We start from the raw sequence: 57,671 nt of genomic DNA on the forward strand, positions 1-57,671 counted from the left end.
CATCTACCGCGGGCCCCGGGTGGCCCCGCCCGCCCCCCCGGGGGGACCCTCCCCGGCGGCGGGCCCCCCCCCGGGGCCCCCCCCCCGGCCCCCCCCCGGGGGCGGCCCGCGGGCCCGCCGGTCAGTCCTTGATGACCGCGTCGCGGGGGCCGCCGTAGACCGGGTTCTTGTCCAGGCGCTCCTCCGTGACGAGCAGCTGGATCACCCCCTTGGCGTTCTGCTCCGCCTCCCAGACCACCCAGTGGTCGCCGACGGGCGTGCTCTGGGTGCGGTCGATGGCGAACCCTCCCGGGTTGCCGGGCGGGACGGTGATGACCGCGAAGATCACCTTCCGTCCGAGCTTCCTCAGCTCGGGCAGCACCTCGCCGACGGTCTTCTCGTCCACCCGCAGACCTCCCAGCTCGCGGGTGCTCATACCGTGGAACTCCGGTTCCTCCTGCTCGACCGTGGGCATGGGCACGGGCTCGCAGGGCGCCACCGGGCCTTCCAACAGCCGCGTGGTGGTCAGGCCGCCCTTGCCTCTGAGGATCCAGACGAACGTCTGACCCGGGCCGAACAGCTTGGTGTTGATGCGCATCTGCACGCCCTGCGACTCGCCCGGGATGTTCTCCGGCAGGCTGTAGATGCCGCGCGGGATGTTCTCCACGACCTTCCCGCGCGGTTCGCGGCACGTCATGTCCTTGGGCACGTAGTCCACCGTCGCGGGCACGCCCAGCTCCTTCAGCCGCCGCTCCAGCTCCGGGGCGTCGTCGAAGTCGCGGATCTGGATCGTCACCATCCCGTCGTCCAGGTTGACGGCCCACGAGGCCGGTGTGCCGTCCTTCAGCGCGATCGGGACCGTCACCACACCCGCGGCCAGCGCGACCGCGGCGGCCAGCCCGAACGCCAGCCGCCTCGGCCTGACGCCGCGCCGCCTCGGCCTGACGCCGCGCCGCGTCCGCCGAGCCGTGCCCGATGCCGTGCCGGGCTCCGTGCCCGGATCCGTGCCCGGCTCTTCGGCGATGATCGCGGCCAGCAACGCCCGCGCCCCCGCGCCGGACGGCTCACCTCCCCGCTCGCCCGGCGCGACCCGGGCCAGCGCCCTGATCGCCGCGATCTCGTCGACGCTCTTCGCAGTGTGCTTCACAGTGTCGTTCGCGGTGTCGTTCGCAGTGTCCTTCGCGGTGTGCTTCACAGCGCTCCCCCCAACGGCGTCTCCGCCGGGACCAGCCGGCTCTCTGCGGTGACGTGCACGCCCGCCGACGCCAAAGCGCGCGACAGGCGTCTGCGGGCGCGGTGCAGCCTGATGCGTACGGCGTTGCGGGACAGCCCCAGCGCCTTCGCGATCTCGTCGCGCTCCAGCCCCTCCCAGGCGACCAGGGACAGCAGCTCCCGGTCGTCGTCGGACAGGCTCCGGAACGCCCGGCCGATCGCGTCCAGCTCGACCTGGGTGTCGGGCGAGTGGCCGTACCGGTCGGCCAGTTCGGCGTCGAGCTCGGCCGTGCGCTCCCGGCGGCGGTTGCCGCTCCGGAAGTGGTTGGCCAGGACCTTGCGCGCCACGCCGTACAGCCAGAGGGTGGCCTCCGGGCCCTCCGGCAGCTCGTCCACCCGCCGCCAGGCGACGGTGAAGGTCTCGGCCACCACGTCGGCGGCGTCCTGAGGCGAGTCGCACCGGCGTACGGCGTAGGCGGTGATCTGGCCGTAGGCCCGGTTGTAGGCGGCCTCGAACTTGGCCGACCGCTCGTCATCCACGGGCGGTTCCCATGGTGGATCTCCTCATCGAATCATTTGTTCGGACACCCCTGCCTATGTGCGCTCATGGGCCATCATTTCGCCGGAAACAGCGGTCAGGCACCAGCGGGCCGGCGAGTACATGCTGACGGTCGCCTTCGACTTCCCGGTGAGCACCGTCCGGTATCACCAGCACTGGGGCGAGAACAAGATCTTCCTGGAGATCGAGGACTCGCTGTACGGGTTCCGGGAGGAGTATCCGGACCTGGACTTCGTCGACCCGGCGAAAGGCGCCACCCCCGTCGCCGGCGAGATCCGGTACCGCGAGTACAACGACGGCATCACGCTCTCCGACCCCGCCCCGGACGTCGAGTCGGCGTCTCTGCGGTCCGTGCGGTGGGTGCGCGACAACGGCGGCATCTCGGTCCAGTTCCTGGCCGTGGACAACACGGTCGCCTTCTGGATGGACCGGATCGCGGATTTGGCCATCCTCATCCTCGGCGCAGCCGTCGGCATCCTCCTCACCCCGAGCGGGAGCCGCGATCCCGGCGCGGTACCGGATCGATGAGCCGTCGAGCTGCCCGCGCAGGCAGCCGTCGAAGAACTGGTCGGCGCGAACATCGGGAAATCGGAGAACAACGTCCGGGACGCCGGATAATGATTACACCTTCGAAGAACCTGTCGGCCCATATTTCAATAACAGCCCGATAAACGTTTGCGGCGCCGGTGAGCAGCCGACTACGGAACGCGCCGAAACGTCTGTGGTGGGCCCGGTCGGCTGCGCGACGGCGAAGCCCGCGCCGCAATTCTGGTAATAAAGTCTTCCTGTGTGAATCACGTCACACCGCCGCGGCCGGTCGCTTGCGCGGAAACCGAGTGAGCTGCCCCGACCTCTGAAGTCGGCTCAATTTCATGCCTCCTGCTCCATCGTGGGCCGCCTTGTCAAGATCTATTCCTGGTCGCGCTGGCTGTGTATATCTGAGGCGTTATTTATGGGGAGCTTACAGGGGTGCGCCCGGATGCCCTTGTGTTTTCTGTTTCCACGGGGAGTGTGGGCGTGACTGTGCGGCGTGCTCAGAAAAGTGCGAAAGTGCTGGGGCAGAGCGGGTTATGGCTCGGACGGGGTGCGCCGTCGAAGTGGGTCAGCCGCCTCGCGCTGGCCGCGACCGTGGCTCTCCTGCCGGGGATTCTCACCCTGGAGGCGCAGGCGGCCGTTGTCGCACCCTCTCCAACGCGGCTGGACATTCCCGGCTCTCCCTCCTCCGGCAACGCCGGCAAGGCCCCCGTGCAGCGCGCCGGATCGGCGGAGAACCTGCCGCACCTCGTCGATCCGGCCGCCACTCAGCCGCGGAGCAAGGGCAAGGCCACGGACGACGTCAAGCGCCCCAAGGGCTCGCTGCCGGTGGAGAAGCCGCGCGAGCTGCCGGACGAGCCGGCCACGGACGGGCTGAACAGCCCGCCGCCGCTGAAGTGGGAACCGGCTCCCGCCGACACCCCGTCGCGGCCGGCGACGAACGACGGCCGCCCCTCCCGCGGAAGCGCCGAGGGGGCGGGCGTCGGCAAGGCATCTCCGACGGCGCTCGACGGACGTCAGGGGAGCGGGGCGATGGCCGCCGAGACGGCTGTCCCCAGGGCGCGGACCGTGTCGGCCGTCGCCGCCGCCGCACTTCCCGTGGTGTCGGACCTGTCGGTGTCGGCGGGTCAGTTGTCGTCGGGGTTGTGGACGTTGTCGTCGACGACGCCGTATTTCGCGGCGTCGGGTGCTGATCCGGAGTCGCGGTCGTTGAAGCTGGAGGCGCAGGTCGAGCATGACCCGTCGGTTCCCGTTCAGGGGTCGGGGCTGATCTGGTCCGACAGCGGTCAGGTGTCGAGCGGTTCGTGCTCGTCCTGGAGCAAGTGCTCCCTGCAGAGCCCCACCGTGGGGGCGGGCGAGTTGAAGGACGGCTGGCTGGTGCGCTGGCGCGTGCGGGCGTCGACCTCGTCCGGCGTGGTGGGGGCATGGACGCAGTGGCAGGCCGCGCGGGTGGATCTCGCCAAGCCGGTGCTGTCCGACCTGTCGGTGTCGGCGGGTCAGTTGTCGTCGGGGTTGTGGACGTTGTCGTCCACGACGCCGTATTTCGCCGCGTCGGGTGCTGATCCGGAGTCGCGGTCGTTGAAGCTGGACGCCGAGGTCGAGCACGATCCGTCGGTTCCCGTTCAGGGTTCGGGGCTGATCTGGTCCGACAGCGGTCAGGTGTCGAGCGGTTCGTGCTCGTCCTGGAGCAAGTGCTCCCTGCAGACGCCCACCGTGACGGCCGGCAAGCTCAAGGACGGCTGGCTGGTCCGCTGGCGGGTGCGCGCGTCCACCTCGGGGCAGGTGTCGAGCCCGTGGTCGGAGTGGCAGTCGGCGCGGATCGACATCTCCAAGCCGGTGGTGTCGGATCTGTCGGTGTCGGCGGGTCAGTTGTCGTCGGGGTTGTGGACGTTGTCGTCGACGACGCCGTATTTCGCCGCGTCGGGTGCTGATCCGGAGTCGCGGTCGTTGAAGCTGGACGCCGAGGTCGAGCACGATCCGTCGGTTCCCGCCCAGGGCGCGGGGCTGATCTGGTCCGACAGCGGCCAGGTGTCGAGCGGTTCGTGCTCGACACGGAGCAAGTGCTCCCTGCAGACCGCCACCGTGACGGCCGGCATGCTCAAGGACGGCTGGCTGGTCCGGTGGCGCGTCCGGGCGTCCACCTCGGGGCAGGTGTCAGGCCCGTGGTCCGAGTGGCAGACGGCCACGGTCCAGGTCAGCGGCACGGCGGGCAACGGTCTGGGCGCCGTTCCGGCGACGCGGGGCACCGATGCGTGGACGTTGGCGTCGGTCACGCCGTGGTTGTTCGGGAAGGTGTCCGACGCCGGCGGGGCGAGGCTGGTGCTGGGCGCGGAGGTCGAGCACGATCCGGCCGTGCCGGCTCAGGGCACGGGCGTGATCTGGGCGGGCAAGGGCGCCACGAGCTACGCCTCCGGTGGCAACGCCTGGGTGCAGGTGCCGGCGGCGAAGCTGACCGACGGTATGAAGGTGCGCTGGCGGGTTCGGGGCGTCACGACCGCGGGCGTCGAGGGTGACTGGTCGGCGTGGCAGTCGGCGACGGTCGATGTGGGCAAGCCCGCGGTGTCGGACGGCGGGTGGACGCCGGCGACCAGGGGCGCGTTGTCGTGGACGGCGTCCTCGACCACGCCATGGGTCTATGCCAAGGTCACCGATCCGGACTCGCGCGCCTCGCGGTTGTGGGTGCAGATCGAGCACGACGCGGCCGAACAGGGCTCCGGGGTGATCTGGGAGGGCAAGGGCACCGCCGCCGCCCAGTCAGGGGCGAACGCCTGGGTGCAGGTGCCGGCCGCGAAGCTGACCGACGGCATGAAGATCCGCTGGCGGGTGCGCGGCGAGACCACCACGAACGTGGTCGGCCCGTGGTCGGACTGGTCCGCCACCGTCATCGACCTGCGCAAGCCGTCCGTGGAGTCGCTGGGCATGGATCCGGCGCTGCCGGGTTCGGCGTCGTGGACGGCGGGGTCGGTGACGCCGTGGCTGTATGCGAAGGTGAGTGATCCGGACAACCGGTCGAGCAAGCTGAGTGTGGAGGTGGAGCATGATCCGGCTGCCGCGGCTCAGGGGACGGGGCTGATCTGGGCGGGTTCGTCGTCGAAGGATTATGCGACGGGGACGATCGCCTGGGTGGGGGTGCCGTCGGGGAAGTTGTCCGATGGCTGGCAGGTTCGGTGGCGGGCGCGGGCGACGACGGTGTCCGGGGTGTCGGGTCCGTGGTCGGCGTGGGTGTCGGCGCGGGTGGACACGACGGTGTTCCGGACGGTTCCGCCCGGTCCGGTGGTGAGCCAGATGGCGCCTTCGCTGGGGCAGTCGGTGTCGGGTGTGTGGACGTTGCCGAGTGAGTCTCCGGTGTTCACGGCGGCGATCTCCGATGCTGATCGTCGGCCTGGTGTGCTGGAGGCCGAGGTCGAGCATGATCCGGCCGTGCCGGGTCAGGGCAGCGGGCTGATCTGGTCGGGGCAGAGCACGACGTTCGGGGAGACCTGCTTCACGGGCCAGCCGTGTGCGGCCTCGCACACGGCACCCGCGGCGGAGGGGATCCAGAACGGCTGGTCGATCCGCTGGCGCGTGCGGGCCGTGGTGCAGTCGACGGATGCCTCCGGTGCGCTGGTCGCGGGGCCGTGGTCGGGCTGGCAGCTCGCGCGGGTGGACACCTCCAAGCCGGTGGTGTCGGATCTGTCGGTGTCGGCGGGCCAGCTCGCGTCGAAACTGTGGACGCTGCCGTCCACGCAGCCGTCGTTCTCCGCCTACGGCGCCGATCCGGAGTCGCGGTCGTTGAAGCTGGAGGCGCAGGTCGAGCACGACCCGTCCGCCGCCGGGCAGGGCAGCGGCCTGATCTGGTCGGACAGCGGCCAGGTGTCGAGCGGATCGTGCTCGACCTGGAGCCGCTGCTCGTTGCAGACCCCTGCCGTGACAGAGGGCAAGCTGAAGGACGGCTGGCTGGTCCGCTGGCGGGTCCGGGCGTCCACCTCTGGGCAGGTGGCGGGACCGTGGTCGGAGTGGCAGTCCGCGCAGGTGGACACCTCCAAGCCGATCGTGTCCGGGGCATCGGTCTCTCCGGGCCAGTCGGTGTCGGGGCTGTGGACGCTGTCGTCGACGCAGCCGTCCTTCTCCGCCTACGGCGCGGACCCGGAGTCGCGGTCGCTGCGGCTGGAGGCGCAGATCGAGCACGACCCGTCGGCCGCCGTGCAGGGCAGCGGGCTGATCTGGTGGGCCGCCGGTGGGGTGTCGAGCGGATCGTGCTCCACCTGGAGCCCCTGCTCGTTGCAGACGCCGACAGTGGCGGCGGGCGAGTTGAAGGACGGCTGGCTGGTCCGGTGGCGGGTGCGCGCGTCCACCTCGGGGCAGGTGTCGAGCCCGTGGTCGGAGTGGCAGTCGGCGCGGATCGACGCCTCCAAGCCGGTGGTGTCGGATCTGTCGGTGTCGGTGGGTCAGTTGTCGTCGGGGTTGTGGCGGTTGTCGTCCACGACGCCGTCCTTCTCGGCCTACGGCGCTGATCCGGAGTCGCGGTCGTTGAAGCTGGACGCCGAGGTCGAGCACGATCCGTCGGTTCCCGTTCAGGGGTCGGGGCTGATCTGGTCCGACAGCGGTCAGGTGTCGAGCGGTTCGTGCTCGACGTGGAGCAGGTGTTCCCTGCAGACGCCCACCGTGACGGCGGGGAAGTTGAAGGACGGCTGGCTGGTTCGCTGGCGGGTCCGGGCGTCCACCTCTGGGCAGGTGTCGAGCCCGTGGTCGGAGTGGCAGTCGGCGCGGATCGACATCTCCAAGCCGGTGGTGTCGGATCTGTCGGTGTCGGTGGGTCAGTTGTCGTCGGGGTTGTGGCGGTTGTCGTCCACGACGCCGTCCTTCTCGGCCTACGGCGCTGATCCGGAGTCGCGGTCGTTGAAGCTGGACGCCGAGGTCGAGCACGATCCGTCGGTTCCCGTTCAGGGGTCGGGGCTGATCTGGTCCGACAGCGGTCAGGTGTCGAGCGGTTCGTGCTCGACGTGGAGCAGGTGTTCCCTGCAGACCCCCACCGTGACGGCGGGGAAGTTGAAGGACGGCTGGCTGGTCCGGTGGCGGGTCCGGGCGTCCACCTCGGGGCAGGTGTCAGGCCCGTGGTCCGAGTGGCAGACGGCCACGGTCCAGGTCAGCGGCACGGCGGGCAACGGTCTGGGCGCCGTTCCGGCGACGCGGGGCACTGATGCGTGGACGTTGGCGTCGGTCACGCCGTGGTTGTTCGGGAAGGTGTCCGACGCCGGTGGGGCGAGGCTGGTGCTGGGCGCGGAGGTCGAGCACGATCCGGCCGTGCCGGCTCAGGGCACGGGCGTGATCTGGGCGGGCAAGGGCGCCACGAGCTACGCCTCGGGCGGCCTCGCCTGGGTGCAGGTGCCGGCGGCGAAGCTGACCGACGGTATGAAGGTGCGCTGGCGGGTTCGGGGTGTCACGACCGCGGGCGTCGAGGGTGAGTGGTCGGCGTGGCAGTCGGCGACGGTCGATGTGGGCAAGCCCGCGGTGTCGGACGGCGGGTGGACGCCGGCGACCAGGGGCGCGTTGTCGTGGACGGCGTCCTCGACGACGCCGTGGGTCTATGCCAAGGTCACCGATCCGGACTCGCGCGCCTCGAAGCTGGAGGCGGAGATCGAGCACGATCCCACCGCGACCGGGCAGGGCACGGGCGTCATCTGGTCCGGCAAGGGCGCCACGACCTACGCCTCCGGCGGCAACGCCTGGGTGCAGGTCCCGGCGGGCAAGCTGGCCGACGGCATGAAGGTGCGCTGGCGGGTGCGCGGAGAGACCGCCACGGGCGTGGTCGGCCCGTGGTCGGACTGGTCCGCCACCGTCATCGACCTGCGCAAGCCGTCCGTGGCGGGCTTGTCGATGACCCCGGCGACCTGGGACGCCGGAGCATGGACCGCGGCCGCGGCGACGCCCTGGCTCTACGCCAAGGTCACCGACCCGGAGAACGGCGACTCCCGGCTCGCGGTCGAGATCGAGCACGACCCGGCCGCCACCGGTCAAGGGGCCGGCCTGATCTGGTCCGGCACGAGCGCGCAGCCGTCCCACTCCGGCGAGAACGCCTGGGTGCAGGTGCCGGCGGCGAAGCTGACCGACGGCATGAAGATCCGCTGGCGCGCCCGCGGCGAAACCGTCAAGGGCATCACGGGAGCCTGGACCGACTGGGTGCAGGCACGCATCGACCTCGGCAAGCCGGTGGTCGAATCGCTGGGCATGGATCCGGCGCTGCCGGGTTCGGCGTCGTGGACGGCGGGGTCGGTGACGCCGTGGCTGTTCGCGAAGGTGAGTGATCCGGACAACCGGTCGAGCAAGCTGAGTGTGGAGGTGGAGCATGATCCGGCTGCCGCGGCTCAGGGGACGGGGCTGATCTGGGCGGGTTCGTCGTCGAAGGATTATGCGACGGGGACGATCGCCTGGGTGGGGGTGCCGTCGGGGAAGTTGTCCGATGGCTGGCAGGTTCGGTGGCGGGCGCGGGCGACGACGGTGTCCGGGGTGTCGGGTCCGTGGTCGGCGTGGGTGTCGGCGCGGGTGGACACGACGGTGTTCCGGACGGTTCCGCCCGGTCCGGTGGTGAGCCAGATGGCGCCTTCGCTGGGTCAGTCGGTGTCGGGTGTGTGGACGTTGCCGAGTGAGTATCCGGTGTTCACGGCGGCGATCTCCGATGCTGATCGTCGGCCTGGTGTGCTGGAGGCCGAGGTCGAGCATGATCCGGCCGTGCCGGGGCAGGGCAGCGGGCTGATCTGGTCGGGGCAGAGCACCACGTTCGGGGAGACCTGCTTCACCGGCCAGGCCTGCTCCGCCTCGCACACCTCCCCGTCGGTGGAAGGCGTCCGGAACGGCTGGTCGATCCGCTGGCGCGTGCGGGCCGTGGTGCAGTCCACCGCTTCTCCCGGCGCGGTGGTGGCCGGGCCGTGGTCGGGCTGGCAACTGGCGCGGGTGGACACCTCCAAGCCGCTCGTGACGAGGATGTCGGCCTCGACGGGCCAGCTCACCTCCGGGTTGTGGACGTTGTCGTCCACGACCCCGTACTTCTCCGCCTACGGCACCGACCCTCAGACGCGGTCGTTGAAGCTGGAGGCGCAGGTCGAGCACGACCCGTCGGCCACCGCCCAGGGGAGCGGGCTGATCTGGTCCGGAAACGGCTCGATGTCGAGCGGTTCGTGCCCGACCTGGAGCGCCTGCTCGCTGCAGACCCCTGCCGTGACAGAGGGCAAGCTGAAGGACGGGTGGCTGGTCCGCTGGCGCGTCCGCGTCTCCACCTCTGCCAACGTGGCGGGACCGTGGTCGGAGTGGCAGATGGCGCGGGTGGACACCTCCAAGCCGGTCGTGTCGGACCTGTCCGTCTCGACGGGGCAGCTGGCCTCCGGGTTGTGGACGTTGTCGTCCACGACCCCGAACTTCTCGGCCTACGGCGCCGATCCGGAGTCGCGGTCGTTGAAGCTGGAGGCGCAGGTCGAGCATGACCCGTCCGCCGCCGGGCAGGGCACCGGCCTGATCTGGAGCGACAGCGGGCAGGTGTCGAGCGGTTCGTGCTCGACCTGGAGCCGCTGCTCGTTGCAGACCCCCGCCGTCACGGCCGCGAAGCTGAAGGACGGCTGGTTGATTCGCTGGCGCGTCCGCGTCGCCACCTCGGCCGGTGTGGCGAGCCCGTGGTCGGAGTGGCAGGCCGCCCGGGTGGACATCTCCAAGCCGGTGGTGTCGGACCTGTCCGTCTCGACGGGGCAGCTGGCCTCCGGGTTGTGGACGTTGTCGTCCACGACTCCGAACTTCTCGGCCTACGGCGCCGATCCGGAGTCGCGGTCGTTGAAGCTGGAGGCGCAGGTCGAGCATGACCCGTCCGCCGCCGGGCAGCGCACCGGGCTGATCTGGAGCGACAGCGGGCAGGTGTCGAGCGGTTCCTGCTCGACCTGGAGCCGCTGCTCGCTGCAGACCCCCGCCATCCCGGCCGGGAAACTCAAGGACGGGTGGCTGGTCCGCTGGCGCGTCCGCGTCTCCACCTCGGCCAACGTGGCGGGACCGTGGTCGGAGTGGCAGATGGCGCGGGTGGACACCTCCAAGCCGGTCGTGTCGGACCTGTCCGTCTCGACGGGGCAGCTCGCCTCCGGGTTGTGGACGTTGTCGTCCACGACCCCCTATTTCTCGGCCTACGGCGCCGACCCCGAGACGCGGTCGTTGAAGCTGGACGCCGAGATCGAGCACGACCCGTCGGTTCCCGCTCAGGGTTCGGGGCTGATCTGGTCCGACAGCGGTCAGGTGTCGAGCGGTTCGTGCTCGACGTGGAGCAGGTGCTCCCTGCAGACCCCCACCGTGACGTCCGGGAAACTCAAGGACGGCTGGCTGGTCCGCTGGCGCGTCCGGGCGTCGATCTCGTCCGGCGTGGCCAGTCCGTGGTCGGAGTGGCAGACGGCGACGGTCCAGGTGAGCGGCACCGCGGGGAACGGCCTGGGCGCCGTCCCGGCCACGCGCGGCAGCGACACGTGGACGCTCTCCTCGGCCACCCCATGGCTGTACGCGAAGGTGACCGACGCCGGCGGCTCGAAGCTGGTGCTCGGCGCGGAGATCGAGCACAACCCCGCGACCGGCCAGGGCACCGGCGTGATCTGGTCCGGCAAGGGCGCCACGAGCTACGCCTCCGGCGGCAACGCCTGGGTGCAGGTGCCGGCCGGCAAGCTGACCGACGGCATGAAGATCCGCTGGCGGGTCCGCGGCGTCACCACCGCGGGCGCAGAAGGCGAGTGGTCGGCGTGGCAGGCCGCCACCGTGGACCTGCGCAAGCCCAGCGTGGACGGCCTGGGCATGGACCCGGCCATCCGCGGCACCACCTCCTGGACCGCCGAGTCGCTCACTCCGTCGATGTACGCCAGGGTGACCGACCCGGACAACCGGCCCAGCAGGCTGAACGTGGAGGTCGAGCACGACCCGGCCAAGAACGAGCAGGGCACCGGCCTGATCTGGACCGGCACGTCCGACAAGGAGTACGCCTCCGGCACCAGCGCCTGGGCGGCCGTCCCGGCTGACAAGCTGACCGACGGCTGGCAGATCCGCTGGCGCGCCCGCGCCACCACCGCCTCCGGCGTCTCCGGGCCGTGGTCGGACTGGGTGTACGCGACCGTGACGGCCCTGCCGTTCGAGTCGTTCTCCCCGGCCCACAACAGCCAGGTCGGCACCCTGACGCCGGTGCTGTCGGCCAACGCCCGCCCCTACAACAAGGGCGAGGTCAAGTACTGGTTCCAGCTCTGCGCCGGCAGCGCGCCCAACTGGCGCTGGTGCAAGGACTCGGCGGAGAAGACCGAGGACTGGACCAAGGAAGGCGTCTGGCAGGTGGTCGACGCCCGGCTGAAGTGGGGCGAGACGTACTCGTGGATGGCGAAGGCCGCCACCACGTACACCACGGTCACCTCGTCGTGGCGGACCTTCACCCCCGTTCCCGAGCAGGGCAACATCAACGGCCTGCTGGCCGCCGGCACGCAAGGTCGCGAGTTCAACCATGTCTCGGGCAACTACGCGTCCACGGCGACGGACGCCTCGGTGACGACGGTGGGGCCGCCGCTGTCGGTGAACCGTACGTACAACAGCCTGGACCCGCGGACCGACGGCATCTTCGGCGCCGGCTGGACGACCCGCTGGGACATGCGCATCGAGGAGGAGCCGACCGGGAGCCTGCTGGTGACCTATCCGGGCGGCGAGCAGCTGCGGTTCGCGTCCATGGGCAACGGCGCCTACGCGCCGCCCGCTGGGACGTTCGCGACGATGGCCGCCGAGCAGACCGGTGGCTGGCGCCTGATGGACAAGTCGGCCACCTCCTACTGGTTCGACGCCTCCGGCCTCCTCTCGAAGATCACCGATCACCGGGGGCGGGCGCAGGAGCTGACCCGCGGCGCCGACGGCAAGCTGGCCAAGGTGACCGCGACGGGCGGCAGGTCGCTGACGTTCACCTGGGCCGGCAACCACGTCGCGAGCGTCTCCACCGACCCGGTGGACGGCAACCCGCTCACCTGGACCTACGCCTACGAGGGCGACCTGCTGGTCAAGGTGTGCCCGCCGACCTCGGCGACGGCCTGCACGACCTACGACTACGGGACAGGCTCGCGGTACAAGAGCGTGGTCACCGACTCCGGGCCGAAGTACTACTACCGGCTGAACGAGGGCGAGACCCGTACCGGCACCGTCGTCGCCAGCGCAGCGGGCTGGAACATCACCGAGCAGCAGGCCAAGCTGAACGGGACCACCCCGGCGGACCTCGGCGCGCGGGTGCCGGGCGCGCTGGCCGGCTCGCCGGACACCGCGATGCGTTTCAAGGGCGCGGCGACCTCGACGTACGTGCAGCTCCCGGCCGATGCGATCAGCGGTCAGGGCGGCGAGCCGGCGGTGGAGGCGTGGTTCAGGACCACCACGTCCGGCACGGTCATCGGGATGCAGGGCGCGGACAACGGCACGCCTCCGTCGTTCGTGCCGGTGATGTACGTGGGCACCGACGGCAAGCTGCGCGGCCAGTTCGGCACCGGCACTTCCACCACCGCGCACACCCCGATCACCTCCACCGGTGCGGTGAACGACGGCAACTGGCACCATGCGGTGCTGTCGTCGGTGGAGACCAGGCCCGCCTCGAGCACGAGCCCCGCCGAACACACGCAGACCCTCTACCTGGACGGCGCCGCGGTGGGCACGCTGGCCGGCGAGGTCCAGCACGACGAGATGGCGGAGACCCGGATCGGGTCCGGGTACGGCTCCCCGGCCTGGCCGTCGAGCACCACCAGCACCGCGCCGTTCCCGTTCAACGGCGACATCGACGAGGTCGCGGTCTACGGCAGGCCCCTGAGCAAGGCGGCCGTGCAGCGGCACTTCGCGGCGGGCAAGCCGCAGCCGCAGCTCACCAAGGTGACCCAGCCGTCGGGCCGCGTGTGGGCGGTCAACGTCTACAACCCGGACGGCGGCCGGCTGGTGACGCACACCGACTCCAACGGCGGCACCTGGAAGCTGTCGGACCCGGTGTACACCAAGCAGACCACCCTCTCCACGTTCGCGACCGTGACGGTGACCGACCCGCACGACGGCGTCGTCACCTACGTCGCCGACGCGCAGCGTGGCTACCGGCAGGTGTCGGTGACCGACCAGGTCGGAGCGACCACGAAGTGGGCCTATGACGTGGGCGGATACCCGGCCAAGGTGATCGACCCGAACGGCAACGTGGTCGAGCTGGCGTTCAACGCCCGTGGGAACCTGCTGGCGAAGAAGACCTGCAGAACGGCGGGCGCGAACTGCTCGACCGAGTACTACGACTACTTCGTCGACGTCGACAAGCCGTTCGACGCCCGCAACGACGTGAAGATCGGTGAGCGGGACGGCCGGTCCGCCTCGGCCGCCGACGAGACCTACATGACCTCGTGGACGTACAACTCGTTCGGAGAGGAGACCAGGACCACGACTCCGGCGACGGCGGACTTCCCGGCCGGGCGCAGCACGGTCAAGACCTACACCGACGGCACCGAGCCGGCCGTCGGCGGCGGCACGACCCCCGCGGGCATGGTGAAGTCCGACAAGGACTACAAGGGCTACGAGACCACGTACGCCTTCACCGCCGCCGGCGACCTCGCGACGGAGACGCTGCCGTCCGGGCTGGTCAAGAAGTACACCCATGACGCCCTGGGGAGGGTGACCGCCACGACGGAGATCTCCGAGGCGTTCCCCGAGGGGGTCACGACCACGGTCGCCTACGACGGGATGGGACGAGTGCTGTCCAGGACCGGCCCTGCCGTCAAGAACGAGGTGGACGGCAAGACGCACACGCTGCGCTGGTCGGCGGGTTACAACGAGGACGGCCTGCCGATGACGGAGACCAATGAGGACCTGACCGGAGGGGACGCGCCGCGCAGGACCGTCTACACTTACGACGCCTTCGGCAGGCAGGCGACGATCACCGGGCCCGAGGGGAGCGTGGAGACGTTCGCCTACGACCACAAGGGCCAGAAGATCTCCGCCACCGACGCACGGGGCACGACGATGGCGTACACCTACACCCCGCGTGGCGAGCCGGCCACGACGGTGCTGAAGGGCTGGACCGGCAGCCCCACCGCGCCGCAGGCGGCCACGGACGTCGTGCTGACCTCGAACGCCTACGACCCGGCTGGACGGCTGGCCTCGCAGACCGACGTCATGGGCCGCACCACCGCCTACACCTACTACGCCGACAACCTGCCGGCGGAGACGACGGCCAAGGGCGCCAGGTTGAACGGGTCGGATGCCGTGCGGGACGTGGTGGTGGACTCGAAGGTATATGACGCCGCGAACCACCTCATCCGCCAGACCACCGGCAACGGCACACTGCGGGTGGAGGCCGCCTACGACGCGGCCGGACGGGTCGTCTCCCAAACCGTGGACCCGGGCAAGCTGAACCGGGTCACCACACCCGTCTACGACGCCAACGGCAACATCACCAAGATCAGCCTGTCCGCGGCGGGCACCGACCGCGTCGAGTCCGTCGAGTACGCCTACGACGCAGGCGACCACCCCGTCCGGCAAACCGTGCACAACGACGGGCAGGACCTGGTGACCACGCTCACCGTGGACGACCGCGGCCTGGTCACGGCGACGACCGACCCGCGCGGCAACGCCGCCGGGGCCGACCCGGCCGCCTACACCACCGACGTCACCTACGACAGCAGGGGCCAGAAGACGCAGGTACGACTGCCGTCGGTGCAGGTGGAGCGGGCGGGCGCCGCTCCGGCGACGCAGCGGCCCACGGCCAAGATCGGCTACAACACCTTCGGCGAGCTCACGCAGCAGGTCGACCCTGAGGGCCGGCTCGTCAGCTCGACCCTGGACCGGGTCGGGCGGGTCGTGGAGCAGAAGCTCCCCACCTACACGCCTCCCGGCGGACAGCCGGTCTCGCCCAAGGCCACCACCGTCTACAACGCCGCCGGTGATGCGGTCAGCGTGACCGACCCACGCGGCCAGACCACGACCGCGGTCTACGACGGGCTCGGTCGCAAGGTGCAGGTCACCGCGCCCAGGGCGGGCTCGGCCGCGGCCGGAGTGTGGAACTACGGCTATGACCTGCTGGGCGAGGCGCTGTGGACGACGGATCCGACCGGGGCGCGTGCGGAGTCCACGTACGATGATCTCGGCCGGCAGATCACCTTGACCACGATCGAGCGCAAGCCGTCGCAGGCGGTGTACGTGACGAAGATGGAGTATGACGACGCCGGCCGGGTGACCAAGACGACCCGGCCGACCGGCGACACCTCCATCCGCACGTACGACGCCACCGGCGCGCTGGCCGGGCAGACCGACGCGCTGGGCAACACCACGACGTTCGGCTACGACCTCGCCGGCCGCCCGACGACGACCACCAACGCGCTGGGCCTGACCAGCAAGGCCGGCTACGACCTGGCCGGCCGCAAGACCCGGATCCAGGAACTGGACGACGCCGGTGCGGTGCTGCGCACCCACACCATCGGCTACGACCTGGCGGGCAACGCCACCAGTCAGACCTCCGGTGAGGGGCACATCACCGAGCGGGTGTTCGACGCCGCGAACCGGCTGATCGAACAGCGCGAACCGGTCTCGGCGACCGAGAAGATCACCACCACGTTCGGCTACGACGCCGCGGGTGCGCAGACCCGCTCGACCGACGGCCGCGGGAACGCCACCTACGCCACCTACAACAGCCTGGGCCTCCTCGAGTCGATGATCGAGCCGAGCACCGCCGCCCACCCCGACCCCGCGGACCGGACCTGGACCACTCTCTACGACGCCGGCGGCAACTCGGTGACCAGCCTCCTACCCGGCGGAGTGCGCGTAGACCGGATCTTCGACGAGCTGAACCGCCTGGTGAAGCAGACCGGCACCGGCGCCGAGGCGAACACCGAGGACAAGACGTTCGGCTACGACGCGGCGGGCCGCCTGACCGCCGCCGATGATCTCAACTTCACCCTCAACGACCGCGGCCTGCTGCTCAAGACGGCAGGCGCGGGCGGCGACCTCAACGCCTACGCCTACGACGCCGACGGCCGCCTGGCCCAGCGCGTCGACGTGACCGGCACGTCCACCTTCACCTGGGACGGGGCCAACCGGCTGACCCAGTCGATCGACCCGGTCAGCAACACCGCCATCGACTACGGCTACGACAAGGCCAACCGGCTGACGTCCATGGCCTACGGGACCTCGGGCGCGCGGCGCAGCTACACCTACGACGCGCTGAACCGGCTGACCAAGGACCAGCTCACCACTGCCGCGGGTGGCGCGATGGCCTCCATCGAGTACGGCTACGACCTCAACGACAACCTCACCTCCAAGACCACCACCGGCACGGCCGGGGCCGGCACCAACACCTACGCCTACGACCAGTCCAACCGGCTCATCTCATGGACCGCGCCGGGCGGCACGAAGACCGCCTACGAGTGGGACGCCTCGGGCAACCGGGTCAAGGCCGGCGACAAGACCTTCACCTACGACGAACGCAACCGCCTGACCTCGGGCGACGGGCACACCTACACGTACACCGCACGCGGCACCCTGCTGGAGGATTCGGCCGGGATCGTCCGGCGCACCAAGTTCGACGCCTTCGACCGGCTCATCAATGACGACGCCGTCACCTACGGCTACGACGCTCTCGATCGTGTGGAGACCCGCACACAGAGCGGGCAGACCTTGTCCTTCGCCTACGAGGGGGTCAGCAACAACCTGGTGGCCGTCACCGACGCCAACGGCGCCAAGCGGGCCACCTTCGGCCGCGACGCGCTCGGCCGCACTCTCGGCATCAACGACGGCACCGGCGCCCAGCTGGCCTTCTCCGACCTACGCGGCGACCTGATCGGGGCCTTCGCCGCCAACGCGACCGCCCTGGCTGATTCGGTGGCCTACGACCCCTTCGGCGAGGTCATCACGCGCACCGGCCCCGAGCACGCGCTCGGTTATCAGGGCGGCTACACCGACCCCACGACCCGCATGATCAACATGGCGGCCCGCTGGTACCAGCCGACCACCGGCAGCTTCGTCTCGCGCGACACCCTCACGCAGAACCCCGACCCGTCGGTCCAGCTCAACCGCTACGCCTACGCCAACAACAACCCCCTCACCAACGTCGACCTGGACGGGCACAAGAGCAAGCCGAAGAAGAACCCGGTCGACACCTACGAGGAATGCAAGGGGCAGAAGAAGAAGAGCAAGACGTGCGGAGAGATCATCTCCGACCACAACCGGTGCGTCAAGGACTACGGAAAGTCGTACTGCAAGGAGTCCGAGAAGGAGTACACGACCTGCCGCAAGGAGAACGGCAAGAGCTACTGCAGCGCGACCAAGGACGTCTACGGGGACTGCCGCGCCGATGCGAAGTCCCACATGGGAGTGGTCTCGAAGGGCGGCAGCCCGGGGTCGTGCAGGGACGCGGCCTCGACGTACGCGGAGTGCCGGGCCGCGGTGATCGATCGGCCGACCTGTCTCGACGCCAAGGACAACTACATCGCCTGTCGCGCCGAAGGAAGCACGAGGAAAGTCTGCGTCGAGGATGCCGGCAACTATCGAACCTGCCGGGCCGGCCATCCCAACTCCAAGGAGATGTGCGGCAACGCTTCGGAGATGTATCGCGGCTGCCGTTACGGCAACAAAACCAGCCAGCCCGTCTGCGCCGCGGAGAGTGATTACTACGTCAAATGCCGGGATCAGGCGAAGGACGCCAATCACAACGACTGCAAAGACTTCGCCGGCAGCTATTCCGACTGCATGTCCTCCAAACAGTACGGCAACCATTCGGCGCAGTTCTGCAACACCGCGTACGACTCGCAGATGACGTGCATGAAGACGGACCGCGTCAAGGACTGCAACTGGGTCGACGACGTCTATCTGGAGTGCGCGAAGAAGATGAAGGGGGAGCAGCCCTGCACGCAAGGGGGCGGCTTCACCGGGAAGAAATGCAATGCGAAGGGCGGCGACTGCGTCTACTACCTGAGCAACTCCGCCGCCAACCTCCTCGCAGCCGGCCTCGGTGCGATCAGCACGTTCGGGGAGGCATTGTGCGCGCTAAGCGCCACTACAATCATCGGCATACCGCTGGGACTTATCTGCGGGGCGGCGGCCGGAATCCTCGGCGTGGCGGCAGCGGTGATCCTGAACCACAACAAGGGGAACGGGATCTGGTTCAAGTTCAAAACGGGCACGTACTATGATCAGCAGTCCGGATTGTTCGTACCGATGGTCAAGGAACTGAATATTGGATCGCAGTAGGCCGACGTCGGGGCGTGGAATACGAATGCTTCGCAGGGTGGTGGTGATGGCGTCCGCGTTCTCCTTCTGGAGCGCCGCCACCCTCATCGTCGCCACCATGCTGTCCGACCCGAAGTCCTGGGCGGTCCCGCTCCTGATCGGCGGATCCGTTCTGGCAGTCGTCGGGAGTGTGCTCACCGCCCTTGAGTGGCGACACTCCTCCGGTGCCGGCGAGAGTGACGTCACACCTCGCGACGGGGACGTCGGCTGACGGGAGACGTCTCGGCCGGCGCCGGCCGGGCCGTCTCCCGTGGGGCTTGGGCCAGGTGCCGCAGGAAGGCGGTACCTGTCGCGACGTGTGGGCGGGCATTCCGGTCACGGCAGAGGCCCCACGAGTGAGCGAGCCCTGCCGGCCTCGCTCACCCGTAGTGCTCCCCGACCAGCGCGGGCGGGCACGTCACTCACCGTCGGCTCGCTGTGGAACGCCGGCACGCCTACCGGATGCAGGCGGACGTCCGGAGCGCTCGTCGTGGTGCGGCTGGGTGAAACGGCGTGAGCGGGTGCCGCTGAACACGGGCAGAGCAGAGCTTGACGGGTTGCGGGATTTCGTTTCATAGTGGGCCGGTCAAGTCTCTTATCCCTGTCCGGAGGTTCTCGCCGCTAATTATGTTAGCGATAACATCGCCGCGACAATCCCGGTGACGCGGCAGGTCGGAGGGCATTTGTGGCGTGCGCGTGAGTGCGCGTTCCCGTGCCTGGAATTTCCTGGAGAAGCGGAGGTCGAGTGATGAGGTCCCGGTCCGCATCAAGCATTCTCGAAAAGGCGGGAGCCGCCGTCGTGCTCGTCGCCGGGCTGCTCGCCGGCGCCCCCTCGGCGGCGCGGGCCGCCGCCCAGCAGGCGTGCGACATCTACGCCGCCGGCGGCACCCCCTGCGTGGCGGCCCACAGCACGACCCGCGCCCTGTACGCCGCCTACAACGGCCCGCTCTATCAGGTCCGCCGCTCCTCCGACAACGCCACCCGCGACGTCGGCCTGCTCGCCGCGGGCGGTTACGCCGACGCCGCCGCCCAGGACACGTTCTGCGCCGGCACGACCTGCCTCATCACGGTGCTCTACGACCAGTCCGGACGGGGCAACCACCTCACCCAGGCGCCCCCCGGCGGCTTCCCCGGCCCGGCGCCCGGCGGGTACGACAACCTGGCGATCGCGACCGCGGCCCCGACCATGGTCAACGGCCACAAGGCGTACGGCGTGCGCGTCACCCCCGGCACCGGCTACCGCGACAACTCCACCAACGGCATCGCCAAGGGCGACCAGCCCGAAGGCATGTACGCCGTCTTCGACGGCACCCACCACAACGGCGGCTGCTGCTTCGACTACGGCAACGCCGAGACCAACAGCCGCGACAACGGCAACGGCACCATGGAGGCCATCTACTTCGGCGACATCAAGGTCTGGGGCTACGGCGCCGGCAACGGCCCCTGGGTCATGGCCGACCTGGAGAACGGCCTGTTCTCCGGCGTGAACCCGGGCTACAACCCGGGCGACCCCAGCGTCAGCCACCGCTACCTGACCGCCGTCGTCAAGGGCGAGCCGAACCACTGGGCGATCCGCGCCGGCAACGCCCAGTCCGGCGGCCTGTCCACCTACTACGACGGTCCCCGTCCCAACGCCCCGGGCTACAACCCCATGAAGAAGGAGGGCGCGATCATCCTGGGGATCGGCGGCGACAACAGCAACGGCTCCGCGGGCACCTTCTACGAGGGCGTGATGACCGCGGGCTACCCCTCGAACGCCACGGAGAACGCCGTGCAGGCGAACATCGTCGCCGCCGGCTACACCACCACGGGCGGCGGCGCGGACGGGACGCTCACCCCCGGCGCGTCCGTCTCGCTGCGTGCGACAACGGCCTGCTGCACCACCCGCTACCTGCGCCACCAGAACGACCAGGTCGTCACATCGGTGATCGGTTCCGGCAGCTCGTCGCTGGACAGGAGCGACGCCACGTGGATCGTCCGCAGCGGGCTGGCCGGCGGCTCGTGCGTGTCGTTCGAGTCGCGGAACTACCCCGGTGACTACCTGCGGCACCGTAACTACCAGCTCTACCGGCAGCACGACGACGGCAGCGCGCTGTTCGCCGCCGACGCCACCTTCTGCCCGCAGGCCGGCAGGAGCGGCCAGGGCACGTCGTTCGCCGCCGCGAACTTCCCCGACCGGTTCCTGCGCCACTACGACAACACCGTCTACATCGCGAGCAACGGCGGCTCGCACGCCTTCGACAACACCGCCTCCTGGGCGGCGGACGTGAGCTGGGCCGTCGTGCCGCCCCTGGCATAGACGGGGGCCCGAGCCGTCCCCGGCCCCTGGCCGGGGACGGCTCAGTGCATGTCGGCCGGGCGCGCCCGCCCGTCGAAGGGGAAGCGGGCGCGGAAGTCGATCTCGGCCTCGGCCATCGACATGAACGTGACCCCCTTGTGCCCGCGCATGTACGCGATGAGCCGCTCCAGCATCAGCAGCACCTGGGGACGCCCGCTGACGTCGGGATGCAGCGTGACGGGGAAGACCGCGTAGTCCAGCTCGCGGTAGACCCAGTCGAACTGGTCGCGCCACTGCTGTTCGAGGTCGCGCGGATTGACGAAGCCGTGGCTGTTCGGCGAGCTCTTGATGAACATCATCGGCGGCAGGTCGTCGAGGTACCAGTTGGCCGAGAACTCCACCAGGTCCACCTCCTGGCCGGGCACGAGCGGCTTCATCCAGGTGGAGGCGGCCTGCTCGTAGTCGATGTGCGTCCACTGCTCGCCCTTGCGGGCGTAGAAGGGCTGGAAGTCGCGGTAGGACTGCGAGTGGTCGTAGCCGAAGCCGTAGCGCAGCAGCAGCTCGACGGTCCGCGCGGACATCTCCCACCACGGCGCCACATAACCCCGCGGCCGGACGCCGAGCACCTTGTCCAGCACCTCCAGGCTGCGCGCCAGGACGTCCTCCTCCTGCTGGGCGGACATCGCGACCGGGTTCTCGTGCATGTAGCCGTGCGCGCCGACGTCGTGCCCGGCCTCGACGATCCGCCGCATCTGGTCGGGGAACGACTCCGCCGAATGTCCGGGGACGAACCAGCTCGTCCTGATCCCCTCGCGGGCGAACAGGCGCAGCAGCCTCGGGGTCCCGACCTCGGCGGCGAAGACGCCCCGCTGGATGTCGTTGGGCGAGTCCTGGCCGCCGTACGAGCCGATCCAGCCCGCCACGGCGTCCACGTCCACGCCGAAGCAGACGTTGATGGCTTTCTTCATGGACCAGGACGTACCCCTGCCGCGACGGACGGGCACCGGGCTCGACGGATCTTGGGCAGATCCTTCCCAGGTGCCCTGGCCTGGGCAGGTTCGCCTACAGTTGCGGCGTGAACATCTGCGTCTTCTGCTCCGCCGCCGACCTCGACGAGCGCTACACCCGCCCCGCCCGCGAGTTCGCCGAGCTCATCGGCAAGGGCGGGCACACCCTGGTGTGGGGCGGCTCCGACAGCGGCCTGATGAAGGTCATGGCCGACGGCGTGCAGCAGGCCGGCGGCCGCCTGGTGGGCGTCTCGGTCGAGTTCCTGGCGCACAAGGCACGGCCGGGCGCCGACGAGATGCTGATCACCCGCGACCTGGCCGAGCGCAAGGCGCAGCTCCTGTCCCGCGCCGACGGCTTCGTCATCATGGTGGGCGGCAGCGGCACGCTCGACGAGGCCACCGAGATCCTGGAGCTGCGCAAGCACGGCCTGCACAGCAAGCCGGTCGTGCTGCTGAACACCGCGGGCTTCTACGACGGGCTGAAGCAGCAGTTCCAGCGCATGGAGGCGGAGGGTTTCCTGCCGTTGCCCCTCACCGAGCTGGTGTTCTTCGCCGAGGAGGGCGTCGGGGCGATCGCCTACCTGGAGGAGCAGTCGGGCCTGGTCCCGCCGGGCGCCGGCGGCTGACCGGCCCCGCGGCGCGCGTTCGGGGCGGAGGGAGCGCGGGTAGGGGGGAGGGAGGCTGTGGCCGTCGGGGGAGGTCACGATGGGGGCTGAGGGCGAGCCCGCGGGCAGCGGGCTGGCGTTCGAGGTGCTGGAACCGGCGCCGGTCGGCGTGGCGGTCGCGCGCGGCCCCGACCATCGCCTGGTCTACACCAACGCCGCCTACCGCTCCCTGTTCGCCGACAGCCGCACCGGGCTGCCGATCGAGGAGGCGTTCGCGGAGTTCGTCCAGGTGCACTTCCGCGCGCAGTTCGACCACGTCTACGCCACCGGCGAGCCGTTCGTCACCACGGCGGAGCCGGAGTACGTCGTCGGGCCGCAGTGCGAGGAACGGCGGGTCTTCACCTCCAGCCTGTCGCGCGTGGTCTTCGGGCCGGGCGACTACGGCGTGCTCGAAGTGGTGATGGACGTGACCGAGCAGGTCACCGCGGCCCGCCGGATCGAGGCGCTGGCCGAGGAGCGCCGCCGCATCCTGCGCCGCTACGAGAGCCTGATCAAGGTCAGCGCGGAGATCGTCTGGGTGACCACCCGCGACGGCTACGTCAAGGAGCCCAGCCCGAGCTGGGAGCGGGTCACCGGCCAGCCGTGGGAGGGGCACCGCGGCCAGGGCTGGCTGAAGATGGTCCATCCCGACGACCGCCAGGACACGATCAGGTCGTGGTCCCGGGCGGTCAGCAGGGCCACCGAGACCTGGGAGCACGTCTACCGGCTGCACACCGCCGACGGCTCCTACCGGCACTTCGAGATGCGCGCCGTGCCCATCTGCGAGCACGGCGAGGTCGTGGAGTGGGTGGGGTCGTGCAGCGACATCGAGGAGCAGTGGCAGGAGCAGCGGCGGCAGCGCCTGCTCGACCGCGCCGCGGCGGCCACGGCCCAGCTCGGCAGCCTGGAGGAGATGCTCGGGGCGCTGTCCGACGTCATCGTGCCCGAGCTGGCCGACGGCTGCAGCGTCTACCTCATCACCGACCTCACCGGCGATCGGCGCGGCGAGGCGCCGTTCGTCGTCGAGCGGCTGGCCAGCGCGGTCGGCGAGGGCATGGTGCCGCTGTCGCCGTACAGCGAGGAGCAGCTCGACGACGGCAACGCCTTCGTGGCGGTCGTCCGCCGGCGGCGGCCCGTGCTGCAGACGTTCCCCGCCGGGTGCCCGCCGCCCGACCTGGCGCCGGCCGGCACCCGCGCGTGGCTGGCCGCCAGCGGCGCCAACAGCATGCTGGTCCTGCCGGTCGTGGTCGACGGCGCGGTGCCCGCCGTGGTCGGGGTGGTGACGTGCGGGGACCGTCCGGCGATCAACCGGGCCGACATCACGCTGCTGGGCAACATGTTCGGCCACGCCCACGACGCCCTGAGCCGGGCCATCCGCTTCCAGCGCACCCAGCAGGTCGCGCTGGCCCTGCAGTACAGCCTGCTCGCCGAGCCGCCGCGCCTGCCCGGCCTGCGGATCGTGGCCCGCTACCGGGCCAGCCCCAGCGCCGCCGAGGTGGGCGGCGACTGGTACGACTCCTTCGTCCTGCCCGACGGCGTCCCGGCGCTGGTCATCGGCGACGTGGCGGGGCACGACCTGTCGGCGGCCGTCCTGATGAGCCAGTTGCGCAACATGCTCCGGGCGCTGGCGATGGACCGCTGCGAACCGCCCGGCGAGATCCTGACCCGGCTCAACATCGCGATGGAGTCGTTGTCCTCCGAGGTCACGGCCACGTGCGTGTTCGCCCGCGTCGAGGGGGAGAACGGCGGCCACCGGCTGCGGTTCGCGGTGGCCGGGCATCCGCCGCCCCTGCTGGTCACCGCCCAGGGCCACGGACGTTTCCTGGAGGAAGCCGTCAGCCCGCTGCTCGGCTTCTCCGACGGCGAGACCCGCGCCTCCTGGACCGAGCCGCTGCCGCCGGGCAGCACGCTGCTGCTCTACACCGACGGGCTCATCGAACGGTCGGGCGAGCACCTGGACCTCGGTCTCGGCCGGCTGCGCCGGGTGGCGGAGTCGCTGGCCGCCGAGCCGCTGGACAGCTTCTGCGACCAGGTGCTCAGCGGCCTGCCCAGCACCGGCCTCGACGACATCGCCGTCATCGCCCTGCGGCTGCCGCCCGCGGAGGAGGAGTGATCAGGAGGGCAGCCTGCCCGTGACCGCGCACAGGTCGCGCAGAGCGCCATGGTCGCGGATCGCCCGTGCGGAGTCCCCGGCCAGCAGGGCGGCCGCGGTCTCACGTCCCATGGCCTGGAGGGCCGGGTCGCGCGTGGGCTCCCAGAGCCGGGGGCCCGCGGCTGGGCAGCGCCCAGCCACGCGGCGGCGGCGCCCGTGACGATCAGCCCGGTGCACCCGAGCGCGAAGAACCGTCCGGGCGGCCGGGTTGCCGAAGAAGCCCGCGCCGGCCAGCGGCAGGAAGCGTACGTCTACACGAGCATGTCCGCCGCTACGTGGATACATGACCGTTCGATGTGATCCATCCCTTTGCGGCCCAGCCGCCCAGCCGCCGGGGGAGTGTTGCGCTGGAAGTGAAGGGCGGGGGTCCGGACGGGCCGGGTGGGCCAGGACGGCAGGCATGCGGACACTTGTTCTTGGCGGCACGAGATTTCTGTCCAGGGAGATCGCGCGGCAGGCCCGCGATCGCGGGCACGAGGTGGTGTGCGCGGCCCGCGGCGTGGCCGGCCAGCCGCCCCCGGGCGTGGAGTTCGTCCGGGTCGACCGGGCCGAAGACGGCGGGCTCGCGCCGCTGAAGGGGGCGTTCGACCTGGTCGTCGACGTCGCCAGGCTGCCCAGCCAGGTGCGGCGTGCCGTCACCGAGCTGGCGGGCCGGGCCGGTCACTACACGTTCGTGTCGTCGTGCAGCGTCTACTCCGACGCGACCCGGGTCAGCCAGGTCCTGCACGACCCGCTGCCCGCCGGCGCCGACGAGAGCGACCCAGCGAACTACGGGCCGGCCAAGGTGGCGTGCGAGCAGATCCTCGGCGACGGCGCGCTGCACGTACGGGCCGGGCTGATCGTCGGCCCCGAGGACCAGTCCGACCGGTTCACCTACTGGGTCGAGCGGCTGGCGCGCGGCGGCCGCGTGCTGGCTCCCGGCTCGCCCGGCGATCTGGTGCAGCTCGTCGACGTACGCGATCTCGCGGCCTGGACGCTCGACGCGGCGCAGGCCGGCCTGACCGGCCCCTACGACGGCATCTCCATGCCCTTCACCAGGGGCGAGCTGCTGGCGGGCATCGCCGAGGGGCTGGCGGTGGCGCCGGAGCTCGTCTGGGCGGGTCAGGCGTTCCTCACCGGGCACAAGGTCGAGCCGTGGGCCGGGCCGCGTTCGCTGCCGCTGTGGTTGCCGTTGCCGGAATACGCCGGGTTCATGGCCCGGGACACCTCCGCCACGCTGGCCGCCGGTCTGCGCATCCGCCCGGTCGCCGACACGGCCCGCGACACGCTGGCCTGGCTGCGCGACTCCGGCCACGAGGTGACCCGCGCCGGCCTCACCCCCGACGAAGAGACAGAACTCCTCCACCTGCTTCCCTGACCTCGGTCCCCCGGCCCCCGGCTCCCTGACCTGGGGCCCTCGGCCGCCGTCGGCCCCTACCGGGCCCTCAGCCCTTCGGGCACCCGGCCGCTCGCGTGGGCGCCGTGAGCGGGATCATGGACGGCGTGCTGCGCGTGACGATGAACGATTCCGCGGCCGGCCTGCTCGGCATGCCGGGCGGCTCGGGCCTGCCGGCGCCGCCGGGCGGCCTCGCTCCCGGCCTGCGGGAACGGGTGGCCCAGGGGCTCGTCCGGCGGGGTGCGGTGCTCGGCTGGGCCGCCTCGACGGACGGCGCCGAGCGTGCCCCCGCGCCCTTCCACGACCTCACCGGCTGGGAGTGCGACCGGAGTTCCCTGCACCTGGAGGACTTCGTCCCGGTCCAGGTCGTCACCGTCGGCCACGTGCCCGTGATCGGCGACGAGGGCCAGCGCGTGCTGCTGCTGCACGGCGTCGCGCTCGCCCTGGAGGTGGGCCGGCTCGCCCGCGCCCTGCACCCGCCCGTCCCGGTGCGCTGCGTCGTGAGCGCGAACGAGACCAGCGCGACGTTCCGCTTCCACCGGATCAGGCCAGGTGAGAGCTGGAACGCCGCGGACCTGGACGGGTACGCGGGCGACAAGGTGATCGTGGTGGATCGGGGGTGGTTCGCCGCGTTTCAGGAACGTCCGGACGGGCCGGGCGCCGCGTACGATTCCTGATCATGTCGATGAGGTTGAGCCTCGCGAAGATCGAGGCCGCGTTGCTGGAGTCCGTACGGGCCGACCCCGCCCTCATCGGGGCCGTCCTGGAGGGCCGGTCGGGTGGTCTCCCTCTGGAGACGGAGGTGTTCGCGGACGACCACCGCTCGCTCACCGCCATCGCCGAGGGGCGGGCCGAGACCGAGCACGGCACCGCGCGATGGAGGCGGTGCTTCCCCTGGCTGGCGGCGGCCACCGGCGAGGACGGCGCTAACGACGTGGCCGGGTGCGAAGTCGGCTACGGTCCGCCGTTCGTGCTGGCTCCCGCTCAGGTGGCGGCGGTCGCGCGGGGCCTGGGCGAGGAGGGGTGGGGGTTCGGCGCCGGTCACGCGGGCGGAGCGTACGAAGGGCTGGAGGCGCTGGCGCCGTTCTACGCGGCGGCGGCCCGCGAGGGCAAGGCGGTCGTGGGCGCGGTGCGTTGACGGCCTTGGCCTGCTGTGCGCGATGTGCTGACGGCCCTGGCCCGCTGTGCGGGGGGTGCTGGTGGCCTTGGCCTGCTGTGCGCGGTGTGCGGCCCTACTGTCGGTCTCGGGTCCTGAGTGCAGGTGCCGCCGGGGGTGTGGTGGGGGTGTGAAGGTTGGGAGCGGGTGCCGTGCAGACCGGCCCTTGGGCCGGGGTTCGGGCCTAACGTCCTGGAATATGCAGACAGTGGATGTCCTGGTGGTGGGGGCGGGGCTGGCCGGGTTGAGCACGGCCCGGCTGCTCGCCCGGCGCGGGCTGAACGTCATGGTCGTCGACCGCCGCAGGTCGTTGTCGGCCGGCGTGCGGACCACCGGGATCTTCGTACGTCGCACGCTCGACGACTTCGACCTGCCCAGCCACCTGCTCGGGCCCGGTGTCCGGGACGTCCTGCTGTATCCGCCGTCGCGGCGCTCGCCGATCCGGCTCACCAGCGACCGGGACGAGTTCCGGGTGGCCGACATGGCCGCCGTCTACGAGCACGCCCGCCGCGCGGCGGAGTCGGCCGGCGCCCGCGTCCTGCTGGGCGTCCGGTACGTAGGCAGCTCATCGGGCCTCGTACGACTGGAGCGCACAAGCGGCGCTGAGAGCGGGGACGGCGCAGAGGGTGCCGAGGGCGCGGACGGCGCGGACGGCGCGGACGGCGTGGACGGCGTTGCGGGGGTGGAGGTGGTGGGGGTCAGGTTTGTCGTGGGGGCGGATGGGGCGCGGTCGCGGGTGGCGCGTGATCTCGGTCTCGACGTCAACCGGCGCTTTCTCGTCGGCGCCGAGATCGTCCATGCGGTCGCGCCCGGGTCGGGCGTTCCGGCGTTCCACTGCGTGCTGGATCCCCGGGTGGCTCCGGGATACCTCGGGTGGGTGGTGGACGACGGGCGGCACGCCCACGTGGGTGTCGCGGGGGAGCCGGGGGCGATGCGGGCCGGCGTCCGCCGTCTGCTGGACGCCTTCGCCGCCGACGCGCCCGGTCGCGCGGCGCCCGCCGGGCCGGTCGAGCGCCGGGGAGGCCCGATCCCGGTCGGGGGCGTGCTGCGGCGGCTGGCGTGCCCGGACGGGCTGCTGGTCGGGGACGCGGCGGGCGCGGTGTCGCCCCTGACGGCCGGTGGGCTGGACCCTTGCCTGCGGATGTCCGAGCTGGCCGCGGCGGTGATCGCCGACTATCTGCGTACCGGTGACCGGGAGGTGCTGAAGCGGTACGACGGGGCCTCGTTGCGGGCCCGGTTCCGGGGGCGGTTGTTGTTGCGGCGGCTGTTGGCGGGGATCCGGTCGCCGGTCGCCGCGGAGGCCGCGGTGACCGTCCTGCGCACCCGTGCCGGCCGGGCGCTGGCAGCGCGGATCCTGTTCGGCGACGGCTCCTTCCCCGAGCTCGAACCCAGGCTCACGGCGAGGGTGGACGCGGTCCCGCGACCCTGACGATCCCGGCGCGCCAGTCTCGTGCGCCGCCCTGGCGGGCCCCGGACGCGGCGTACCGCCATCGGGCCGGACGCGGATGGGGCCGGGCCGCAGAGCGCGACAGGCCGGGGAGTGGAGAGCGACCCGTGTGACAGAACGCGGGAGCGGAGAGCGACCCTGTGTGAAAGAGCGTGGGAGGCCGGAAAGGGGAGCGACCCCGTGTGGGGCACGGGGTCGCGGGGGTGGGTGGTTACGGCTTGGTGTAGCCGCCCGTGTAGGCGCCGGACCCGCTGTACGCGTACACGCGGATGCGGTAGGTGCCGGCCGTGCCGTTGTAGGTCAGCGACTCGTCAGGCCCGCTGCCCGCGCTGCTGGCCACCGTGGTCCAGCCGAGGATGCCCTGCTTCTGCAGGTACAGGTCGAAGTCCACGCCGGAGGGCCCGTCGAGGCATGCCCGGTGCGTCCCGGCGGCGGCCGTGTAGCCGGAGCTGTTCGGGTAGTACACGTTCTGCCCGCTGGTCAGGTTGCCGGAGAACGGCGTCTGGTAGCCGGTGCAGTTCCCGGGGGTGGTCCCGACCGTGATGCTCTTGCTGGTGGTGTTCGTGGCCCCGCCGTTGTCGGTCACGGTGAGGGCCACGGTGTACGTGCCCGCGGCGGCGTAGGTGTGCGACACGGTCGCGCCGCTGCCGGTGGAGCCGTCGCCGAAGGTCCACGCGTAGGAGGCGATGGTCCCGTCCGGGTCGCTGGAGCCGGAGCCGTTGAACGAGCACGCCCGCGTGGTGTTGTCGCACGACTGGGTGAAGCTCGCCACCGGCGACTGGTTGCCGCCGGTCGTGGGCGGGTACTGCGTGGCGTCGTGCACGTCGAGCAGGGGCTCCTTGACCCCGTCACTGGCGTCGTCGGTCCAGTTGAGGTTGCCCGTGGCCTTGAGCTTGTCCCGTACGGCCAGCGCCCCCGCCCGGGTGGTGGGCTTGTTCGAGCCGCTGGTCAGCACGGCCGCGGCGCCCGCGACGTGCGGGCTGGCCATGGAGGTGCCGCTGATGGTGTTGTAGCCGCCGTTCATCCACGTGGAGTAGATGCAGGTGCCGGGGGCGGCGACCTCGACCGTGGTGCCGTAGTTGGAGAACCAGGCGAGGGTGTCGTCGGTGTCGGTCGCGCCGTCGGTGCGGCACGGCACGGTGATCGTGCCGGCCAGGCCGCCGGGCTGGCCGTCGAAGTCGGTCACGGCCGAGACGGTGACGACGTCGGGGTGGTTGGCGGGGAAGAAGCCGGAGGCGTCGGCAGAGCTGTTGCCGGCGGCCACGACGACGACGATGCCCGCGTTGGTGGCGTTCGTGATCGCGTTGCTGATCGCGGAGCTGCTGCAGCCCTGGCAGCCGAGGCTCAGGTTGATGACCTCGATGGTGCTCGCCCTGGCCACGACCCAGTCGAGACCGGCGGCGATGCCGGCCAGCGTGCCCGAGCCCGCCGAGTTGAGCACCTTGACGGCGTGGATGCGGGCGCCGGGGGCGACGCCGACCGCGCCGACGGAGTTGTCGATGGCGCCGATCGTGCCGGCCACGTGGCTGCCGTGCCCGTTGTCGTCGTCGCCGGTGCCCGAGCAGACGCCGCTGGTGCAGTTGGTGCTGGCCACCACGTTCAGGTCGGGGTGGTCGAGGTCGACGCCGGTGTCCACGACCGCCGCGTCCACGTCGACGCGGACGTCATCGGTGCCGTCGATGTCGAGGTTGATGTTCTGGTCGGCGAAGATGCGCTTGATGCCGCTCGGTACGGTCTGCGCGAAGGCGTGCACCTCGTGGTCGGGCTCGACGGTGAGCACACCGGGCTCGCCCTTCAGCTTGGCGGCCTCCTCGGGGGTGAGGAGGGCCGAGTAGCCGTTGAAGGCGTACCGGTAGGTTCCCACCAGTACGCCCTTGTGCGCCGTGACCTGCTGCTGCGCCTCGTTCGCCACCTGCGCCCGCGACACGCCAGAGAGCTGGACGATGTAGCGCTGCTGGTCGGCGGCGGCCGGGGAGTTGGCCTCGGCGGCGGTGGCCCAGCCGGACATTGCCAGGCAGACGCCGGAGGCCAGGGCTAACAGGGTTGAGATTCGACGCATGGAAACGCCTTTCTCCGGGGGTGACATGAGCTGCGCTCATGCGGCTTGTGAGCGGAACATCGCATATGACAGCCAGTCAGGCAATACTGAAATATCTGTCATAGATCACATCGGTCTGGGTCGTTCCGACGAAGAAGCGAGGCCGTCATAGTGGCGGTGGACGAACCGGACGGTCCCCGCCGGTTCTAGGGTCGGGCGAAGTCGACCAGGGGGGACACCGGTGCCGGAGCTGGAGGAGATCGATGCGTGGCTGCGTCACCGGCTGGGTGGACTGCTCGCCGCGAACCAGGTGCCCGGGGCCGCCGTGGCGGTCCACGCGGGCGGCCGGACGATCGAGGTCGCGGCCGGCACGCTGAGCACGGCGACGGGCGTCGAGGCGACCCCCGGCTCCCTGTTCCAGATCGGCTCGATCACCAAGGTGCTGACCGCGACGCTGGCCATGCAACTGGCCGACGAGGGCCTGCTCGACCTCGACGCGCCCGTGCGCGACCGCCTCCCTGGGTTCCGGATCGGCGACGAGCGGGCCGCCCGGCGGATCACCCCGCGCCAGCTCATGTGCCACGTCGCGGGCTTCGAAGGGGACGTCTTCACCGACACCGGCAAGGGCGACGACTGCGTCGAACGGTTCCTGGACGTCCTGCACGACGTGCCGCAGCTGTTCGAGCCCGGCGAGATGTTCTCCTACAACAACGCCGGCTACTGCGTGCTGGGCCGGATCATCGAGGTCGTGCGGGGCAAGCCGTTCGACGCGTGCCTGCGCGACCACCTGCTCACGCCGCTCGGCATGACCCACGCCGCCTGCGACCCGTACGAGGCGATCGTGCACCGCACGGCGGTCGGCCACGTCCAGCGCACCCCGGACGGCCCCTACGAGCCGACCCCGGTGTGGGCGCTGGCCCGCTCGAACGCCCCCGCCGGCTCGATGCTGGCGATGCCGCCGCGTGGCCTGCTGGCCTTCGCCCGCATGCACCTCGCCGGCGGCGTCGGCCCGCACGGCGCCCGCGTGCTGAGCGCGCGGAGCGTCGCGGAGATGCGGCGGCCGCAGGTCAGGCTGCCCGACTTCGACCAGGGCACGGCCTGGGGCCTGGGCTGGGAGCTCTTCGACCGGCCCGGCGGCGCGGTCTTCGGCCACGACGGCAGCACCGTCGGCCAGGCGGCGTGCCTGCGCGTGGCGCCGGAGCGCGACGTGGCCGTGGTCGTCGTCGCCAACGGCGGCCGGACGCGGCCCGTGTTCGCCGAGATCACCGGCCGCGTGCTGGACGAGCTGGGCGGGGTCGAGCTGCCCGCGCCCCCGGCGCCCGGCCCGGCCCCCGTCCCGCCCGCGAACGCCGCCCGGTACGCCGGCACCTACACGTCGAGCACCTGCGAGACGGAGGTGACCGTGGACGGCGCCGGACGGCTGTGGCTGAGCCGGACGCCCGTGGGCATCACCGCCGACCTGGACGAGGTGCCGTACCGCACCGAGCTGGCCGCCTGGCGCGACGACGTGCTCATCCCCCTCGAACCCGAGCGCGGCGCGCACGCCCCGATCGCCTTCCTCGGCGACGACGGGACCGGCCGCGCCGTCTACCTGCACGACGGCCGCGCCGACCGCCGCACGTCCGGCTGACCCCGCCGAGAACGGCCCGCCCGCGCCGAGCGCCGGGCGGGCCGTCGCCATGCCCGCCGAACCGCCGCCGCACCTCGCTGATCAGTTGGTACGCCCGGACGAACCCCCGCCCCAACGTTCGATGTCCGCGACGAACACCGCCGGGGACGCGGGTCCCACTATCGTCGGATGGATTTGGAGAGCGATCGCGTGCTGGCGATCCGGGATCTGTCGGTCGAGATCCGGCGCGGCGACAGGGTCGTCCGCCCGGTCTCGGACGTCAGTCTGGTGCTGAACCGCGGCGAGACCCTGGGGATCGTCGGCGAGACCGGGTCCGGCAAGTCCATGACCGGTCTCGCGATCATGGGCATGCTGCCGGCCGGCGGCCGGGTGACCGGCGGCTCGATCGACTTCGGCGGCCAGGAACTGGTCGGCCTGCCCGCCGCGCGCTACCGGGCCCTGCGCGGCAACGAGATCGCGATGGTGTTCCAGGACTCGCTGACGGCGCTGAACCCGACCCGGCGCATCGGCGAGCAGGTCGCCGAGCCGGTCCGGCTGCACCACGGCGCCTCCAGGCGGGCCGCCCGCGAACGCGCCGCCGAGGTGCTCGCCCTGGTCGGCCTGCCCCGCCCGGCCGAGCGCATGGACGACTACCCCCACCAGCTCTCCGGCGGCATGCGGCAGCGCGTGATGATCGCGATGGCGCTGGCCTGCGAGCCGCGGGTGGTCATCGCCGACGAGCCCACCACCGCGCTCGACGTCACCATCCAGGCCGAGATCCTCGACCTCCTGGACGGCCTGCGGTCCCGGCTCGGCATGTCGATGATCCTCATCACCCACGACATGGGCGTCATCGCCCGGCACGCCGACCGCGTCGGCGTCATGTACGCCGGCCGCCTGGCCGAGACCGCCCCCACCCCCGTGCTCTTCGCCCGGACCCGGCACCGCTACACGCACGCGCTGCTGGCCTCGATCCCCTCGCTCACCCACGACCGGGACGAGCGGCTGTTCAGCATCCCCGGCGCGCCGCCCGACCTGACCGCGGCCGGCCCTGGCTGCCCGTTCGCGCCGCGCTGCGAAGCCGCCACCGACCGGTGCCGCGAGGAGCGTCCGGCCCCCGTGGCCGAGGACGGCGGGCACGTCCACGCCTGCCACCACCCGGCCACCGGACCGGCCGACCGGGTCCGCAGCCGCTTCCGCACCCGTCCGGTGGAGCCCGCGGCGTCCCCTGAGCCCGCGCCGCGGCTGCGCGTCGTCGACCTCAGGCGCGAGTACCCGGTCGGCGGCAGGGGCCTGTTCGGCGCCCGCCGCACCCTCAAGGCGGTCTCCGGCGTGAGCTTCGAGGTGGCGGCGGGGGAGACGTTCGGGCTGGTCGGCGAGTCGGGGTGCGGGAAGTCCACGCTGGGCAGGATGCTCGTCGCCCTCGACCGGCCCGCCTCCGGCGAGGTGATCTTCGACGGCGAGCCGGTCAGCCGGATGGGCGCGCGGGCGCTCGGACCGCGCCGGAGCCGGCTGCAGATGATGTTCCAGGACTCCGGCGCCGCCCTCGACCCCCGCATGCGCATCGGCACGATCCTGCGCGAGCCGCTGGCGATCCAGGGCGCGGGCGACCGCGCCCACCGCACGGCCCGCGCCCGCGAGCTGCTGCGGGACGTCGGCCTTCCCGCGGGCGTCATGGAGCGCTACCCCCACGAGCTGTCCGGCGGGCAGCGGCAGCGGGTGAACCTGGCCCGCGCCCTGGCCCTGGACCCGGCGGTGCTGGTCGCCGACGAGCCGGTCAGCGCCCTGGACGTGTCCATCCGCTCCCAGGTGCTCAACCTCATGCGCGCCGTCCAGCTCGAACGCGGCCTCAGCAGCGTGGTGATCTCGCACGACCTCGCCGTCGTCCGGTACCTGGCCGACCGGGTCGGCGTCATGTACCTGGGCAAACTGGTCGAGACCGGCACCACCGAAGAGGTGTACGGCGCCCCCGCCCACCCCTACACCGCCGGCCTGCTGGCCGCCGTCCCCGACGCGGACCCGCAGGCCCCGCAGCCGCGCGGCGAACGCGTACGCGGCGAGCTGCCGAGCCCGATCGACCCGCCCAGCGGCTGCCGCTTCCGCACCCGCTGCGCCCTGGCCGACGACCTGTGCGCCCAGGCCGAACCCCTCCCGCGGCCGGTCACCGGCAGCCACCAGGTCGCCTGCCACCACCCGCTCCAGCCGCTCGAACCCGCGGCCACCCCGCTGAAGGGAGCCTCCCGGTCATGACCTGGTACGTCGTCCGGCGCCTGGCGATCTCGGTCGTCGTCCTGCTCGGCATCTCCGCGGTGGTGTTCCTGCTGCTGCACCTCGTCTCGGACAGCCCGGGGCGGGTGGTCCTGGGGCAGCGCGCCTCGCCCGAGGCGGTCGCCGACTTCAACCGGCAGCACGGGTACGACCGCCCGGTCCTCGCCCAGTACGTCGGCTACCTGGGCCAGCTCGCCCGGGGAGACCTGGGCAGGTCGTACAAGCTGAACGAGAACGTGGCCACCCTGCTCGGGCAGAACGCCGGCCGCAGCGCGATGCTCTCGGCAGCCGGCCTGGCGGTGGCGCTGGTGATCGCCGTGCCGCTCGGCGTGCTGCAGGCGGTCCGGCGCAACAGCGTCGCCGACCGGCTGCTCACGGCGGTCTCGTACGTGCTGTACGCGACGCCGTCGTTCCTGCTCGGGCTGATCCTCATCGCCGTCTTCAGCCAGGCGCTGCCGATCTTCCCGGCCGAGGCGTCCCAGTCGCACTCGCCCTGGGTCGTCCTCACCGATCCGCGGGCGATGGCGCTGCCGGTCATCACGCTGGCCGCGGCGAGCGTCGCGGTCTTCGCGCAGTACCAGCGCTCGGCGGCCCTGGACCAGCTCGGCCAGGACTACATCCGGGTGGCGCGGGCCAAGGGGCTGCCCGAGCGGCTGATCCTGCTGCGCCACCTGCTGCGCAACGCCTGCCTGCCGCTGGTCACCCTGGTCGGCACGCTCATCCCCACGCTCCTGGCGGGCAACCTGATCGTCGAGTCGCTGTTCAACTATCCCGGCCTCGGCCTGCTGTTCCTCAACAGCCTGCAACGCGAGGACTATCCGGTGCTGCTCGCCTACACCCTCGTCGGGGGCGTCCTGACCGTGGCCGGCAACTTCGTCGCCGACCTCGTGGTCGCCGCCGCCGACCGCCGAATCGAGCTGACGAAATGACCACACAGAACGTGCAGGCCGGGCCCGAGGCCGAGGCCGTCCCGGCGCGCAACCGGCGCTCGGTGCTGCGCGGGCTGCGGCGCAGCCCGCTCGGCCTGACCGGCGGCCTGCTCCTGCTGCTGATCGCCGGGTTCTGCTTCCTCGGGCCGCTGCTGCACCGCACCAACCAGATCGACGTGGACCTGGTCAACGCGGCCCTGCCGCCCGGCCCCGGTCATCCGCTCGGCACGGACGCCAACGGCTTCGACGTGCTCGGCCGGCTGATGGCCGGCGGCCGCCTGTCGCTGCAGATCGGCCTGCTCGCCGCCCTGTTCGCCACCGCGATCGGCACCCTGTACGGCGCGGTCGCCGGCCTGGCCGGCGGCGTCGTGGACGGGTTCCTCATGCGGCTGGTCGACGTCATGCTCTCGGTGCCGTTCCTGTTCTTCGTGCTGATCCTGTCGGCCCGCTTCCACGCCGACGCGCTGTCGCTGAGCCTGGTCATCGGCGGGTTCTCCTGGCTGGTCTCCGCCCGGCTGGTGCGCGGCGAGGTGCTGACGCTGCGGGTGCGGGAGTTCGTGCTGGCCGCGCGGGTGATGGGCGCCTCGCGCCGGCGGCTCATCCTCACCCACCTGATCCCGAACGCGCTCGGCGTGATCATCGTCAACATCACGTTCCAGGTCGCCGACGCGATCCTGGTCGTGGCGGCGCTGGGCTTCCTCGGGTTCGGGCTGACGTACCCGACCGAGGACTGGGGCAGCCAGCTCGCCGGCGGCGTCGCCTACATCTCGGCCGACTACTGGTGGCTGATCTACCCGGTCGGGGGCTGCATCGTCCTGACGGTGCTGGCGCTCAACCTGCTCGCCGACGCCCTGCGCGACGCCGTCGGGCGCCGGGCCGACTGACGCACGCCGACCGATGAACGCCGACTGACATCTCCACCCCCACATGTAGGGAGCCTGCAATGACGCACGTGTCCGGAAAGCAGCGAGCACGCCTGGCGGTGGCGCTCGCCGCCGCGGTGGCGGTGCTCGCCACAGCGTGCACCGGCGGCGGGGGCGCCGCGAAGGACCCCGCCGCGGGGTACGCCAGCCAGCCGGCGCAGTCGGGCAAGCCCAAGGACGGCGGCACGGTCACCGTCGCGCTGACCCCCGGCCTCAGCCCGAACTACATCTACCCCTACCCGCCGGCCGCCGCCAACGGGACCGTCATCGCCCGCGGCCTGATGTGGCGCTCCCTCTACCGGCCCAGCGGCGAGGGCGACCAGGTGGCCGACGCCGAGCTGAGCCTGGCCGAGCCGCCCGCCTACAGCGCCGACCGCAAGACCGTGACCATCAAGATGAAGGACTACAAGTGGTCCGACGGCAACCCGGTCACCGCCGGTGACGTCGTCTTCTCCCTGACGCTGCTCAAGGCGGCGCTCGCGGAGAGCCCGGCCAACTGGAGCTTCTACACCCCGGGCCAGTTCCCCGACGGGGTCACCGCCAAGGCCGCCGCGCCCGACACGCTGACCCTCGAACTGGAGACGGCGTACAACCCGTCGTACCTGATGTCGATGCTGACGCTGCTGTACGTGATGCCGTCCAAGGCGTGGGACATCGACCGCGCGGGCGGCCCGCACCTCGACTACACCAAGCCGAAGAACGCCACGGCGATCTACAAGTACCTGACCAAGGAGTCGGAGTCGCAGTCCACGTTCGCCACCAACCCGCTGTGGCAGGTGGTCAACGGCCCGTACCGGCTCAAGAGCTTCGACCCGACGACCGGCTCGTTCTCGCTGGCCCCCAACGAGTCCTACAGCGGGCCCGGCGACTCACGGCTCGACCAGGTCGACTTCAAGGCGTTCACCTCGGCCGCCGCGGTGCTCAACCAGTTCAAGGCGGGGAACCTGACCGTCGGCACGCTCGACTCCAGCTTCATCACGCAGATCGGCGCGCTGAAGGCCAAGGGGTTCAACGTCTACGGCGCGCCCGCGCCCGCCCGCTTCGACTCGCTGACCATCAACTTCGGCAACACCGTGAACGGCTTCGACAAGATCATCGCCCAGCCGTACGTGCGGCAGGCCCTCCAGCGCCTGATCGACCAGCCGGGCTACATCGCCGGCCGGGGCATCTACAACGGCGCCGGCTCGCCCAACTACAGCACCGCGGGCAGCGGCTCGCCGTACCCGCCGGCGTTCGGCGACGCGCCGCCGTACCCGCACGACCCGGCGGCGGCGGCCAAGCTGCTCACCGACAACGGCTGGGAGGTGGTCCCGAACGGCGCCACCACCTGCGTGCGGCCCGGCACCGGGCCGGGCGAGTGCGGCGCCGGCATCCCGCGCGGCCAGAAGATCAGCTTCACCCTGGCCTCCGCGAACACCCCCGCCTACGTCGGCGCCCGGGACGTCGCCTTCGCCTCGGCGGCCAAGAAGCTCGGCGTCGAGGTCAAGATCGTCACCAAGTCCCTCACCTACATGTACGCCAACTACGGCAACACCTTCGCGCCCGCGAACAAGAACGAGTGGGCGATGCAGGACTACGGGCCGCTCTACCTGGCGGCCGGCTACCCCAGCAGCAACACGGTCTTCAACGCCAAGGGCAGCTTCAACCTGGGCGGCTACCGCGACGACGAGGTGGACCGGCTCATCGACGCCTCCACCTTCGGCGCCGACGCCGGGGCCCTGTCGGCCGAGGTGACCAAGATCGCCCAGGAGCTGCCCGTGCTGTTCTTCCCGACCCCGCACACCCTGGTCGTGTGGAAGGACACGCTGTCCGGCCCGCAGTCGTCGTTCCGGGCCCTGCTCAGCTACCTGTACACGCCCGAGCTCTGGTACTTCCACGCATGACGCGCGACGCCTTCGCCCGGCCGCTGCGCCACCTCGACCCGGCCGCCGCCGCCGTCGCGGACGCCCGCACGCTGCGCGAGCTGGTCGGCGACGCCCGCGTGGTGGCCGTCGGCGAGGGGGCGCACAACGTCACCGAGTTCTACCGGCTCAAGGACCGGCTGTTCCGCATCCTCGTGCGCGAGCTGGGGTTCTCGGCGTTCGTGATGGAGTCCGGGTTCGCCGAGGGGCTGGCCGTGGACGCCTGGGTCCACGGCGGGCCCGGCGCGGCCGCGACGGTCGCCCGTGACGGCATCACCTACCGGTTCGGCGAGTGCGAGCCGATGCGGCGGCAACTGCGCTGGATGCGCCGCCGCAACTCGGCGGGCCCGGCGCAGGTCTCCTTCTACGGCATGGACCTGCCCGGCTCGTCCACCTCGCCCGGCCCGGCGGTGCGCGCGTGCCTGGACCGCATGCCGGCCGGGCCGGGCGACGAGGAGCTGCTGATCCTGAGCGACCTGGGCGGCCGTACCGAGGCGGCGGTCCGGTACGCGGCCATGCCCGCGGCCGGCCGGGCCCGCCTGCTCGCGGGGCTGCGCGAGCTGGCCGGGCGCGCGCTGCGGACGGCGGACCCGGTGCTGCGCCGGTGCGCGGCCTCCCTCCAGGCGTTCGCCGACGAGGCCGAGGCGGGGGAGGCCGTGCCGATGGGCATGCCCTACCCCCGGGACCGGTTCATGGCCGAGACCGTGGAATGGGTGCTCGAACGGGAGCAGCGGATCGTCGTCAGCGCCCACAACTCCCACGTCCGGCGCTCGCCCTTCCACGGACGGCCGACGCTGGGCGGCCTGCTCGCCGCGTCCCTGGGAGACGGCCTGGTCGTCGTCGGCACGACCTACGGCTCCGGCCCGGAGGTGCGCTTCACGCAGCGCTCCCCGCGCCCGTTCGACTGCGACGTCTCGCTGGAGGCGCGCACCCTGCCGCCGAACTGCGTAGAGGCGCCGCTCGACCGGCTCGGCCCGCCCGTGACCGTCGTCGACCTGCGCCGCGCGCCGGGCGAGCTGTTCGACGGGATCGACGGGACGCTCGCGAGCGGCGGCCTCGACCCGGTGGACGACTTCCCGGCCGCCTACGACGCCCTGATCCACGTCCGCCGGGTCAGCCGGGTCCCCGGCGCGTTCGAACGGCTCCAGGCCGAGTTCGCCGCCGCCCGTCCTGCCCATCCTGAATCGCCGGAGTCGTCGTGACCCTTTCCTATCCGCCCGCGCGCACCGTCGAGGTCGTCCAGGACGTCGCGGGCGTCCGCGTGCCCGATCCGTACCGGTGGCTGGAGGAGGAGACGCGCGAGGTGCGGCGGTGGCAGCGGCGGCAGGCCGAGCTGGCCGCCGCCGTCGCCTACGAGGGGCAGGACCCGGCGGCCGTCCGGGACCTGATCCTGGCCTTCGACACCGGGTCCCGCCCGGCCCTGCCCAGGTACGCGGCCGGCCGCTGGTTCCGCCCGGTCACCCCGCCCGGCGGGACGGCGTCCACCGTGGTCGTCGCCGACGAGCCCTACGGCCCCGGCAGGACGGTGGCCGACCTGGCGCAGTTCGGCGGCAGCCAGGACGCGGTGCTGTCCTGGCTCGCGCCCTCCCCGGACGGCCGCGTCCTGGCCCTCGGCGTGTGCACCGACGGCAGCGAGCACAACACCATCCGGCTCGTCGAGGTGCACACCGGCCGCACGCTCGACGCCCCCGGCCACGTCCTGCACAGCGCGTGGGCCGGCGGCGTCTCCTGGACGCCCGACAGCGGCGGCTTCTCCTTCCTCGCGCTCACCGGCCCGCCGGAGGAGTTCCGGCAGGCGGTGTTCAGCCACCGCCTCGGGACGCCGGGGGAGACCGTCGTGGAGCCGATCCCGGTCCCGGCGGGCTCGCGGGAGTACACGCTCGTCCAGTTCTCCCCGGACGGCCGCTGGGCCGTGGCCGCGCACCGGGTGGGCAGCCCGATCCCGTGCGCCGTCCGCGACCTGTCCGTGCCCGGGTCCGCGTGGCGGCCCTTCGTCACCCGCTGCGCCGGCACGGTCGCCGGCCACGTCGTCGGCGACCGCTACGTGGCGGTGACCGACGTCGGCGCGCCGCGCGGCCGGGTGGTCGCCATCCCGCTCGACGCCGCCGACCCGGACGACCCGTCCGGATGGGCCGAGCTGGTGCCCGAGGGCGAGACCGTGCTGCGCTCGCTCACCCCGGTCGGCGAGCACCTGTACCTCAGCGAGTTCGACCGCACGTTCGCCCGGGTCCGGATCCTCGACCGCGCGGGCGCCGTCGCCGGGGAGATGCCGCTGCCCGGCCGGGGCGCGCTCGCCGCCCCGTTCTTCGCCCTGACCGCCCTGGCCGCCGGCGTGCCCGCGGCCGACTTCGTCTTCGCCTTCTCCACGCTGACCAGCTCCTGGGGCGTCTACCGGCACCGGCCCGGCCAGGGCGCGCCGCACACCCTGTCGGCCCCGGCGGTCACGCTCGACGCCGAGGTGGCGGAGGGGCGGGCGGTGGCGGCCGACGGCGTCGCGGTGCCCTACCACGTGGTGCGCCCGGCCGGTCTGGACCCGGCGCGGCCGGCGCCGGTGCTCATCTCGGCGTACGGCGCGGCCAACGTGCCCCTGCTTCCCCAGTACCAGCCGGACCTGGCCGCCTTCGTCGCCGCCGGGGGCGTGCTGGTGCAGGCGTACCTGCGCGGGGGCGGCGAGTTCGGCGGGGACTGGTACCGGGCCGCGCACCGGGAGCGGCGGCACGTCCGCGACTCCGACCTGGTGGCCGTCGCCGAGCACCTGATCGCCGAAGGCGTCACGGCCGCCGACCGGCTCGCGCTGACCGGCGGCTCCGACGGCGGGCTCATGTGCGGGATCGCCGTCACCACCCGGCCCGAGCTGTGGCGGGCCGTCCTGCCGCGGGCGCCGCTGCTGGACCTGATCGGCGGCACCCGCGACCCGTACCTCGACTTCGTCATCCGCAAGGCGTGGGCCGACCCGGACGATCCCGAGGAGGTCCGGCGGCTGCTGCGGATGTCGCCGTACGAGCTGGTGCGCCCCGGCGTCTTCCCCGCGGTCTACCTCCAGGCCGGGGCGACGGACCCGCGCTGCCGCCCCTGGCACGCGCGCAAGTTCGCCGCCCGCCTCCAGGCGGCCCAGCAGGGGGACGAGCCCGTCCTGTTGCACGTCTTCGACGACGCCGGGCACGGCGCGGCCACCCCCCATGACGTGGCGGTCGCCCAGGACGCCGAATGGCTGGCCTTCCTCATCGGCACGCTCGGCCTGCGCGGCCCGCTCAGTCGTCCGGAGCGGACCTGATCGACATCAGGCGCAGCTGCAGCATGGCCGACAGGCGCGCGTCCGGGGAGCCGAGGTCGATCCCGCCCACCTCGGCCGCGCGCCGCAGCCGGTAGCGGAACGTGTTGGGGTGCACGAACATCGCGGCGGCGGCCACCGAGACGTCGCCGAAGGCGTCGAGCCAGGCGTCCAGCGTCTCGACCAGGCTCGTCTGGTGCTCCCTGTCGTAGGCGACGACCCGGGCGATCGGCCCGCTGGGGACGTCGCCGCGCGGCACGAGGTCGGCCAGCTCCAGCAGCAGCGCGTCCACGTGCACGTCGTCCAGGCGGGCCACCTGCCGTCCGGCGGACCCCGACCGCAGCACGCGCAGCGCCCGGTCGGCGCCGGAACGCGAGCGGGACAGGGCCGAGTTGTCCCCGGCCGGCCGGCCCACCCCGACCAGCGGGCGCAAGCGGGAGCCGACCCGGGCCAGGAACTCGGTGGCCACCAGGACCGCGCGCTCGTCGGCGTCCTGCCGGTTCTGCGGCAGCGGCAGGATGCCGTAGGCGACGTCGCCGACCAGCGCGGCGGCGGCCCGCGGATGCACGGCCGACAGGTGCATGGCGAAGGCGTCGGCGAGCCGCTTGCGCTCGGCCGCGAGCTGGGCGGGCAGCGGGCTCTCGCCCGCCGGGCCGACGACGGTCAGCGCGAGGACGACCGCGGGCTCGTCCTTCAGCCCCAGGCGGCGGGCGGCCTCCAGGGAGCCTGGCCCGCTCTCCAGCGCGGTGCCCAGCAGCTCGGCCCGCAGCCGCCGTTCCATGTCGGCGTCCGCGCGCTGCCACACCATGTGCATCGCGACCAGCTTGGACGCCTCGTAGAGCGCCTGGCTGCGCTCCTCGCCCAGCGGCTCGGGGACGACGACCCAGATCGTGCCGAGGATCTCGTCGCCGGCCCGCACCGCGATCGCCACCCGGGGCAGCGCGGGCGGCTGCCGGCCCTCGGGGTCGGGCAGGGGCGCCACGAAGACGGGCCGGTCGCTGCGGTAGATCGCCTGGAAGACGCCGCGTTCCTCCAGGATGCGGGTGTACTGCTCCGGGACCTGGCGGCCCAGGATCGTCCGCACGCGGGAGGTGTCGGTGTCCTCCTGGCGGCTGGAGAAGGCCAGCAGCCGCGAGTGGCGGTCCTCGATGGTGACGGGCGCGTCCAGCAGCGCGGCTATGGCGTTGGCCACGGCGAACAGGTCGCCGGACCCGATCCGGCCCGAGGCGTGGGCGTCGGCGGGGCCGAGCCGGCCGCCGTCGGAGGTCAGCTCGCGCAGCATGCCGGCCAGGTGCGTCCAGGACGCGCCGCGGGCGAAGGCCAGCACCGCCACGCCCGCCCGGCCCGCCGCCGCGACGAGCCCCTCGTCGGCGACGACGGGCGCCCGGACGACCAGCGCGGCGGCGCCGTGCCGCCCGAGCCGGGTCACGACCTGCGCGATCTCGGCCGGGTCGTGCAGGCCGACGCCGAGGACCAGCGCGTCGGCGGGCAGCTCGGGCTCGTCGAGCGGGTCGTGGATGACGACGCCGCCGATGTCGCGGGCGAGCCCGGCGTCGCCGCAGACGACCTGGAGCAGGGTGGTTCCGAGTTCCTCCAGGACGCGGCCCAGGCTGGCACGCGGGAGGCCGGTCATGGGGACAAGCACGCTTCCGAAGCTAGCGCCGCCCCGGTGGCACGTCGTTCGTCCCGGACGACGAAATGCCACCGGGTGATCTGTCGGAACGGACCAACGGCTCAGGACGGCATCGGCACCCACGTGCTGGCGACGGTGACCTCCTCCAGCACCTCCGGGATCGGGGCTACGCCGATCCCCGGGCCGGTCGGCACGGCGAGATGGCCGTCCAGCAGGCGGAACGGCGGCGTCAGGTCGGTCCGGTAGTAGCGGTCGGAGGCCGAGGTGTCGCCGGGCAGCAGGAACCCGGGCAGCGCGGCGAGCGCCACGTTGGCGGCCCGGCCCACGCCGGTCTCCAGCATGCCGCCGCACCACACCGGGACGTCGTGCGCGGCGCACACGTCGTGGATGCGCCGCGCCTCCAGATGGCCGCCGACCCGGCCCGGCTTGATGTTGACCACCTGGCAGGCCCCGAGCGCGATCGCGTCGGCGGCGGCGCGGGCCGAGACGATCGACTCGTCCAGGCAGATCGGCGTCGTGATCCGCTCGGCCAGCCGGGCGTGCCCGAGCAGGTCGTCCTGCGCGAACGGCTGCTCGATCAGCAGCAGGCCGAACGGGTCCAGCTCCGCCAGGTGCCGGGCGTCGCCGCGCCCGTAGGCGGTGTTGGCGTCCACCTGCAGCGGGACGTCGCCGAACCGCTCGCGCACGGCCCGGACCGGCTCGACGTCCCAGCCGGGCTCGATCTTCAGCTTGATCCGCAGGTAGCCCACGTCCAGGTACTCGGCGACGGCGTCGAGCAGGGCGGGGATCGACCCGGTGATGCCCACCGACACCCCGCACGGCACGCTGTCGCGCACCGCCCCGAGCGCGTGGGCCAGTGGGACGCCGCGGGCGCGCAGGTCCGCGTCCAGGACGGCCGTCTCCAGCGCGGCCTTGGCCATCCGGTGCCCCTTGAACGCCGACAGCGCCGGGGCGACCTTGTGCGCGTCCAGGTCCGCCACGCCGGCCAGCGCCGGGACCAGGAACCGGGCCAGCACGTCGGCGGCGGCGTCGGTGTACTCCGAGGAGTACAGGGGCGCCGTTCCCGCGCCGCACTCGCCCCAGCCCTCGGCCTCCTCGGTGACGACCCGCACCAGCACCGCCCGCCGTACCGTCTCGGTGCCGAACGACGTGCGGAACGGCGTCACGAGCGGCATCTCGACCGTGCGGACCTCCACCCCGGTGATCTTCACTCCATCTCCTGTCTGTCCACTCTGTCCACGATGTACCAGCCTGTCCGGTCGAAGCCGCGTACCCGGCCGCCCTGTCCGAGCAGCTCGCCCAGCACGTCCCGCAGCGCCCTGCGCCAGTCGGCGGCGCGGGCCGGGTCGCTCTCGCGCATCGCCTCGACGTCGCCCGGCACGCCGACCAGGACGGTGTCCGAGCCGGCGTACCGGACCAGCGGCCCGCCCGCCGCCGACGCCTCCAGCGCCACGGCCGCGCCCGCCGCCCTGGCCGCCGCCGCGTCCGCCACGGCCGGGCGGCCCGCGCAGGCCGCCTCGACGGCGGGCGTCTCCAGCCGCCAGCGGACCAGGACGCGGTCGGTGGCGTCGGCGCGGTTGATGTCGTCGTCCATGGGGCCGTAGAAGTCCGGCAGGTACTCGGCCGGGTCCGCGCCCAGCTTGGCCAGGTTGAAGTAGGCGTTGCGGCGGACCAGCGGGTCATAGGTCCAGCAGATCTCGCCGACGCCGCGCAGCATCGCCCAGGCCCGCTGGTGCAGCTTCATGGCGAACCCGACGTTGCGGCCCTGCATGCCCGCCAGCACGCCGGCGATGTGACTGTGCAGGGCGGCGCGCGCCGGCGGGGAGAAGAAGCCGAAGCAGGCGCCCACCATCCGGTCGCCGTCGAAGGCGCCGCTCACGTAACTGCCCGCCTTCGACAACGCGCGCAACATGTCGGCCGTCACCGGAGGGTTGTTCTCGCCGGTGCGCCAGATGTGCTCGTACAGGCGGCGCACGGCTTCCAGCTCGCCGACGCTGTCCAGGGGGCGGATGTCGATGCCCGCGTCGTCGGCGGCGGCCTGCGCCGCGGCGCACGCGGCCTCGACGGGCCGGGAGTCGCGACGGTCACGGATGAGATCGGTCACGCCGGTCATGGTCGCAGCCGCCTCCGTCCCGTAGCTGGTCGGCGAGCACCGGGCGGCGGCGTCCCGTTCGTCCGCCCGGACAACAGCGTCCCTGCGAGCGGCGGTCACCGCGTCGTGGCCAGCAGGTCGGCGACCAGGGCCGTCAGCAGCCGGGTGCGGCCCGGCAGCTGCGCGACCAGCACGTGCTCGTCGTCGGCGTGCGCGCCGCCGCCGACCGCGCCCAGGCCGTCCAGGGTGGGGGTGCCCGTCCCCGCGGTGAAGTTGCCGTCGGAGGCCCCGCCCACGGCGACCGAGGTCAGCGGCCCGATCCCGAGGGCGTCGGCGAGCCGGCACGCCCGCTCGAACAGCTCCTTCGACGCCGAGGCCGGGAGCGGCGGCCGGTTCGGCCCGCCGCCGACCGTGACGCCCGCGCCGGGCAGCACCGGCCGCAGCCCGCGCATCTCTGCGTCCACCCGGTCCTGCTCGCGGGCGTCCCTGACCCGGACGTCCACGTCGAAGCGGGCCCGCGCGGGCACCGTGTTGACCGTGGTGCCCGACTCCAGGCGGGTCGGGGTGACGGTGGTGCCCAGCGCGGGATCGGCCAGCGCCGCCACGGCCGCGACCTGGTGGGTCACCTCGACCGTCGCGTTCACGCCGCGTTCGGGCTCCAGCCCGGCGTGCGCGGCCCGGCCCCGCACCAGCACCTCGTACCGGGAGACGCCCTTGCGCTCGGTCTTGAGCGCCCCGCCGGGACCGGCGGCCTCCAGGACCAGCGCCGCCGCGCAGCCGCGCGCCTCGTCCTCGACCAGCCGCCGCGAAGTGGGCGACCCGGGCTCCTCGTCGCCGGTGACCAGGACGGTCACGCCGTCCAGGTCCTCCAGCGCCGCCAGCGCGTGGAAGGCCATCGCCAGCCCGGCCTTCATGTCGAAGCAGCCCGGCCCGCGCAGCACCCCGTCGCGCACCTCGAACGGGTGCCGCTCCAGCGAGCCGACCGGCCACACCGTGTCGTGGTGGCCGAGCAGCAGCACGCGCGGCTCGCCGCCGAACCGCCACCGCAGGTGGGTGCGCCCGTCGATGACGATCCGCTCGGCCGCGGCCCCCAGGTGGGCGGCGCCCAGCTCGGCGACCGCCGTGGCGCTGCGGGCGACCGCGGCCAGGTCGCCGGACGGCGACTCGCAGCGTACGAGCCGCTCGATGTCGGCGCTCATCGCGGCCTCGCGGGCCCGGTCGGACGGGGTACGGCGTGGTGTCATGGTGGCTGCCTCCGGTCGGACGGACCGCCCATCCTCGTCAACCACGACGCGGACGGGCCTGTCGCCCCGGCCAACATCGGCCCGCCTCGTTGGGCCCCGCCGACGACCGCCGGACTAGGTGAGGTCGGCGAAGCGTTCGACGTCCTCGGTGCGGCCGGAGACGATGATCACGTCGCCGTACCCCAGCTCGGTGTCGGAGCCGGCGTAGGTGAACTCCTCCTCCGCGCTCTTGACCGCCACCACGGTGACGCCGTGCTTGCGGCGCAGGTTGGACCGGCCGAGCGGCACCCCGATGTACTCCTTGGGCGGCCGGGTCTTGGCCATCGCGAAGTTCTCGTCCACCTGCATGAAGTCCAGCATCCGGCCGGTCACCATGTGGGCCACCCGCTCGCCCATGTCGTGCTCGGGGAAGACGACGTGATGAGCGCCGATGCGCCCGAGGATCCGGCCGTGCTGGCGGCTGACGGCCTTGGCCCAGATGTCGTCGATCTCCAGCTCGATCAGCAGCGACGTGGTCAGGATGCTGGCCTCCAGGTCGCCGCCGATGGCCACCACCGCCCGGTAGAAGTCGGGCACGCCGAGCTGGCGCAGCGTCTCCAGGTCGGTGGAGTCGGCGGTGGCGATGTGCGTGATCTGCCCGGCCAGGCTCTGGGCGACCTTCGGCCGGTTGTCGATGGCCAGGACCTCGGTGCCGCGCCGGGTGAGCTCCAGGGCGAGCGAGGTGCCGAACCGGCCCAGGCCGATGACCACGACGGGGTCTGTCTTCTTGTCAGCCAACGATGACACGTTCCTCGGGTAGTTCGTAGCGACGGGTGCGCTCCTTCAGGGCGAGCGCGGAACCCAGCGTGAGCGGGCCGATGCGCCCGATGAACATCAGCGCCGCCAGCAGCAGGTGCCCGGCGGGCGTGGCGTCGGCGGTGATGCCGGTGGACAGCCCGTTCGTGCCGAACGCCGAGACCACCTCGAACAGCACCTGGTCCAGGCTGTGGGGCGTGATGGCGAGCAGCAGGTAGGTGGAGACGGCGACCAGCACGACGCCGATCATGGTGATCGAGATGACCTGGCGCTGCGCGGACTCGGCCAGGCGCCGGTGGCCGATGTTCACCCGCGGCTCGCCCCGCAGCTCGGCCCAGATGATGAACGCCAGCAGCCCGAACGTGGTGACCTTGATGCCGCCCGCCGTGCCGGCGCTGCCGCCGCCGATGAACATCAGCAGGTCGGTGGCGAGCAGGCTGCTCGGGTAGAGCTGGCCGATGTCGAGGCTGTTGAACCCGCCCGACCGCGGCATGACCCCGGTGAAGAACGCGGCCAGCAGCTTGCCGGAGTCGTCGAGCCCGCCGAGCGTCCTGGGGTTGCGCCACTCGGTCACCAGAAAGACCAGCGTCCCCACCGCGAGCAGGACGAGCGTCACCCCGACGGTGACCCGGGTGAGCACCGACCAGCGGCTGGGCCGGCGCCAGGCGCGGGCCAGCTCGAACACCACCGGGAAGCCCAGCCCGCCCACGATCACCGCGATCGCGATCGGGAGGCAGATCCACGCGTCGGTGACGAAGCGCATCAGGTTGTCCGGCCACAGCGCGAACCCGGCGTTGTTGAACGCCGACACCGCGTGGAACCAGCCCAGGTACATCGCCCGGCCCAGCGGCTCGCCGTAGCCCGTGACGAAGCGCACGGTGAGCACGGCGCCGACGATCAGCTCGGAGACCAGGCTGAAGATGACCACGTTGCGCACCACGCGCCGGACGTCGGACATGCTCAGCGTCTTGGTCTCGGCCTGGGCGAACATGCGGGCGCGCAGCCCCAGCCGGCCCGCGACCAGGACGGTGAACAGCGTCGCCATCGTCATGATGCCCAGCCCGCCCACCTGGGCCAGCAGGGCGATCACCACCTCCCCGGCCACCGACCAGTGGGTGGCGGTGTCCACCACGACCAGGCCGGTCACGCAGGCCGCGGACGTCGCGGTGAACAGCGCGGTCAGCCAGCCGGCCGACTCGCCCGTGGCCGTGGCCATGGGCGAGGTCAGCAGGGCCGTGCCGGTCAGGATGAGGGCCGCGAACCCGGTCGCGATGACCTGCGCCGGATGGTGGAACCGGGACAGGAAGGCGCCCGTCAGCCGCAGGTTTCTCATGGCGTGCCCCCGCCGTGCGCGGCCGGGCGGGGGACATGGTGTGAGGCGAGCACGATCAGACGGTAGACCACCCGGCCACCGCTCCGGCACACGCGTCCGCGGCCGGGGGCCGGGGGCGTGCCGCGAAGGTCACGCGGCTAAAAATGCGACAAAGACGATTCGGCGTCGGGAAAGCCGTGCAGGTCACGTCAGTAGAGTGAAAATCTCGTAGGTGTTCACGAACGGGGCGCGATCGGCATGCTGGGGGAGGAGACGCCGTACCCGATGCTGGTCGCCGACGCGTCGGGCGCCGTCGAGCGGGCGAACGCCGCCGCCCGGTCGTTGCTGGGCGACGCGCGGCGGATCGCGCCGGACTGGCTGGCCCGCGCCCACCGCGACCTGTGCGCCCGCCTGGCCGCGTCGCCCGCCGCCGGGAGCATGCCCGAGCCCGCGCGGGGGCCGGTCGGGGAGCGGGTCTTCGAGGCTCATCCCGTGCGCGCCGGGCGCGACCGGGTCACCTGGTGGCTGGTCGACGTCAGCGTGCGGGAGCAGGCCATGGAGGTGCTGCGGGCCGAGCGGGACTCGGCCGCGTCCATGGTGGCGGCGGCCACCGAGCTGCTGTCCTCGCTCAACCTCGACCGCTGCCTGGAGGCGGTCGCCCGCCTGGCCGTGAAGCACCTTGCCCAGGCCGCCCGGGTCGTCGTGCCGCTGGGCCCGCGCCGCTTCGAGGTCGCCTACCACGAGGCCGGCGGACAGGCCGTGCGCCGGAACCTGGACATCGATCCGCGCTCCATGCCGGGGCTGGCCGCGGCGCTGCGGGCCTTCCCGCCGGTGCCCGCCCGCTGGGTGGACCCCGGGCGGGCGCCCGGCTGGGTGCTGGGCGAGGGGCGGGACGACACGCGGTCCGTGGCGGTGATCTCGCTGCCCGGCTACGGCCTGCCCGCGGGCGCGCTGATCCTGCTGCGCTCCACGGAGGGCTTCTCCGCGGCGGAAGAGGTGTTCGCCCGGCTGTTCGTGGCCCGGGCCGGCACCGCGATCTCCATCGCCCGCGTGTACGCCGAGCAGGGGGCCATCGCCGAGACGCTGATGGCCGACCTGCTGCCGCCGATGACGCCGTACCTCGACGTCGCCGACGTGGCGGCCCGCTACCGGGCGGCGGGCCACGGCGCGCTGGTCGGCGGGGACTTCTACGACGTGCACCCGGTCGCCGGATCGGGCGGGGCGGCCCTGGTGGTGCTCGGCGACGTCTCCGGCAAGGGGCTGGAGGCCGCCGTCCTGACCGGCAAGATCCGCAACACGCTGCGCGCCCTGCTGCCGCTGGCCGACGACCACCAGCGCGTGCTGGAACGGCTCAACGAGGTGCTGCTCGCCGGGTCCAGCCCGCGTTACGTCACGCTGGTGCTGGCCGGGGTCGAGCGCCGCGGCCACCGGCTGGAGCTGCGGCTGACCAGCGCCGGCCATCCGCCGCCGATGATCGTCCGCAACGACGGCCGGGTGGAGGACGCCCGCACCCGCGGCACCCTGATCGGCCTGCTCGACCAGATCACCAGCGTCACCGAGACGGTGCTCCTGGCCCCCGGCGAGACGTGCCTGCTCTACAGCGACGGCGTCATCGAGGCCAGGGGCGGCCCGCTGGGCGACGAGATGTTCGGCGACGACCGGCTGCGCGAGGAGCTGCGGCAGTGCGTCGGCATGCCGGCCGCGGCGCTGGCCGAACGCGTCCAGATGCTCGCCTCCCAGTGGGCGGGCGAACGGGAGCGCGACGACATCGCCATCGTCGCCATCGGCGCGCCGCGCGAGGCCCCCGACGGCGCCGACGGCCCCGACGGCCCCGACGGTCCGGACGGAGGTCTTCCGGCGTGAGCGCCTCCGGTCCGCGGGACGAGATCGAGCGCTGCGTCGAGGCGCTGCGGACGGCGGCGACGTCCGGCGACGAGTACGCCGCGATCGACGCCGCGCGGGCCGGTCTCGACGCCGGCGTGCCCCTGGAGACCATGCTCCTGGACGTCGTCGCCGTCGCGCAGGCCCGCGTGGGCCTGGACTGGGCGGCCAACCGGCTCACCGTGGCCCAGGAGCACACGGCGACCGCCGTCCACGAGCGGGTGCTGGCCGTGCTGGCCCACGAGCCGGCCGCGCGCGGTCACCGTACCGGGCCGGCCAGGGGGCGGGTGAGCGTGGCGTGCGTGGACGGCGAGTGGCACACCTTCCCGGCCCGGCTGCTGGCCGAGGTGCTCCGGCTGCGCGGCTGGCAAGTGGACTACCTGGGGGCGCACGTACCGACCGCGCACCTGGTCGTGCACGTGCACAGGACCGCGCCCGCCGCGGTCGCGCTGTCCGGGTCGATCGCCACCCGGCTGCCCGCCGCGCACGCGGCCATCAGCGCCTGCCAGGCGGCGGGCGCGCCCGTGCTCGTGGGCGGCGCTGCCTTCGGGCCCGACGGCCGCTACGCCCGCCTGCTCGGGGCCGACGCCTGGGCGCCCGACGCGCGGGCCGCCGCCGACCTGCTCGACGCCGGGCCGCCGCGCCGGGCCGCGACCGGGCTGAGCCCGGGCCGGCCGCCGCACCTGGCCGGCCCCGAGTACACGGCGCTCACCGACCGGGCCCCCGAGCTGGTCAGAGGCGTCATGCAGGAGCTGGACGAGCACGTGCCGGTCACCGAGGGCGAGGAGCCGACCGGCCACACCGCCGAGGACGTCGCCTACGTCGTCGACTACCTCAAGGCCGCCGCCTACGTGGACGACCCCGGCCTGTTCACGTCCTTCGTCAGCTGGATGGCGCACGTGCTGACGGCGCGCGGCGTGCCGGCCCGGGTGCTGGCCGTCACGCTGGACGCGCTGGCCGCCCGCCTGGCCGGCCTGCCGCGCACCCGCGAGCTGCTGGCCCAGGCACGGGCCGGACTGCCCGACGGGCCCCGCTGACCACGGGCAGGGCTGCCCGACGGGCCCCGCTGACCACGGGCCGGGCTGCCCGACGGGCCCCGCTGACCACGGGCCGGGCTGCCCGACGGGCGCCCCCGCTGACCGCCGCCGCGGCTCAGTCGCGCTCCTGCCAGGTGCACAGGCAGGCGTGGTTGCCCTCGGGGTCGGCCAGCACCCAGAACCGCGGCGCCTCGTCGGTGTGCACCAGCCGCCCGCCCGCCGCCAGCGCCGCGTCGATCCGGGGCTGGACCTGCGCGGGCTCCACCCACACGTCGAGGTGCCAGCGCTGGCGGGGCTCCTCGTCGCCGGACGGCTGGAACCACACGCCGGGCAGCGCGCCGGCCGGGTCCTGCAGGTCGCCCCGGTCGTCGGCGGACATCGCCAGCACCGCCGCCCAGAACGGCCGGACCGTGTCCCGCGCGGGGGTGTCGAGGCCGAGTTCGAGCACGGAGACCGACGCCGGGTCGAGGCGCACCCCGGCGTCGGCGGCGAGCGTCGAGACCGCGCGCGCCAGCCGCACGTCGCGCTCGGTGACGCCGCCCGCGTCGTGGCTGGACAGCCGCACGTCGACATGGGTGTAGCGCAGGTCGAGGTCGGGATGGTGGTCCATCTCCTCGGCCACCGCCCCGATGGCGTCGACGAGCGCGAGCCCGGCCGCGAACGTGCCGGTGTGGAGGCGGGTGTGCAGGCTGCCGAGCAGGTACGCCCACCCCGCCGGCCCTTCCTGTGCGATCTGCAGTCCGGTCAGCTTGGCCATGCGGCCATTCTCGCAGCACCCGGCCGAGTCCGACCTGATCCGGCAGGCGGCAGACAGTCCGCGCACGCTCGGCTACCGTGCGCAGTATGGCGAACGACGACGAGCAGGAAGAGCGTCCGGTGTGCGGCATCTGCATGGGCGCCGGCGGGGAGTGGATCAACCAGAACGGCGACTCGAGGAAGCAGTCCACATGGGTGTCGTGCGAGTCCTGCAGCGGGACCGGCCGCAGGTGACGGACCCGATCACCTGCCCCGAATGCCAGGGGCGCCGCGGCGTGCAGCTCGGCGAGCTGTTTCTCGCCTGCACGTTCTGTGGCGGCCTCGGCCAGGTGGGGGGCGACGACGAGCCCGCCGAGCGCGGCGCGGAACCGCCCCCGGACGGGCCGCCGCCGGCCTGGCGGCACCAGGTGTGGTCGGACCCGTGGATCGCCCAGATGCTCGGCTGCCGCTTCTGCCTCGGCTCGAAGAAGGTGACCCACATCGAAGCGGGCACGCTGGTCATCGTGCCGTGCAGGTGTGCCGACGACTGACGCTAGTCGAGGCAGAACTCGTTGCCCTCGGGGTCGGTCATCACGATGTGGCCGGCGGCGAACGGCGGCTCGGGCTCGTGCCGCCGCACCCGCGTCGCGCCCAGCCCGGCCAGCCGCTCGCACTCGGCCTCCAGCGCCGCCATGCGCTCCTCGCCGCGCAGCCCGGGAGCCGCCCGGACGTCGAGGTGCACCCGGTTCTTGGCGGTCCGGCCCTCCGGCACCCGCTGGAAGAACACCCGGGGCCCCCGGCCGTCGGGGTCCTCGATGGCCGACCGGGCGTCGCGCTCCTCCTCGGGGACGCCCACCCTGGCCAGGAAGTCGTCCCAGGCGGCCAGCGGGTCGGCGCCCTGCGGCAGCTCTACCCCGGGCGGGCCGGGATGGACGTAGCCCAGCGCCTCACGCCAGAAGGTCGACAGCGCCTTGGGATCGTGGGCGTCGAAGGTGATCTGGACCTGGCGGCTCATAGGAATCGCTCCGTTCGGTGGCGGAAGAGGTTACCGGGAACACTGTGACATCACCGGCGGACAGGATCGGTCCGCTGCCGTCCCAGTGCCGCCGCCTCCTCGCGCAGCCACTCGACCAGCGTCGGCACCAGCGGGTGGTCGCGCCGCGGGGCGGTGGCGACCCCGAGGTAGCGGGCCGGGCGCGGCGGGTTCAGCGGCACGACGGCCAGGCCGGGCGTGTCGCGCGCCAGGCAGATGGACGGCACCAGGCTGACGCCCAGCCCGGCCGCGGTGAGCGCCTGCGCCAGGTGGTAGTCGGTGGTGGAGCCGGTGACCCGCAGCTCGAACCCGGCCGCGGCGGCGTACCCGCGCAGGAACGCCTCCGTCTTGGAGCAGCCGATCACCCATGGCTGCTCGGCCAGCTCGGTCAGGTCCAGCGACGCCCGGCCGGCCAGCGGATGGGCGGCCGGCAGCGTCACCGACAGCGGGTCCTCGGCCAGCGGCGTCCAGGCCAGCCCCGTACGGTCGCCGGGCAGCACCGGCAGCGGCCCGTCGAAGTGGTAGGCGATCGCCAGGTCCGCCTCGCCGCGCCGGACCAGCGGCAGGCTGTCCTCCGGCTCCCGCTCGACCACGTTCGTCGCGACCTCGGGATGGGCGGCGACGAACCGCGCCAGCACGCCGGGCAGCAGCGCGCGGCCGCCGCTGGTGAAGGTGGCCACGGTCAGCCGCCGGCGCCCCGAGGCCAGCTCGTCGATCCGCTCCCGGGCGTGCCGCAGCTCCGCCGCGATCGTCTCGGCCGTCTCCACCAGCAGCCGGCCCGGCTCGGTGAGGACCACGCCGCGGGTGCTGCGGGTGACGACCGGGGTGCCGAGCTGCCGTTCCAGCGCGGCGATCTGCTGCGAGACGGCGGACGGCGTGAGCAGCATCGCGGCCGCCGCCCGGTTGAAGCTGCCGTGCGCGGCCACCTCCCGCAGCACCCTGAGCCGGTGGGCGTCGATCAACAGTTCTCCTTAACACGAGGCCAGCAAGTCACCACTACCACTGCTGACTCCGTCCGGCCAGTCTTGGCCGCATGCGACACATCTGCATCATCGGCGGCAACCGCTACTTCGGCCGCCGCCTGATCCGCCTGCTGCTGGCCGGCGGGGACCGCGTGACCGTGGTCAACCGGGGCTCGGCCGCGTCGCCGCCCGGGGCCGAGCACGTAGTCGCCGACCGGGCGGACGCGGCGGCGCTCGCCCGCGCCCTGGGCGGCCGGACCTTCGACGCCGTCGTGGACCAGGTCTGCTACACGCCCTCGCACGCCGACGCCGCCCGCCGGGTGTTCGCGGGCGCCCTGTCCCGGCTGCTCGGCGAGGCGGCCGCGTACGCGGAGGGCAAACGCCAGGCAGAGGCCGTGTTCGCCAGGGACCCGGCCTTCCCGTTCCTCGCCGTGCGCAGCGCCCACGTGCTGGGCGGCGGGGACGCCGACTTCACCGGACGGCTGCGCCACTACGTGGACCGCGTACGCGCCGGGCTGCCGGTCGCCGTGCACCGCGATCCGGCCCCCACGTCGTTCGTCCACCACGCGGAGATCGCCGCGTTCCTGCACTGGACGGCGACGGGCACCGACGTCACCGGCGCGCTCAACGCCGCCTCCCGCGACACGCTGACCGTCACCGGCCTGTGCGCGGCCATCGCCGCCGCGACCGGCTCGCCGGCCCCCGTCCACCGCGTGGTGACCGGCGGCGAGCCGTCGCCGACCTCCTCCCGGAAGGCTGACCGACCATGATCACCCGCCGCATCGGAACCGCCGAGGTCGGCGCCGTCGGCCTGGGCGCCATGCCGCTGTCCATCGAGGGCCGTCCGGACCGCGCCCGCGCGATCGCCACCGTGCACGCCGCCCTCGACGCCGGCCTCACCCTGATCGACACGGCCGACTCCTACCACTGGCACGCCGGCGAGCGCGGCCACAACGAGGAGCTCGTCGCCGAGGCCCTGGCCAGATGGTCCGGCGACGCCTCCGGCGTGCTGGTCGCCACGAAGGGCGGCCGCGGCCGTCCCGGCGACGGCTCCTGGACGGTCGACGGCCGTCCCGCTCACCTCCGGGCCGCCTGCGAGGGCTCCCTGCGCCGCCTGCGCGTCGAGGCGATCGGCCTCTACCAGCTGCACAAGCCCGACCCGGACGTCCCGTGGGCGGAGTCGGTGGGCGCGCTGCGCGACCTCCTCGACGCCGGCCTCGTCCGCGCGGCCGGCGTCTCCAACGTGACCTGCGAGCAGATCCACGAGGCCAGGGCCGTCCTGGGCGACTCCCTGGTCTCGGTGCAGAACCGCTACAGCCCCCGGCACCGCGACAGCCTGCCCCAGCTGCGGCTGTGCGACCGCCTGGGCATCGCCTTCCTGCCGTGGAGCCCCCTCGGCGGCATCGCCCGCAGCGCCCTGGACGGCCCAGGCGCCGCCCCGCCCCGCACCCCCTTCCACGAGGTGGCCGAGGAGCGCGGCGTCACCCCGCAGCAGGTCTGCCTGGCCTGGCACCTTGCCCACTCCGAGCACGTCGTCCCCATCCCGGGCGCCACCCGGCCGGAGTCGGTGCGCGCGTCGGCGGAGGCGACGGCCCTGCAGCTCACCGAGGGCGAGCTGCGGCGGCTGAATGTGACCTGAAGTATCTGAACGACTACCCTGTGCTTGCCGGGCGGGCCCGCGGCGTGCTGACCTGGCCGCGTGAGCTCATGCCAGGACCGCGTGGTCCACGAGGTGCGCACCCTGATGGACCGGGGCGTCGCGGCCGAGCACGTCGGCGCCGCCGTGTCCGCCGCCATCGCCCCGCTGCTGCCGCACGACGCACTGCGGCTGGTCGGGACCAGCCCGGCGACCGGGCTCGGGCAGGGCTCGTTCAGCTTCTGGCACCGCTACGAACGCGAGCTGGCCCTCTCCCTGCTCGCCCACCGCCGCGCCCACGGCGACCCGTGCCGGCCCGCGTCGCTGGCCCGGCTGCGGGTGCCGGTCGCGGTGGCCGGCGCCGAGGAGGGGGCGCGGCGGGCGTTCGCGGCCTGCGGCGCCTCCTGCGAGCTGCGGCTGCTGCTGCGTGACGGGCGCGGCGGCGTGTGGGGCCTGCTCGGGCTGGTCCGCGCCTGCGACGCCGCGCCGTTCACCGGGGACGACCTGCGCAGGGCCACGCTGCTCGCCCCCGCTCTGATGGCCGCGCTGCGCAGGTACGTCACCGCCGCCCCGCTCGCCCCCACCGCGCCCGCCCTGCCCGCCGGGGTGATCGTCGTCGGCCCCGACCGCGGCGTCCGCGCCGTGACGCCGCAGGCCCGGGCGTGGCTCGACCGGCTGCGCCACCCAGACCGGCACGGCGTGCACGCCTGGCTGGCCGACACGTTCGTCACGGCCCTGGCCGCCGACGCCGCCGAGCACGCGCGCGGCGCGGACGCCGGCCGGCCGATCATCTGCGCCCCGGCGGCCCGGTACGGCCGCTGGCTCGCCGTCGAGGGCCAGGCGCTGGACGGCACGGGCGAGGTGGCCGTGGTGATCCAGGCGGCGACCGGCGGCCTGCTGCTGCCCTCGTTCTGCGACTGGTACGCCCTCACTCCGCGCGAACGCGGCGTCCTCGACCTGCTGTGCGCCGGAGCCGCGCCGAAGCAGATCGCCCGCCTGCTCGACCTGTCCGGACACACCGTGCACGACCACCTCAAAGCGGTCTTCCGCAAGACCGGCGCGAGCGGCCGGGACGAGCTCATGGCCGCCTTCACCGCCTGAACGCCATCCCCAACACTGGGGGGCTGCCCGCGCCGCCGCCCCGCCCGACCATGAGGAAGTACGCAGCACTACCAGGGGAGGCACCCGTGACCCAGATCTCAACCCCCGCCCGCCGCCAGGTCGAGCGCTTCCTGGACTTCTCCGACCACGTCGGGGGCCTGGAGGAGGCCGACGTGCTGGCCCTCCTGCGCGACCACGACATCACCACGCTGGAGCAGCTCGTCGCCAAGGCGGTCAGGGCGCCGCGCTCGGCCAAGCCTATTCCGGCGGACCCCGCCAGGGCGTTGGCCCGGCCCCGGGCCGCCGCAGGGCTCGCCAACGCACCGATCACCCACCCCGCGCCCGCCATGGCGGTGGTCGTGGACGGCGTCGAGCACGACCCGGCGGACCTGACCCGGTTCGACGGCCGCCCGCTGACCTACCTCTACCACCCCGAGCGCCTGACGGCGGTCACCGACGACACCGCGGTCAACGGCGCGCTGTGGGCCGCGGCGCTGCTGCGCGACCCGCGCCCGGCCACGCGGGGCGAGGTGCAGATGTTCGAGCACGTCGAGTACGCCGGCGACTGGTTCTGGTGCCCGGCCCGCCAGGCCTACAACGACCTGACCGACGTCCACCACGGCCCGCTGCACCTGCACGACTGGAACGACGTCATCAGCTCCATGGGCGGCACGAACTGCACGGTCCGCTACTAC

Annotated in this window: 38 protein-coding genes (1 of these 38 running past the window's edge); 25 read left to right on the forward strand and 13 right to left on the reverse strand. The window is 72.7% G+C overall.

Annotated elements, in window-relative coordinates; translation table 11 throughout:
* Positions 1-121: 121 nt before the first annotated feature.
* Together AB0J76_RS14295 and AB0J76_RS14300 are read right to left on the reverse strand one after the other, a co-directional pair.
* Complete coding sequence (locus AB0J76_RS14295; protein WP_364389598.1) at positions 122-1,126, reverse strand: hypothetical protein; 1,005 nt, start codon at positions 1,124-1,126, stop codon at positions 122-124.
* 44 nt (positions 1,127-1,170) lie between these two features.
* Entirely contained in the window at positions 1,171-1,731 is a 561-nt protein-coding gene (locus AB0J76_RS14300) for an RNA polymerase sigma factor (protein WP_352326261.1), read from the reverse strand.
* Positions 1,732-1,789: 58 nt separating this feature from the next.
* Here AB0J76_RS14300 and AB0J76_RS14305 point away from each other — a divergent pair, with 58 nt between their 5' ends.
* The 4 genes from AB0J76_RS14305 (at position 1,790) to AB0J76_RS14320 (ending at position 20,816) form a co-directional block, all read left to right on the forward strand.
* A complete protein-coding gene (locus tag AB0J76_RS14305) occupies positions 1,790-2,278 on the forward strand; it encodes a hypothetical protein (RefSeq protein WP_352326262.1) in 489 nt (162 codons plus the stop codon).
* Positions 2,279-2,800: 522 nt separating this feature from the next.
* Positions 2,801-18,499 carry an RHS repeat-associated core domain-containing protein gene (locus AB0J76_RS14310; RefSeq protein ID WP_364389601.1) on the forward strand — a complete coding sequence of 5,233 codons (15,699 nt, stop codon included), beginning with the start codon at positions 2,801-2,803 and terminating at the stop codon, positions 18,497-18,499.
* 46 nt (positions 18,500-18,545) lie between these two features.
* Entirely contained in the window at positions 18,546-18,749 is a 204-nt protein-coding gene (locus AB0J76_RS14315; protein WP_352326264.1) for a hypothetical protein, read from the forward strand.
* Between the two features lie 567 nt (positions 18,750-19,316).
* The gene (locus AB0J76_RS14320) at positions 19,317-20,816 is read left to right on the forward strand and encodes an alpha-L-arabinofuranosidase B (RefSeq protein ID WP_352326265.1); all 1,500 of its coding nucleotides are present in this window, start codon (positions 19,317-19,319) and stop codon (positions 20,814-20,816) included.
* Between the two features lie 41 nt (positions 20,817-20,857).
* Here AB0J76_RS14320 and AB0J76_RS14325 read toward each other — a convergent pair whose 3' ends face one another.
* Positions 20,858-21,763, reverse strand: a complete 906-nt coding sequence (locus AB0J76_RS14325; protein ID WP_364389603.1) for a polysaccharide deacetylase — start codon at positions 21,761-21,763, stop codon at positions 20,858-20,860.
* Between the two features lie 107 nt (positions 21,764-21,870).
* Here AB0J76_RS14325 and AB0J76_RS14330 point away from each other — a divergent pair, with 107 nt between their 5' ends.
* From AB0J76_RS14330 to AB0J76_RS14355, 6 genes are all read left to right on the forward strand, one after another.
* Entirely contained in the window at positions 21,871-22,428 is a 558-nt protein-coding gene (locus AB0J76_RS14330) for a TIGR00730 family Rossman fold protein (protein WP_352328904.1), read from the forward strand.
* 79 nt (positions 22,429-22,507) lie between these two features.
* Positions 22,508-24,559: a SpoIIE family protein phosphatase gene (locus AB0J76_RS14335; RefSeq protein WP_352328906.1), complete on the forward strand. Its 2,052-nt coding sequence runs from the start codon at positions 22,508-22,510 to the stop codon at positions 24,557-24,559.
* A gap of 439 nt (positions 24,560-24,998) precedes the next feature.
* On the forward strand, positions 24,999-25,955 hold the full coding sequence (locus AB0J76_RS14340; RefSeq protein WP_352328907.1) for an NAD-dependent epimerase/dehydratase family protein: 957 nt from the start codon (positions 24,999-25,001) through the stop codon (positions 25,953-25,955).
* Between the two features lie 104 nt (positions 25,956-26,059).
* The gene (locus AB0J76_RS14345; RefSeq protein WP_352328909.1) at positions 26,060-26,650 is read left to right on the forward strand and encodes a hypothetical protein; all 591 of its coding nucleotides are present in this window, start codon (positions 26,060-26,062) and stop codon (positions 26,648-26,650) included.
* 2 nt (positions 26,651-26,652) lie between these two features.
* The gene (locus AB0J76_RS14350; RefSeq protein ID WP_352328910.1) at positions 26,653-27,111 is read left to right on the forward strand and encodes a hypothetical protein; all 459 of its coding nucleotides are present in this window, start codon (positions 26,653-26,655) and stop codon (positions 27,109-27,111) included.
* A 217-nt stretch (positions 27,112-27,328) separates the two neighbouring features.
* Positions 27,329-28,558, forward strand: a complete 1,230-nt coding sequence (locus tag AB0J76_RS14355) for an NAD(P)/FAD-dependent oxidoreductase (RefSeq protein ID WP_352328912.1) — start codon at positions 27,329-27,331, stop codon at positions 28,556-28,558.
* 229 nt (positions 28,559-28,787) lie between these two features.
* Here the strand turns inward: AB0J76_RS14355 and AB0J76_RS14360 are convergent, their stop codons facing one another.
* On the reverse strand, positions 28,788-30,635 hold the full coding sequence (locus tag AB0J76_RS14360; RefSeq protein WP_352330025.1) for a S8 family serine peptidase: 1,848 nt from the start codon (positions 30,633-30,635) through the stop codon (positions 28,788-28,790).
* Positions 30,636-30,855: 220 nt separating this feature from the next.
* On the opposite strand from AB0J76_RS14360, the gene AB0J76_RS14365 reads away from it, so the two are divergent.
* From AB0J76_RS14365 to AB0J76_RS14395, 7 genes are all read left to right on the forward strand, one after another.
* Positions 30,856-32,244 (forward strand): serine hydrolase domain-containing protein, encoded by a 1,389-nt coding sequence (locus tag AB0J76_RS14365; protein WP_352330026.1) that lies wholly within the window; start codon positions 30,856-30,858, stop codon positions 32,242-32,244.
* Between the two features lie 168 nt (positions 32,245-32,412).
* Positions 32,413-34,473: an ABC transporter ATP-binding protein gene (locus AB0J76_RS14370; protein ID WP_364389607.1), complete on the forward strand. Its 2,061-nt coding sequence runs from the start codon at positions 32,413-32,415 to the stop codon at positions 34,471-34,473.
* A complete protein-coding gene (locus AB0J76_RS14375; RefSeq protein ID WP_352326318.1) occupies positions 34,470-35,420 on the forward strand; it encodes an ABC transporter permease in 951 nt (316 codons plus the stop codon). Before AB0J76_RS14370 ends, AB0J76_RS14375 begins: the two co-directional genes overlap by 4 nt.
* The gene (locus AB0J76_RS14380) at positions 35,417-36,304 is read left to right on the forward strand and encodes an ABC transporter permease (RefSeq protein WP_352326316.1); all 888 of its coding nucleotides are present in this window, start codon (positions 35,417-35,419) and stop codon (positions 36,302-36,304) included. Before AB0J76_RS14375 ends, AB0J76_RS14380 begins: the two co-directional genes overlap by 4 nt.
* A gap of 59 nt (positions 36,305-36,363) precedes the next feature.
* On the forward strand, positions 36,364-38,226 hold the full coding sequence (locus tag AB0J76_RS14385) for an ABC transporter substrate-binding protein (protein ID WP_352326314.1): 1,863 nt from the start codon (positions 36,364-36,366) through the stop codon (positions 38,224-38,226).
* Positions 38,223-39,446 carry an erythromycin esterase family protein gene (locus AB0J76_RS14390; RefSeq protein WP_352326313.1) on the forward strand — a complete coding sequence of 408 codons (1,224 nt, stop codon included), beginning with the start codon at positions 38,223-38,225 and terminating at the stop codon, positions 39,444-39,446. The genes AB0J76_RS14385 and AB0J76_RS14390 overlap by 4 nt, the downstream gene beginning before the upstream one ends.
* Positions 39,443-41,518: a prolyl oligopeptidase family serine peptidase gene (locus tag AB0J76_RS14395; RefSeq protein WP_352326312.1), complete on the forward strand. Its 2,076-nt coding sequence runs from the start codon at positions 39,443-39,445 to the stop codon at positions 41,516-41,518. Before AB0J76_RS14390 ends, AB0J76_RS14395 begins: the two co-directional genes overlap by 4 nt.
* Here AB0J76_RS14395 and AB0J76_RS14400 read toward each other — a convergent pair.
* The 6 genes from AB0J76_RS14400 to AB0J76_RS14425 all read right to left on the reverse strand — a co-directional run bounded on the left by AB0J76_RS14400 (position 41,496) and on the right by AB0J76_RS14425 (position 48,612).
* On the reverse strand, positions 41,496-43,160 hold the full coding sequence (locus AB0J76_RS14400; protein WP_352326310.1) for a helix-turn-helix domain-containing protein: 1,665 nt from the start codon (positions 43,158-43,160) through the stop codon (positions 41,496-41,498). The genes AB0J76_RS14395 and AB0J76_RS14400 overlap by 23 nt on opposite strands.
* 89 nt (positions 43,161-43,249) lie before the next feature.
* The gene (menC, locus tag AB0J76_RS14405; RefSeq protein WP_352326309.1) at positions 43,250-44,359 is read right to left on the reverse strand and encodes an o-succinylbenzoate synthase; all 1,110 of its coding nucleotides are present in this window, start codon (positions 44,357-44,359) and stop codon (positions 43,250-43,252) included.
* Positions 44,356-45,252, reverse strand: coding sequence for a GNAT family N-acetyltransferase (locus tag AB0J76_RS14410; RefSeq protein WP_352326308.1), 897 nt, complete (start codon positions 45,250-45,252; stop codon positions 44,356-44,358). Before AB0J76_RS14410 ends, menC begins: the two co-directional genes overlap by 4 nt.
* A 104-nt stretch (positions 45,253-45,356) precedes the next feature.
* The gene (locus tag AB0J76_RS14415; protein WP_352326307.1) at positions 45,357-46,484 is read right to left on the reverse strand and encodes a M20 family metallopeptidase; all 1,128 of its coding nucleotides are present in this window, start codon (positions 46,482-46,484) and stop codon (positions 45,357-45,359) included.
* 114 nt (positions 46,485-46,598) lie between these two features.
* Entirely contained in the window at positions 46,599-47,261 is a 663-nt protein-coding gene (locus tag AB0J76_RS14420) for a TrkA family potassium uptake protein (RefSeq protein WP_352326306.1), read from the reverse strand.
* Entirely contained in the window at positions 47,254-48,612 is a 1,359-nt protein-coding gene (locus AB0J76_RS14425) for a potassium transporter TrkG (protein WP_352326305.1), read from the reverse strand. The genes AB0J76_RS14420 and AB0J76_RS14425 overlap by 8 nt, the downstream gene beginning before the upstream one ends.
* Positions 48,613-48,849: 237 nt before the next feature.
* Here AB0J76_RS14425 and AB0J76_RS14430 point away from each other — a divergent pair, with 237 nt between their 5' ends.
* Positions 48,850-50,454 (forward strand): PP2C family protein-serine/threonine phosphatase, encoded by a 1,605-nt coding sequence (locus tag AB0J76_RS14430; protein WP_364389612.1) that lies wholly within the window; start codon positions 48,850-48,852, stop codon positions 50,452-50,454.
* On the forward strand, positions 50,451-51,509 hold the full coding sequence (locus AB0J76_RS14435) for a cobalamin-dependent protein (protein ID WP_364389614.1): 1,059 nt from the start codon (positions 50,451-50,453) through the stop codon (positions 51,507-51,509). Before AB0J76_RS14430 ends, AB0J76_RS14435 begins: the two co-directional genes overlap by 4 nt.
* A 115-nt stretch (positions 51,510-51,624) precedes the next feature.
* On the opposite strand, the gene AB0J76_RS14440 is transcribed toward AB0J76_RS14435, so the two are convergent.
* Positions 51,625-52,266, reverse strand: coding sequence for a 4a-hydroxytetrahydrobiopterin dehydratase (locus tag AB0J76_RS14440; protein ID WP_352329122.1), 642 nt, complete (start codon positions 52,264-52,266; stop codon positions 51,625-51,627).
* Positions 52,267-52,352: 86 nt separating this feature from the next.
* Here AB0J76_RS14440 and AB0J76_RS14445 point away from each other — a divergent pair, with 86 nt between their 5' ends.
* Positions 52,353-52,499 carry a hypothetical protein gene (locus AB0J76_RS14445; RefSeq protein ID WP_352329120.1) on the forward strand — a complete coding sequence of 49 codons (147 nt, stop codon included), beginning with the start codon at positions 52,353-52,355 and terminating at the stop codon, positions 52,497-52,499.
* Entirely contained in the window at positions 52,457-52,795 is a 339-nt protein-coding gene (locus AB0J76_RS14450) for a hypothetical protein (RefSeq protein WP_352329118.1), read from the forward strand. The genes AB0J76_RS14445 and AB0J76_RS14450 overlap by 43 nt, the downstream gene beginning before the upstream one ends.
* A gap of 2 nt (positions 52,796-52,797) precedes the next feature.
* Here the strand turns inward: AB0J76_RS14450 and AB0J76_RS14455 are convergent, their stop codons facing one another.
* Positions 52,798-53,259 carry a VOC family protein gene (locus AB0J76_RS14455; protein ID WP_352329116.1) on the reverse strand — a complete coding sequence of 154 codons (462 nt, stop codon included), beginning with the start codon at positions 53,257-53,259 and terminating at the stop codon, positions 52,798-52,800.
* 50 nt (positions 53,260-53,309) lie between these two features.
* Positions 53,310-54,239 carry a LysR family transcriptional regulator gene (locus AB0J76_RS14460; protein ID WP_352329114.1) on the reverse strand — a complete coding sequence of 310 codons (930 nt, stop codon included), beginning with the start codon at positions 54,237-54,239 and terminating at the stop codon, positions 53,310-53,312.
* A 71-nt stretch (positions 54,240-54,310) separates the two neighbouring features.
* On the opposite strand from AB0J76_RS14460, the gene AB0J76_RS14465 reads away from it, so the two are divergent.
* From AB0J76_RS14465 to AB0J76_RS14480, 4 genes are all read left to right on the forward strand, one after another.
* A complete protein-coding gene (locus AB0J76_RS14465) occupies positions 54,311-55,009 on the forward strand; it encodes an NAD-dependent epimerase/dehydratase family protein (RefSeq protein ID WP_352329112.1) in 699 nt (232 codons plus the stop codon).
* Positions 55,006-55,878 carry an aldo/keto reductase gene (locus AB0J76_RS14470; protein ID WP_352329110.1) on the forward strand — a complete coding sequence of 291 codons (873 nt, stop codon included), beginning with the start codon at positions 55,006-55,008 and terminating at the stop codon, positions 55,876-55,878. The genes AB0J76_RS14465 and AB0J76_RS14470 overlap by 4 nt, the downstream gene beginning before the upstream one ends.
* Positions 55,879-55,938: 60 nt before the next feature.
* Positions 55,939-56,976 carry a helix-turn-helix transcriptional regulator gene (locus tag AB0J76_RS14475; RefSeq protein ID WP_352329109.1) on the forward strand — a complete coding sequence of 346 codons (1,038 nt, stop codon included), beginning with the start codon at positions 55,939-55,941 and terminating at the stop codon, positions 56,974-56,976.
* 86 nt (positions 56,977-57,062) lie between these two features.
* Positions 57,063-57,671: the 5' portion of a hypothetical protein gene (locus tag AB0J76_RS14480; RefSeq protein WP_352329107.1), read on the forward strand. It continues 114 nt past the right edge of the window; the window shows 609 of its 723 coding nt (coding positions 1-609); its start codon is at positions 57,063-57,065; its stop codon lies off the right edge, out of view.

The sequence above is a fragment of the Nonomuraea sp. NPDC049624 genome (genome assembly GCF_040675255.1).
GTDB lineage: Bacteria > Actinomycetota > Actinomycetes > Streptosporangiales > Streptosporangiaceae > Nonomuraea.

What these genes read in the sequence shown, in the direction of transcription:
- AB0J76_RS14375 (WP_352326318.1), top strand. Translation starts at nt 34,470, where the DNA reads ATGACCTGGTACGTCGTCCGGCGCCTGGCGATCTCGGTCGTCGTCCTG.
- AB0J76_RS14380 (WP_352326316.1), top strand. Translation starts at nt 35,417, where the DNA reads ATGACCACACAGAACGTGCAGGCCGGGCCCGAGGCCGAGGCCGTCCCG.
- AB0J76_RS14465 (WP_352329112.1), top strand. Translation starts at nt 54,311, where the DNA reads ATGCGACACATCTGCATCATCGGCGGCAACCGCTACTTCGGCCGCCGC.
- AB0J76_RS14455 (WP_352329116.1), bottom strand. Translation starts at nt 53,259, where the DNA reads ATGAGCCGCCAGGTCCAGATCACCTTCGACGCCCACGATCCCAAGGCG.
- AB0J76_RS14370 (WP_364389607.1), top strand. Translation starts at nt 32,413, where the DNA reads ATGGATTTGGAGAGCGATCGCGTGCTGGCGATCCGGGATCTGTCGGTC.
- AB0J76_RS14355 (WP_352328912.1), top strand. Translation starts at nt 27,329, where the DNA reads ATGCAGACAGTGGATGTCCTGGTGGTGGGGGCGGGGCTGGCCGGGTTG.
- AB0J76_RS14415 (WP_352326307.1), bottom strand. Translation starts at nt 46,484, where the DNA reads ATGACACCACGCCGTACCCCGTCCGACCGGGCCCGCGAGGCCGCGATG.
- AB0J76_RS14445 (WP_352329120.1), top strand. Translation starts at nt 52,353, where the DNA reads ATGGCGAACGACGACGAGCAGGAAGAGCGTCCGGTGTGCGGCATCTGC.
- AB0J76_RS14385 (WP_352326314.1), top strand. Translation starts at nt 36,364, where the DNA reads ATGACGCACGTGTCCGGAAAGCAGCGAGCACGCCTGGCGGTGGCGCTC.
- AB0J76_RS14470 (WP_352329110.1), top strand. Translation starts at nt 55,006, where the DNA reads ATGATCACCCGCCGCATCGGAACCGCCGAGGTCGGCGCCGTCGGCCTG.
- AB0J76_RS14440 (WP_352329122.1), bottom strand. Translation starts at nt 52,266, where the DNA reads ATGGCCAAGCTGACCGGACTGCAGATCGCACAGGAAGGGCCGGCGGGG.
- AB0J76_RS14340 (WP_352328907.1), top strand. Translation starts at nt 24,999, where the DNA reads ATGCGGACACTTGTTCTTGGCGGCACGAGATTTCTGTCCAGGGAGATC.
- AB0J76_RS14360 (WP_352330025.1), bottom strand. Translation starts at nt 30,635, where the DNA reads ATGCGTCGAATCTCAACCCTGTTAGCCCTGGCCTCCGGCGTCTGCCTG.
- AB0J76_RS14425 (WP_352326305.1), bottom strand. Translation starts at nt 48,612, where the DNA reads ATGAGAAACCTGCGGCTGACGGGCGCCTTCCTGTCCCGGTTCCACCAT.
- AB0J76_RS14325 (WP_364389603.1), bottom strand. Translation starts at nt 21,763, where the DNA reads ATGAAGAAAGCCATCAACGTCTGCTTCGGCGTGGACGTGGACGCCGTG.
- AB0J76_RS14315 (WP_352326264.1), top strand. Translation starts at nt 18,546, where the DNA reads ATGGCGTCCGCGTTCTCCTTCTGGAGCGCCGCCACCCTCATCGTCGCC.
- AB0J76_RS14430 (WP_364389612.1), top strand. Translation starts at nt 48,850, where the DNA reads ATGCTGGGGGAGGAGACGCCGTACCCGATGCTGGTCGCCGACGCGTCG.
- AB0J76_RS14390 (WP_352326313.1), top strand. Translation starts at nt 38,223, where the DNA reads ATGACGCGCGACGCCTTCGCCCGGCCGCTGCGCCACCTCGACCCGGCC.
- AB0J76_RS14335 (WP_352328906.1), top strand. Translation starts at nt 22,508, where the DNA reads ATGGGGGCTGAGGGCGAGCCCGCGGGCAGCGGGCTGGCGTTCGAGGTG.
- AB0J76_RS14450 (WP_352329118.1), top strand. Translation starts at nt 52,457, where the DNA reads ATGGGTGTCGTGCGAGTCCTGCAGCGGGACCGGCCGCAGGTGACGGAC.
- AB0J76_RS14350 (WP_352328910.1), top strand. Translation starts at nt 26,653, where the DNA reads ATGTCGATGAGGTTGAGCCTCGCGAAGATCGAGGCCGCGTTGCTGGAG.